The 57671-nt window shown below is 69.1% G+C and carries 45 protein-coding genes (2 of these 45 cut by a window edge); 35 read left to right on the top strand and 10 right to left on the bottom strand.

Features of this window, described 5'->3' with window-relative positions; genetic code table 11:
* The 7 genes in view from AMK58_RS23135 to fes are tightly spaced (at most 32 nt apart) and all read left to right on the top strand, a layout consistent with a single transcriptional unit that may run on beyond the window.
* Positions 1-755, top strand: partial view of an isochorismate synthase gene (locus AMK58_RS23135; RefSeq protein ID WP_051140657.1) — the 3' portion only. The gene continues 451 nt to the left of window position 1, outside the view; 755 of the gene's 1206 nt are visible here — the last part of the coding sequence; its start codon lies beyond the left edge, outside the window; it ends in the stop codon at positions 753-755.
* Positions 752-2389, top strand: coding sequence for a (2,3-dihydroxybenzoyl)adenylate synthase (locus AMK58_RS23130; RefSeq protein WP_059399507.1), 1638 nt, complete (start codon positions 752-754; stop codon positions 2387-2389). Before AMK58_RS23135 ends, AMK58_RS23130 begins: the two co-directional genes overlap by 4 nt.
* Complete coding sequence (locus tag AMK58_RS23125; protein WP_035679366.1) at positions 2386-3261, top strand: isochorismatase family protein; 876 nt, start codon at positions 2386-2388, stop codon at positions 3259-3261. The genes AMK58_RS23130 and AMK58_RS23125 overlap by 4 nt, the downstream gene beginning before the upstream one ends.
* On the top strand, positions 3258-4025 hold the full coding sequence (gene dhbA / locus AMK58_RS23120; RefSeq protein WP_035679368.1) for a 2,3-dihydro-2,3-dihydroxybenzoate dehydrogenase: 768 nt from the start codon (positions 3258-3260) through the stop codon (positions 4023-4025). The genes AMK58_RS23125 and dhbA overlap by 4 nt, the downstream gene beginning before the upstream one ends.
* Positions 4026-4050: 25 nt before the next feature.
* Positions 4051-4257: an MbtH family protein gene (locus AMK58_RS23115; RefSeq protein WP_035679370.1), complete on the top strand. Its 207-nt coding sequence runs from the start codon at positions 4051-4053 to the stop codon at positions 4255-4257.
* A 32-nt stretch (positions 4258-4289) separates the two neighbouring features.
* Entirely contained in the window at positions 4290-11483 is a 7194-nt protein-coding gene (locus AMK58_RS23110) for a non-ribosomal peptide synthetase (protein WP_059399506.1), read from the top strand.
* Positions 11484-11491: 8 nt separating this feature from the next.
* Positions 11492-13168 carry an enterochelin esterase gene (fes, locus tag AMK58_RS23105; protein WP_051140660.1) on the top strand — a complete coding sequence of 559 codons (1677 nt, stop codon included), beginning with the start codon at positions 11492-11494 and terminating at the stop codon, positions 13166-13168.
* Here fes and mmsB read toward each other — a convergent pair.
* Positions 13143-14033, bottom strand: a complete 891-nt coding sequence (gene mmsB, locus AMK58_RS23100) for a 3-hydroxyisobutyrate dehydrogenase (protein WP_035679372.1) — start codon at positions 14031-14033, stop codon at positions 13143-13145. The two genes, fes and mmsB, sit on opposite strands and share 26 nt — an antisense overlap.
* A gap of 44 nt (positions 14034-14077) precedes the next feature.
* Complete coding sequence (locus AMK58_RS23095; RefSeq protein WP_035679374.1) at positions 14078-15217, bottom strand: isobutyryl-CoA dehydrogenase; 1140 nt, start codon at positions 15215-15217, stop codon at positions 14078-14080.
* Positions 15218-15378: 161 nt separating this feature from the next.
* Here AMK58_RS23095 and AMK58_RS23090 point away from each other — a divergent pair, with 161 nt between their 5' ends.
* From AMK58_RS23090 to AMK58_RS23080, 3 genes are all read left to right on the top strand, one after another.
* Positions 15379-16074: a GntR family transcriptional regulator gene (locus AMK58_RS23090; protein WP_035679376.1), complete on the top strand. Its 696-nt coding sequence runs from the start codon at positions 15379-15381 to the stop codon at positions 16072-16074.
* Positions 16075-16165: 91 nt separating this feature from the next.
* Entirely contained in the window at positions 16166-17737 is a 1572-nt protein-coding gene (locus tag AMK58_RS23085) for a malonate--CoA ligase (protein ID WP_035679394.1), read from the top strand.
* A 124-nt stretch (positions 17738-17861) separates the two neighbouring features.
* Positions 17862-18428, top strand: a complete 567-nt coding sequence (locus AMK58_RS23080) for a TetR/AcrR family transcriptional regulator (protein ID WP_059399505.1) — start codon at positions 17862-17864, stop codon at positions 18426-18428.
* Positions 18429-18529: 101 nt separating this feature from the next.
* Here the strand turns inward: AMK58_RS23080 and AMK58_RS23075 are convergent, their stop codons facing one another.
* From AMK58_RS23075 to galE, 3 genes are read right to left on the bottom strand one after another with little or no spacing between them, the layout of a single operon-like run.
* On the bottom strand, positions 18530-19708 hold the full coding sequence (locus tag AMK58_RS23075; protein ID WP_035679379.1) for a DUF2336 domain-containing protein: 1179 nt from the start codon (positions 19706-19708) through the stop codon (positions 18530-18532).
* A gap of 50 nt (positions 19709-19758) precedes the next feature.
* Positions 19759-20295 (bottom strand): MarR family winged helix-turn-helix transcriptional regulator, encoded by a 537-nt coding sequence (locus AMK58_RS23070; protein WP_051140661.1) that lies wholly within the window; start codon positions 20293-20295, stop codon positions 19759-19761.
* A 14-nt stretch (positions 20296-20309) separates the two neighbouring features.
* Positions 20310-21329, bottom strand: a complete 1020-nt coding sequence (gene galE / locus AMK58_RS23065; RefSeq protein WP_035679381.1) for a UDP-glucose 4-epimerase GalE — start codon at positions 21327-21329, stop codon at positions 20310-20312.
* A gap of 501 nt (positions 21330-21830) precedes the next feature.
* On the opposite strand from galE, the gene AMK58_RS23060 reads away from it, so the two are divergent.
* From AMK58_RS23060 to AMK58_RS23000, 13 genes are all read left to right on the top strand, one after another.
* The gene (locus AMK58_RS23060) at positions 21831-23552 is read left to right on the top strand and encodes a type I secretion system permease/ATPase (RefSeq protein ID WP_035679382.1); all 1722 of its coding nucleotides are present in this window, start codon (positions 21831-21833) and stop codon (positions 23550-23552) included.
* Positions 23549-24922 carry an HlyD family type I secretion periplasmic adaptor subunit gene (locus AMK58_RS23055; RefSeq protein WP_035679384.1) on the top strand — a complete coding sequence of 458 codons (1374 nt, stop codon included), beginning with the start codon at positions 23549-23551 and terminating at the stop codon, positions 24920-24922. The genes AMK58_RS23060 and AMK58_RS23055 overlap by 4 nt, the downstream gene beginning before the upstream one ends.
* Positions 24923-24993: 71 nt before the next feature.
* The gene (locus AMK58_RS23050) at positions 24994-25209 is read left to right on the top strand and encodes a hypothetical protein (RefSeq protein ID WP_035679385.1); all 216 of its coding nucleotides are present in this window, start codon (positions 24994-24996) and stop codon (positions 25207-25209) included.
* A gap of 731 nt (positions 25210-25940) precedes the next feature.
* A complete protein-coding gene (locus AMK58_RS23045; protein ID WP_035679387.1) occupies positions 25941-26762 on the top strand; it encodes a calcium-binding protein in 822 nt (273 codons plus the stop codon).
* 74 nt (positions 26763-26836) lie between these two features.
* On the top strand, positions 26837-29188 hold the full coding sequence (locus tag AMK58_RS23040; protein ID WP_059399504.1) for a glycosyltransferase family 2 protein: 2352 nt from the start codon (positions 26837-26839) through the stop codon (positions 29186-29188).
* 4 nt (positions 29189-29192) lie between these two features.
* A complete protein-coding gene (locus AMK58_RS23035) occupies positions 29193-30020 on the top strand; it encodes a class I SAM-dependent methyltransferase (RefSeq protein WP_035679398.1) in 828 nt (275 codons plus the stop codon).
* Complete coding sequence (locus tag AMK58_RS23030) at positions 30017-31318, top strand: glycosyltransferase family 4 protein (RefSeq protein ID WP_035679400.1); 1302 nt, start codon at positions 30017-30019, stop codon at positions 31316-31318. Before AMK58_RS23035 ends, AMK58_RS23030 begins: the two co-directional genes overlap by 4 nt.
* A complete protein-coding gene (locus AMK58_RS23025) occupies positions 31315-33477 on the top strand; it encodes a hypothetical protein (protein WP_035679402.1) in 2163 nt (720 codons plus the stop codon). Before AMK58_RS23030 ends, AMK58_RS23025 begins: the two co-directional genes overlap by 4 nt.
* A 32-nt stretch (positions 33478-33509) precedes the next feature.
* The gene (locus AMK58_RS23020) at positions 33510-34823 is read left to right on the top strand and encodes a glycosyltransferase family 4 protein (RefSeq protein WP_035679404.1); all 1314 of its coding nucleotides are present in this window, start codon (positions 33510-33512) and stop codon (positions 34821-34823) included.
* A gap of 134 nt (positions 34824-34957) precedes the next feature.
* Positions 34958-36103, top strand: a complete 1146-nt coding sequence (locus tag AMK58_RS23015; RefSeq protein WP_051140662.1) for a hypothetical protein — start codon at positions 34958-34960, stop codon at positions 36101-36103.
* A gap of 63 nt (positions 36104-36166) precedes the next feature.
* Positions 36167-37354, top strand: a complete 1188-nt coding sequence (locus AMK58_RS23010) for a polysaccharide pyruvyl transferase family protein (RefSeq protein ID WP_035679406.1) — start codon at positions 36167-36169, stop codon at positions 37352-37354.
* 99 nt (positions 37355-37453) lie between these two features.
* Positions 37454-38224 (top strand): hypothetical protein, encoded by a 771-nt coding sequence (locus AMK58_RS23005; protein ID WP_059399503.1) that lies wholly within the window; start codon positions 37454-37456, stop codon positions 38222-38224.
* A gap of 220 nt (positions 38225-38444) precedes the next feature.
* Positions 38445-38825, top strand: a complete 381-nt coding sequence (locus AMK58_RS23000) for a hypothetical protein (RefSeq protein WP_236778344.1) — start codon at positions 38445-38447, stop codon at positions 38823-38825.
* Positions 38826-38999: 174 nt separating this feature from the next.
* On the opposite strand, the gene AMK58_RS22995 is transcribed toward AMK58_RS23000, so the two are convergent.
* Positions 39000-40709, bottom strand: a complete 1710-nt coding sequence (locus tag AMK58_RS22995; protein ID WP_079285663.1) for a right-handed parallel beta-helix repeat-containing protein — start codon at positions 40707-40709, stop codon at positions 39000-39002.
* Positions 40710-41211: 502 nt separating this feature from the next.
* Between AMK58_RS22995 and AMK58_RS22990 the strand changes: the two genes are divergently transcribed.
* From AMK58_RS22990 to AMK58_RS22975, 4 genes are all read left to right on the top strand, one after another.
* Entirely contained in the window at positions 41212-42285 is a 1074-nt protein-coding gene (locus AMK58_RS22990) for a Bug family tripartite tricarboxylate transporter substrate binding protein (RefSeq protein ID WP_079285664.1), read from the top strand.
* 83 nt (positions 42286-42368) lie between these two features.
* Entirely contained in the window at positions 42369-42875 is a 507-nt protein-coding gene (locus tag AMK58_RS22985; protein WP_035679473.1) for a tripartite tricarboxylate transporter TctB family protein, read from the top strand.
* Between the two features lie 167 nt (positions 42876-43042).
* Positions 43043-44590: a tripartite tricarboxylate transporter permease gene (locus tag AMK58_RS22980; protein ID WP_301340817.1), complete on the top strand. Its 1548-nt coding sequence runs from the start codon at positions 43043-43045 to the stop codon at positions 44588-44590.
* Positions 44591-44687: 97 nt separating this feature from the next.
* Complete coding sequence (locus AMK58_RS22975) at positions 44688-45392, top strand: TerC family protein (RefSeq protein WP_035679474.1); 705 nt, start codon at positions 44688-44690, stop codon at positions 45390-45392.
* A 7-nt stretch (positions 45393-45399) separates the two neighbouring features.
* Here AMK58_RS22975 and AMK58_RS22970 read toward each other — a convergent pair whose 3' ends face one another.
* Positions 45400-45588, bottom strand: coding sequence for a hypothetical protein (locus AMK58_RS22970; RefSeq protein WP_035679475.1), 189 nt, complete (start codon positions 45586-45588; stop codon positions 45400-45402).
* A 161-nt stretch (positions 45589-45749) separates the two neighbouring features.
* Between AMK58_RS22970 and AMK58_RS22965 the strand changes: the two genes are divergently transcribed.
* The gene (locus AMK58_RS22965; protein WP_035679477.1) at positions 45750-46436 is read left to right on the top strand and encodes a CBS domain-containing protein; all 687 of its coding nucleotides are present in this window, start codon (positions 45750-45752) and stop codon (positions 46434-46436) included.
* A 35-nt stretch (positions 46437-46471) separates the two neighbouring features.
* On the top strand, positions 46472-47230 hold the full coding sequence (locus AMK58_RS22960) for a GntR family transcriptional regulator (RefSeq protein ID WP_035679479.1): 759 nt from the start codon (positions 46472-46474) through the stop codon (positions 47228-47230).
* A gap of 139 nt (positions 47231-47369) precedes the next feature.
* Here AMK58_RS22960 and AMK58_RS22955 read toward each other — a convergent pair whose 3' ends face one another.
* The gene (locus AMK58_RS22955; protein WP_035679610.1) at positions 47370-48869 is read right to left on the bottom strand and encodes a CoA-acylating methylmalonate-semialdehyde dehydrogenase; all 1500 of its coding nucleotides are present in this window, start codon (positions 48867-48869) and stop codon (positions 47370-47372) included.
* Positions 48870-48883: 14 nt separating this feature from the next.
* On the bottom strand, positions 48884-50245 hold the full coding sequence (aptA, locus tag AMK58_RS22950; protein WP_051140672.1) for an omega-aminotransferase AptA: 1362 nt from the start codon (positions 50243-50245) through the stop codon (positions 48884-48886).
* 125 nt (positions 50246-50370) lie between these two features.
* On the opposite strand from aptA, the gene AMK58_RS22945 reads away from it, so the two are divergent.
* The 3 genes from AMK58_RS22945 to AMK58_RS22935 all read left to right on the top strand — a co-directional run bounded on the left by AMK58_RS22945 (position 50371) and on the right by AMK58_RS22935 (position 52624).
* Entirely contained in the window at positions 50371-51294 is a 924-nt protein-coding gene (locus tag AMK58_RS22945) for a LysR family transcriptional regulator (protein ID WP_035679481.1), read from the top strand.
* 104 nt (positions 51295-51398) lie between these two features.
* A complete protein-coding gene (locus tag AMK58_RS22940) occupies positions 51399-51959 on the top strand; it encodes a hypothetical protein (protein WP_035679482.1) in 561 nt (186 codons plus the stop codon).
* A 197-nt stretch (positions 51960-52156) separates the two neighbouring features.
* On the top strand, positions 52157-52624 hold the full coding sequence (locus AMK58_RS22935; RefSeq protein WP_051140673.1) for a DUF4112 domain-containing protein: 468 nt from the start codon (positions 52157-52159) through the stop codon (positions 52622-52624).
* Between the two features lie 24 nt (positions 52625-52648).
* On the opposite strand, the gene AMK58_RS22930 is transcribed toward AMK58_RS22935, so the two are convergent.
* Positions 52649-53374, bottom strand: coding sequence for a pyridoxamine 5'-phosphate oxidase family protein (locus AMK58_RS22930; protein ID WP_035679484.1), 726 nt, complete (start codon positions 53372-53374; stop codon positions 52649-52651).
* A 100-nt stretch (positions 53375-53474) separates the two neighbouring features.
* Between AMK58_RS22930 and pdxR the strand changes: the two genes are divergently transcribed.
* The 3 genes from pdxR to ngg all read left to right on the top strand — a co-directional run.
* Entirely contained in the window at positions 53475-54917 is a 1443-nt protein-coding gene (gene pdxR, locus AMK58_RS22925) for a MocR-like pyridoxine biosynthesis transcription factor PdxR (protein ID WP_059399501.1), read from the top strand.
* Between the two features lie 313 nt (positions 54918-55230).
* On the top strand, positions 55231-57006 hold the full coding sequence (locus AMK58_RS22920) for an N-acetylglutaminylglutamine amidotransferase (protein WP_035679488.1): 1776 nt from the start codon (positions 55231-55233) through the stop codon (positions 57004-57006).
* Between the two features lie 7 nt (positions 57007-57013).
* A protein-coding gene (gene ngg / locus AMK58_RS22915; RefSeq protein WP_035679489.1) for an N-acetylglutaminylglutamine synthetase crosses the window boundary here: on the top strand, positions 57014-57671 show its beginning. The gene runs 1124 nt beyond the window's last position; the window shows 658 of its 1782 coding nt (coding positions 1-658); its start codon is at positions 57014-57016; the stop codon falls past the right edge of the window.

Here is a 57671-nt window from a genome sequence, read left to right as displayed (position 1 = left end):
AAGCGCGCGAGGCCTTCGCGCCGGGCCGCCTGCTGCGCGCCCTGCTGCGGCAGAATCCCGGCGCCCACGTCTTCGCGGCCCCGGTCGCCTACGGCCAGACCCTGGTGGGGGCAAGCCCGGAACTGCTGATCCGCAAGACCGGGCGGACCGTGGTCAGCAATCCGCTGGCCGGGTCCGCCCCACGCAGCCCGTCCGCCGAGGTGGAGCGCCAGCGCACCGCCGCCCTGCTCGCCTCCACGAAGGACCGGACGGAGCACCGCTACGTCGTCGATGCCGTGTGCGCGGCGCTCGCCGGCCATTGCAGCCCGTTGTCCGTTCCGGACGCGCCCAGCGTGATCCGCACCCCGACCATGCTGCATCTGTCCACCGAACTGACTGGTGAGCTGGTCGATCCCACGGTGTCGTCGCTGCGGCTCGCCCACGCGCTGCACCCGACGCCGGCGATCTGCGGCACGCCGACCGGCCTCGCCCGCGACGCCATCGACCGGCTGGAGGGCTACGCCCGCAACTGGTACGGCGGCATGGTCGGCTGGATGGACAGCCGGGGCAACGGCGAATGGGCGCTGTCCATCCGCTGCGGGCTGGTCCAGGGCCGGCATCTGCGCCTCTACGCCGGGGCCGGCGTCGTCGCGGACTCCGACCCGGCGGCGGAGTGGGAGGAGACGGCGGCCAAGCTGACCACCATGCTGAACCTGTTTGGCGTCGCGTCCGCCCAGCCCTCCAACACCGACCTTCCGGTGGAGTTGGCGTCGTGACCATTCCCTTCACGCCCTGGCCCGCCGCGTTCGCGGAGCACTACCGCGCCAAGGGCTACTGGACCGGCGACCCGCTGACCGACGTGATCGACCGCCACCGGGGTGCTGCGGCGGAGGCCACCGCGATCCTCTGCGGGGAGCGCCGGTTCCGCTACGCCGACCTGCAGAGCCTGTCGCTCCGTCTGGCCGCCGCCTTCCGCGCCCGTGGCCTGCGGCCCGGCGACACGGCGTTGGTCCGGCTGCCCAACCGCGCGGAGTTCTACTTGGTTTTCTTCGCCCTGCTGCGCTGCGGGGTGGTGCCGGTCAACGCGCTGAACAGCCACGGCGTCTATGAGCTGACCGCCTACGCGCGCCAGATCGAGCCGGCGCTGGCCGTGCTGCCGGCGGCGGAGCCGTCCCTGGTCGCCCTGATGGCGCAGATGGTCGGGCCGGAACGGCTGCTCCTGCTCGGCGCGCCGTCCGACGACGGGATCGGCGGCTTCGCCTGGGCCGATGGCGATGCGCCGGCGGAGGACGCCGCCGGGCCGGACCCGTCCGCCGACTTGGCCGCCGACCCGTCCGGCGTGGCCTTCTTCCAACTGTCCGGTGGCAGCACCGGCACGCCGAAGCTGATCCCACGCACCCACGACGACTATCTCTACAGCGTCCGCCGCAGCGTCGATGTCTGCGGGCTGGACGGGTCCTGCCGCTTCCTCTGCGCCCTGCCGGCGCCGCACAACTTCACGCTCAGCTCGCCCGGCGCGCTCGGCGTGTTCCATGCCGGCGGCACGGTGGTGATGGCCGGCGACCCCAGCCCCGCCACCTGTTTCCCGCTGATCGCGCGCCACCGGGTCACCTGGGCGGCGCTGGTCCCGCCGATGCTGTCGGTCTGGCTGGAGGCCGCCGGCGGCGCCGAGGACCTGTGGAGCCTGGAGGTCGTCCAGGTGGGCGGCGCCAAGCTCAGCCCCGCCGTCGCCGAGCGGGTGCCGGAGCGGCTGGGCTGCCGTCTCCAGCAGGTCTTTGGGATGGCGGAAGGGCTGGTGAACTACACGCGGCTCGACGACGATGCCTGGACGGTGGTCAACACCCAGGGCCGCCCGATGAGTCCCGACGACGAGATCCGCATCCTCGACGCCGCGGGCCACCCGGTCCCACCCGGCGCGGTGGGGGAACTGTGGACCCGTGGCCCCTACACCTTCCGCGGCTATTACAAGGCCGACGCGCACAACGCCCGCGTCTTCGACGCCGAGGGATTCTATTGCAGCGGCGATCTGGTCAGCCTGGCGCCGGGCGGCAACCTCGTCGTCTGCGGGCGCAACAAGGACCAGATCAACCGCGGCGGCGAGAAGATCGACGCGCAGGAGGTCGAAGACCTGCTGGCCGCCCACCCCGCGGTGGGCCACGCCGCCGTCGTCGCCATGCCCGACGCGCTGATGGGCGAGCGGTCCTGCGCCTTCGTGATCGCCCCGCCCGGCACCAAGCCGTCGGAGCTGCGCCGCTTCCTGCGCGGCCACGGGCTGGCCGACTTCAAGCTGCCCGACCGCTTCGTCTTCGTCCCGGACCTGCCCAAGACCGCCGTCGGCAAGGTCGACAAGCAGACCCTGCGCGAGCGTGCGCGCCAAGACAACGCATCCATGGAAACGACCGCATCATGACCATCCGATCCATCGCCCCCTACGCCCTGCCCACCGCGGCGGACCTGCCGCAGGACAAGGTGTCCTGGAGCGTCGACCCCGCCCGCGCGGTCCTGCTGATCCACGACATGCAGGACTATTTCGTCGGCTTCTACGGCGCGGCGAACCCGGCCATCGTCGGGTGCATCGACCGGATCGTCCGGCTGAAGCGCCATCTGAAGGCGCTGGGCGCGCCGGTCGTCTACACGGCCCAGCCGCCGGTGCAGTCCGACGCCGACCGCGGCCTGCTGAACGACATGTGGGGGCCGGGTCTGACGGCCAAGCCGGATCTGGCGGGCATCGTCGCCCCGCTGGCCCCGGACGCCGACGACCGTGTGCTGACCAAATGGCGCTACAGCGCCTTCTTCCGCGCGCCACTGGCCGAGATGATGGCGGAGTCCGGGCGCGACCAGCTCCTGATCTGCGGGATCTACGCGCACATCGGCGTGATGCAGACGGCGCTGGACGCCTTCATGCGCGGCATCAAGCCCTTCCTGATCGCCGACGCCATCGCCGACTTCTCGCGCGAGGATCACATGATGGCGCTGCGCTACGTCGCCCGCAACGCCGGGCGGACCATCCATTCCGACAGCCTGCTGGCCGCTCCCGCGGCGGTGCTGAGCAAGGAAGGGCTGCGGCGCATCCTGCTGGCTTCGCTCGACGACGTGCCGGGCGACGACGACAACCTGATGGACTTCGGCCTCGACTCCATCGCGGTGATGCAGGTGGTGGACCGCTGGAAGGCCGCGGGGGTCGAGATCGGCTTCGCCGAGCTGGCCGCGCAGCCGAGCATCAACGGCTGGTGGGCGCTGATCGAACCCCGTCTGGCCGCGTCCGGGCGCGTGGCGGCATGACGGACGTCGCGGGCCGGACCGTCTGGGTGACCGGCGCCGGGCAAGGGATCGGGCGGGCCGTGGCCGACCTGTTCCACGCCCGCGGCGCCATCGTCGTCGCCTTCGACCGCCACTGGCATGACGGCGGCGAGGATAGCGGCGAGCGGCCCTACCGCGCCGTGCCGCTGGACATCGCCGACGCCGGCGCGGTCGCCGGAACCTGCGAAGCGCTGTTCGCCGAGGGCACGCGGATCGACGTCCTGGCCAACGTCGCCGGCATCCTGCGCATGGGGCCGGTGGAGGCGATGACCGACGCCGACTGGCACGACAGCTTCGCCGTCAACGTGGCCGGTCCCTTCCACATGATGCGGGCGGTGATCCCGGCCTTCAAAAACGGCGGGAAGGGCGGCGCCATCGTCAGCGTGTCGTCCAACGCCGCCCATGTGCCGCGGATCGGCATGGCCGCCTACGGCGCGTCGAAGGCGGCGTTGACCAGCCTGACCATGGCGGTGGGGCTGGAGCTGGCGCCCCACGGCGTGCGCTGCAACGTCGTTTCCCCCGGCTCCACCGACACGCCCATGCAGCGTGCGCTGTGGAGCGGGCCGGACGGTGCGGCGCAGACCATCCGGGGCAATCCCGGCCAGCACAAGCTCGGCATCCCGCTCGGCAAGCTCGCCACGCCGCGCGACGTGGCGGAGACGGTCGTCTTCCTCGCCTCCCCCGCCGCCGGCCACATCACGCTCGCCGACCTTCTGGTGGACGGCGGGGCGACGCTGGGGCGCTAGCCTCTTCATTCCAGGGACATCCCCGATGACCAACGACCAGTATGTGAACCCCTTCGACGACGAGCGCCACGACTTCCTGGCGTTGGCGAACGCTGCCGGCCAGTTCAGCCTGTGGCCGTGCTTCGCCGCGGTGCCGGAGGGCTGGACCGCCGTCTTCGGCCCCGCCGGGCGCGCCGCCTGCCTCGACCACATCGAGGCCGCCTGGACCGACCTCACCCCCGCCGCCGCCTGACGGCTTTTCAAAGCACTCACGAGGACAGGGCCATGCGCATCATCCCCCTCCTGGGCACGCAACTGGGCATCTGGCTGGCGGATCAGGTCGCGGCCCGGAAGAACGCCTATGTCATCGCCCACGCCGTCGAGCTGAACGGCGCCATCGACGCCGTGCGCCTGTCGCGGGCCATCCGCGACGGGCTGGCGGAGGCCGACACGGTGACCGCGCGCTTCGCCGAGCTGGACGGCCGCGTCGTCCAGATTCTGGGCGGCGGCAACGCGGCGGCGGAGCCGGAGCGCATCGATCTGACCAGCGTTCCCGACCCGGAAGAGGCGGCGCGCGCCGTCATGGCCGACGATCTGGCCGACGACCTGCCCGCCGACGGCGACCGTCCTCTGTGCCGCCAGATCCTGTTCGACGTCACCGGGGCGGATGGAGCGCCGCGGTGGATCTGGTACCAGCGCTACCATCACATCATGCTGGACGGCTACAGCTTCAACGCGCTGACCCGCCGCATCGCCGATCTCTACGGCGCGGCTGTCGAGGGGCGGACGCCGGCCCCCTGCCCCTTCGTCTCCGTCGCCGCGGTGGCGGAGGAGGAAGCGGCCTATCTCGAGTCCGACGCGCTGGTCCGCGACCGCGCCTACTGGAGCGGGCTGTGCCGGGACTTTCCAGCGCCGCTGACCCTCTCCGTCCAAGGCGCCAAGCCGACCGAGCAGCAGGCGACGTCGGAGGTGGTGGCCCACGCCGCCGCCCTGCCCGACCCGCTGGCCCGCGCGCTTGGCAAGCTGGCGGAGACTTGCGGCGTGTCGGTCGCCGATCTGGCGATGGCCGGCATCGCCGTCTATCTGCACCGGCTGTCCGGCGATCCCCGCCCGGTGGTGGGCGTGCCCTTCATGCGGCGCATGGGCTCCGCCGCCGTCCATGCCATGGCGCCGGTGGTCAACGTCCTGCCGGTGCGCATCGACCTGACCGGCGCCGGCACGCTGGCCGAGGCCGCCGGTCGGGTGCGGGCCGCGCTGCGGGAAGCGCGCCGGCATCAGCGCTATGACGCGGAGCGCATCCCCCGCGACCTGGGGCAGGTCGGGTCGGGCAAGGCGCTCTACGGCCCGGTGGTCAATTACCGCCTGTTCGATTACGACCTGGACTTCGCGGGCGTGGAGGCGGTCACCCACCATCTGGCGACCGGCCCGGTGGACGACTTCGAATTCGGCCTGATGACCCGCGGCGGCAGCATCGCGCTGGAGCTGCGCGCCGACCGCACCCGCTACGCAGTGGGCGAACTGGCCCGCCACGCCCGGCGCCTGATCCGGCTGCTCGACGCCGCTGTGACCGGCGCCCCGTTGGACGCCTTGCCGGTGATGGATGCGGAGGAGGAAACGGCCATCGCCGGCTGGTCCAGCGGCCCCGTCTTCGCCGCGCCGGAGCGCCCGGAGACCCTGGTGGAGGTTCTGGACCGCCAGTCCGCCGAGACCCCGGAGGCCACGGCGCTGGTGTTCGGCGACACCCGCATCCCCTTCGCGGAGCTGTCGGGCGCGGTGTCGCGGCTGGCGCGCCTGTTGATCGCTCGCGGCGTCGGCCCCGGCGACGTGGTGGCGGTGGCGGTTCCGCGCTCCGCCGACGCGGTGGTCGCCATGCTGGCCGTGCTGGCGAGCGGCGCCACCCACCTGCCGCTGGACCTCGACTACCCCACCGAGCGGCTGGCGATGATGTGCGAGGATGCCGGGCCGCGCTGCGCGCTGACCTGGGCCTCGGTGGCCGGGCGCTTACCCGCCGGACTGGAGGCGCTGTGCCTGGACGACGCCGACCTGCTGGCCGCCTGCGCCGCCCTGCCCGGCGGCCCCATCGCGGCGGCGGAGCGCAAGGCGCCCCTGCGACCCGGCCACGTCGCCACCATCATCTTCACTTCCGGCTCCACCGGGCGCCCGAAGGGGGTGATGAACACCCACGGCGCACTGCTGAACCTGCTGCTGTCCCACACGGCGACGGTCTATGGCCCGGCGCTGGAGGCCGTCCGGCGCCGCCATGGGTCGCGCGTCCTCAGGGCCGCGCACACCCATTCCTTCGCCTTCGATTCCTCCTGGCTGCAGATTTTCTGGATGCTGCTGGGGCAGGAGCTTCACGTCTTCGACGAGGAGATGCGGCGCGACGCCCACGCGCTGGTGCGGGAGGTGCGGAGCCGGCGCATCGACGCCATGGATCTGCCGCCGTCCTTCTGCGCGCAGATGCTGGCTTGCGGCCTGATGGAGCCGGGCCATCACCAGCCGACGCTGATCCTGATCGGCGGCGAGGCGGCCTCCCCCGCCCTGTGGGCGGAGCTGCGCGGCCATGCCGACCTGATGGCGGTGAATCTCTACGGGCCGACCGAGAACACGGTGGACACGCTGCGCGCGCCCGTCACGGCGGCCGAGCGCCCGGTGGTCGGGCGGCCGGTCGGCAATGTGCGGGTCCATGTGCTGGACACCCGGCTGCGCCCGGTGCCGGTGGGCGCCGTGGGTGAGCTGTACATCGGCGGCGCCGGTCTGGCGGCGGGCTATGTGGGCCGTCCGGGACTGACCGCCCAGCGCTTCGTCGCCGATCCGTTCGGATCGGGTGGGCGGCTCTACCGCACCGGCGATCTGGTGCGCTGGACCGCCGACGGGCAGATCGACTTCATCGGGCGCGCCGACCACCAGATCAAGGTCCGCGGCTACCGCATCGAAATCCCGGAGGTGGAGGCCGCTCTGCACCGCCTGCCCGGCGTGTCGGGCGCGCTGGTGGTGGCGGAGGCGGTGAACGCCAGCCATCGGCTGATCGCCTACTGCACCCTGGCCGAGGGGGCGGATCGGACGTCCCGCGACCTGCTGCATGGACTGCGCGAGCGGTTGCCCGACTACATGGTGCCCTCGGCGCTGGTGGTGCTGGACGCCTTCCCGCTGACCGTCAACGGCAAGGTGGACCGGGCGCGCCTGCCCGCCCCGGCGGCGGAGAGCGGCGGTGCTGCCCCCGCCACCCCGGCGGAGGCTCTGCTCTGCCGCGCCATGGCGACGGTTCTGCAGTTGCCGTCGGTGGGCGCGGATGCCGATTTCTTCGCGCTTGGCGGCGACAGCATCAGCGCCATCGCGCTGGGCAGCGCCCTGCGCGTCCACGGGTTCGAGCTGCGCCCCCGCGACGTCTTCGCCGGGCGCGACCCGCGGCGCATGGCGCTCGCCCTGAAGGCGCTGGTTGTGGAAAGCCGGACCGCCACAGCGCCGTCCGCCGTCGATCGGACGGCGCTGGAGGTCCGTCACGGCCCGGTCGCCGCGGCGGTGCCGCTGCTGCCTTTGCAGAAGGGCATGCTGTTCCAGAGCCAGCTCGGCGGAAAGGCCAGCGCCTACAACGCCTTCACCGCTCTCGACCTCGACGGGCCGCTGGACGCGGAGCGGTTAGGGCGGGCCTTCGACGCGGTGCTGCGCCGTCACCCGCAGCTTGCCGGGCTGTTCGACCATGACGCCCACGGCGAGCCGCTGCTGGTCATCCCCACCCTGCCGGACGGCAGCGCCGGGCTGTGGCCCTTCGAGCGGCACGACCTGTCGGGCATGACACCGGAGGCCCGCGCCGCGGAACTGGCCCGCATCGAGGCCACGGCGGCGGAGCGCGCCAACCCGACGGACCGTTTCCTGGGTCTTGTGAAGGCCATCCTCGTCCGCACCGCGCCCGACCGTCATCGGCTGCTGATCGCCGTGCATCATCTGGTGGTCGATGGCTGGTCCACGCCGCTGCTGCTGCGCGACCTGTTGACCGCCTATGGACAGGGTCCCGACGCGCTGACGCCCCTGGCCATCGGCTATCCGGCGGTGGTCCACGGCCTGCTGGCCCGCGACCGGGCCGCGAGCCGGGACGCCTGGGGCGCTGCGCTGGCCGGGGCCACCCCGACCGTCCTGTTCGACCCGGCCCGGTCCGGCGGCGACACGCCGATGGAGGAGTCGGAGCTGGCCCTGCCGGCGGAGCTGACCGACGCCCTGCTCTACCGGCTGCGGGCGGAGGGGCTGACGCTGAACGCGCTGATGCAGGCGGTGTGGGCGCTTGTGCTGAGCAATCTGGCGGGGTGCGACGACGTGCTGTTCGGCACGCCGGTCTCCGGGCGCTCCGCCGCCGTTCCTGGCCTGGAGAAGCAAGTCGGCCTGTTCCTGAACACCTTGCCGGTGCGGGTGGCGCTGGACCCGGCGCGACCGCTGTGGCCGCAGCTTCCCGCCATTCAGGAACGCCACATCGCGCTGATGGAGCACGACGGCTTGGGCCTGTCGGAGCTTCAGGCGACGGCGGGCGGCGCCGCGCTGTTCGACACCCTGCTGGTCGTGGAGAATTACCCGGACAGCGGATACGAGGCCCTCGACCTCGGCGGCGTCCGCGTTTCCGGCGTCCACAACCGCGGCTACAGCCACTACCCGCTGGCCCTTCTGGTCCTGCCGGGTCGGGAACTGACCCTGCTGGTGGAGAACCGCGGCGCGGTCCCCGACGCGGCGGCGCTGGCGGAGCGGGTCCGCGGCCTGCTGACCACGCTGATCCGCCATCCCGGGACGCCCGTGGCCGCCCTGCCGACCCTGACGGAGGGGGAGCGGCGGCACCTTGCTGCGGTGAACGCCACCGCGCGGGCGGTGCCCCGGACCACGCTGCGCGACCTCCTCGTCGCGCAGGCGGCGCGCACGCCGGACGCCGTTGCGCTGGAGGATGAGCGGGAGAGCCTGACCTTCCGCGCGGTGCGGCGGCGGGTGACCGCTCTGGCCGGGCAACTGCGCACCCTGGGGGTGCGTCCTGGCGATGTGGTGGCGGTGGGCGTGCCGCGCTCCGCGTCCCTCAGCCTGTCGATCCTGGCGGTCATCGAGGCGGGAGCGGCCTATCTGCCGCTCGACCTCGGCTACCCGGCGGAGCGGCTGGCCTTCATGTTGTCCGACGCCCGCCCGCGGGTGCTGATGACCGATGCGGCCTCGCGCCCGCTGTTCGGCGACGCGGTGCCGGTGCTGTTCGTCGATGAGGACGGCGGGGCGGTGGCCCGCGTGGTGGATGAATCGCCTGTCCTTGCGGACGAGCTGACGCCGGAGCACCCGGCCTACATCATCTACACCAGCGGCACCACCGGACGGCCCAAGGGCGTGGCGGTGTCGCACGGCGCCATCGTCAACCGCATCCTATGGATGCAGAGCGAGTATCCCCTGGGGCCGGACGACGCGATCCTGCAAAAGACGCCCTGTGGCTTCGACGTGTCGGTGTGGGAGTTCTTCTGGTCCTTCCTGGTCGGGGCCCGGCTGGTCATGGCGCCGCCCGAGGCCCACCGCGACCCGGCGGCCCTGGTCTGGCTGATCGAGGATCACCGCATCACCACGATCCATTTCGTGCCGTCGATGCTGGCCCTGTTCACCGCCAGCGTGATCGAAAGCCACGGTCCCGACGCCCCCATGTGCACCAGCCTGACCCGCGTCTTCTGCAGCGGCGAGGCGCTGGGGCGGAGCCTGTCGCGCGCCTTCGCCGACCGCTTCGGCGCGGAGCTGCACAACCTCTACGGCCCGACCGAGGCGGCGGTGGACGTCACCTGTTGCCCGGCGTCAGGCGCCTGGATCGAGGGGGACGGCGGGGTTCCCATCGGCAAGCCGGTGTGGAACACGCAGCTCCGCATCCTCGACCACGCCCTGCGACCGGTGCCGCCGGGCGCGGTGGGGGAGCTGCATCTATGCGGCGACCAGCTCGCCATCGGCTATCTCGGGCGGCCCGGCCTGACCGCGTCGCGCTTCGTCGCCGATCCCTTCGATCCGGGTCGGCGCATGTACCGCACGGGCGACCTCGCCCGCTGGCTGCCGGACGGCTCGGTCGAATATCTGGGCCGCACCGACCATCAGGTGAAGATCCGCGGCCAGCGCATCGAGCTGGGCGAGATCGAAAGCGCGCTGGCCGCCCTGCCCGGCGTGGCCCAGGCGGTGGTGTCCGCCGTGGCGCTGGGCGACGGCGGGTCCGAGCCGGGCATGGACCGGCGCCAGCTCGTCGCCCATCTCGTCCCGGCGGCGGGGCAAACGGTGGACGAGGCCGCCATCCGCGCCGCCCTGCGGGACACACTGCCGCCGCACATGCTGCCCGCCGCCTATGTGACGCTGGCCGCCCTGCCCCTGTCGCCGAACGGCAAGCTGGACCGCAAGGCCCTGCCCCTCCCCGCGGCGGGCACCCAGGCGACCTTGTCGGGCCGTCCACCGGCGCCGGGGCTGGAAAGCCGTCTGGCGGTCCTCTTCGCCGAACTGCTGGAGTTGGAGCGGGTCGGCGCGGACGACGATTTCTTCGCCATCGGCGGCCATTCGCTGCTGGCGATGCGGCTGGCGGCGCGCATCCGCCGCGACCTGGGCCAGCCGGTGGCGGTCAGCCAGATCATGGTCGCCCCCACCGTCGCCCGGCTGGCCGCCCTGCTGGCCAAAACCCAACTGACGGAAGCGGGCGGGCGGGACGAACCGGCGAATCTCGGTTTCGCGCCGGTGATCCGCTTGCGCGACGGGTCGGGGCCGCCGCTGATCTGCCTCTATCCGGGCTCGGGCCTGTCCTGGCAGTACAGCGTGCTGTCGCGTTACCTGAGCGGCGACCGGCCCATCGTCGGCCTGCAATCGCCGCGCCCCAACGGCCCGCTGGCGCTCAGCGCCGACCTTGACGCGCTGTGCGACCGCCAGCTCGCCATCCTGCGCGAGGTGCAGCCGCATGGACCGTACCATCTGCTGGGCTATTCGCTGGGCGGAACGGTGGCCTACGGCCTGGCGGTGCGGCTGCGACGGATGGGCGAGCGGGTGGACTTCCTCGGCCTGCTCGACACCTACCCGGCGGAGGCCCACGACTGGAGCGGGCTGGGCCGCACCGACGCCGACCGGGCGGCCGAGCGCGAGCAGGAACAGTTCCTGGGCGACGCCCTGGCCGACGTGATGGACGAGGATCTGCGGCGGGAGAAGGTGGAGATGTTCGGCCACATCTTCGGCAACTACAAGGACGCCGTCCGGGTTCTCTCGAAGGCCCGCACCCCCGCTTACGACGGCGAACTGACGCTGTTCGTGGCCGAGAAGTCGATCCCGCCGGAAATCGACCCCGAGGGAAGCTGGACAGGCCGCGTCGGACACCTGTCCGTCCACCGCCTGCCCCATTGCTCGCATGAGGACATCATCGCGCCGGCCTCGCTTCGGATCGTCGGGCCCTTGCTCGACCGGGTGATCGCGACGACGGCCACTGACGCGGAACCGGCCCGTGCTGCGGTAGGCGGATGACGCGCCGGATGCTCATGGAACGCGTGAAACGCCTGATGGTCCTGGGAGTCGTGATGATGGTTCCGAACGGTTGCGCGGTGATGCCGGACCGCTCCCCGCTTGTCCTTGACGTTCCTGTCTCCGGGACGGAGCGCGATGCCGTCCATTCCCTGGAGCTCGATGATGGCGACTATGTGGAAGGCGTTCTCGATTCAGGAGCGGACGTTGCGGATCTGCGGCTGATCGACCAGGACGGACGCCCCATCCGTCTGCTGCTGAACGGCACGGCGGGGCGGGAGGTCTTCCGTTTCGTCACCAAGCCCGGCATGGCGGCGCTGCGCGTCACGCTGCCCGCGTCCGGCGGCTATCGGCTGACGCTGACCCGCCGCATCGCCGTGGCGGACCAGCATCCCGTCCGTCAGGGGCACCTGAGCCCGACCATCGCCGCTCTGGCGGAAACGGTGAAGCGCGGCGGCAGCACCGATGCCTTCTGGCAGGACGTGGCCCGGCGCGGCACGCCCTTGGTGGAACCATTGAAGGACGCGCCCGGATCGGGCCAGGTCGCAATGACCTTCCTGGCGCGGGGCGCCCGCCGCAACGTGCGCCTGCTCGGGGGGCCGACATCCAACCATGAAAATCTCGAACGGCTGGGCCAGAGCGACGTTTGGTTCAAGAGCTTCATCGTCCCCGTCTCCACCCGCCTGTCCTACCAGATCGCGCCCGACGTGCCGGACTTTCCCGGCACCTGCCGCGAATGCCGGATGGCGATCCTGGCGCAGCTTCAGGCCGATCCGTTGAATCACCGTCCCTGGCCGTCCGACGCCCCCGATCGCTACAATCAGGTTTCCCTGGTGGAGCTGCCCGACGCCCCGCTCCAGCCCGGACTGGAAAGCGTTTGGGCCGAACCGGCAGGACGGCTCATCGCGGAACGCTTCACCAGCCGCATTCTGGGCAACACGCGCAACGTTACGGTCTACGCACCGCCCGGTGTCGATCCGGCGGGCAAGGACACCATTCTGCTGCTGCTGTTCGACGGGCCGGACTATCTCGACCGGCGCGCGCCGGTTCCAACCATGCTCGACCGGCTGACCGGCGGTGGCCGTCTGCCGCCGACCGTCGCCGTTTTCATCGCCAACCCAACCGCCGAAGCGCGGGAACGCGAATTGCCAGCCAATCCCGCTTTCGCCACGATGCTCGCCGACGAGCTTCTTCCCTGGTTGAGGGAGCGGGCGAGCATCCGGTCCCGGCCCGACCGGACGGTTCTGGCCGGGTCCAGCTATGGCGGTCTGGCGGCGGTGTCCGCGGCGCTGGCCCGTCCGGACCGGTTTGGAAACGCGCTTTCCATGTCCGGCTCCTTCTGGTGGCATCCGGCCGATGCGCCGCCGGACCGTCCGGAGCATATGGCCGGTCTGGTGGCGTCGCGCGATCGCCGCCCGGTGCGTTTTTTCCTCAGCGCCGGCTTGTTCGAAGCCGGAGGCGACGGCGAGATCGGCATCCTTGAAACCTCCCGCCACCTGCGGGATGTGCTGGAGGCCAAAGGCTACGAGGTCGCCTACCGCGACTATGCCGCCGGGCACGACCTGTTCGCTTGGCGCGGTGCGCTGGGCGACGGTTTGCTGGCGCTGTTCGGGGACGGTTCGGGCGCTGTCCTCTACGGACACAGCGCCCAAGCGCCCGGCCTCAAGACTTCCCGCGCAGCAGATTGACGATGCCGGAGAAATCCTTGCCCCCGAAGCCGGCGTTGCAGAACAGCGCATACATCTGCGCAGCCTCGCCGCCGAGCGGCAGCGGGCTGCCGGTGCTCTGCCCGGCCTCTACCGCCAGCTTCAGGTCCTTCAGCATCAGCGCCGCGGCGAAGCCCGGCTGGTAGTCGCGGTTGGCCGGGGAGGTCGGGACCGGACCCGGCACCGGGCAATAGCTGGTCAGCGACCAGCACTGGCCCGACGACTTCGAGGCCACGTCGAAGAGCTTCTGCGAGTCCAGCCCCAGCTTCTCGGCAAGCGCGAAGGCTTCCGACACGCCGAGCATCGAGATGCCGAGGATCATGTTGTTGCAGATCTTCGCCGCTTGGCCGTTGCCCGGCCCGCCGGTGTGCACGATGGCCTTGCCCATCGCCGACAGGATCGGCTCGGCGCGGCGGAAGGCGGTGTCGCTGCCGCCGACCATGAAGGTCAGCGTCGCCGCCTCGGCCCCGCCGACGCCGCCCGACACCGGCGCGTCGACCATGGCGTGACCCGCCGCTTCCGCCGCCGCAGCGACGGCGCGGGCGCTGTCGACGTCCACGGTGGAGCTGTCGATGAACAGGCTGCCCGGCTTGGCCTTGGCGATGATGCCGTCCGGCGCCGTGTAGACCTCGCGCACATGCTTGCCGGCGGGCAGCATGGTCACGACCACTTCGGCCTCCCCCGCCGCGGCGCCGGGGCCGGTGGCGATGGTTGCGCCGGCGTCGCGCGCGGCGGTGCAGGCGGCCTCCGACAGGTCGAAGGCCAGGACGGTGTGGCCGGCCTTCAGCAGGTTGCGCATCATCGGCGCACCCATGTTGCCCAGCCCGATAAAGGCGATCGTCGCCATTGCGTTTCCCCTCGTCTTTTTGATGCCGTCTTATTGCGCTGCCGTCAGCCGCCGGTCAGATGGCGGGCGATGATGACGCGCATGATTTCGTTGGTGCCTTCGAGAATCTGGTGAACCCGCAGGTCGCGGAAAATCCGCTCGATCGGGTACTCCTTGATGTAGCCGTAGCCGCCGTGAAGCTGCAGCGCCTCGTTCACCACCTGGAACCCCGCGTCGGTGGCGAAGCGCTTGGCCATGGCGCAATGGGCGGTGGCCTCCGGCGATCCGGCGTCGAGGCTGGCGGCGGCGCGGTGCAGCATCAGCCGGGCGGCGTCCAGCTCCGTCGCCATGTCGGCCAGCTTGAACTGAAGCGCCTGGAAGGCGTTCAGCGGCTTGCCGAACTGCTTGCGCTCCGTGGTGTAGGCGATGGCTTGCTCCAGGCAGAAGCGCGCTCCGCCGACCGAGCAGGCGGCGATGTTCAGGCGGCCGCCGTCCAGCCCCTTCATGGCGATGCGGAAGCCCTCCCCCTCCTCGCCGATGCGGTTGGCGACAGGGACGCGGCAGTTCTCGAAGATGACCGCCGAGGTCGGCTGGCTCTTCCAGCCGAGCTTGTGCTCCTGCTTTCCGAAGGACAGGCCGGGCGTGCCTTTTTCCACGACGATGCAGGAGATGCCCTTGGGGCCGGGCTCGCCGGTGCGGACCATGCAGACATAGACGTCCGACGTGCCGCCGCCGGAGATGAAGGCCTTCGAGCCGTTCAGCACGTAATGGTCGCCGTCCCGCTCCGCCCGCGTGCGCAGCGAGGCCGCGTCGGACCCCGCCCCCGGCTCGGTCAGGCAATAGCTGGCGAAACGCTCCATGCTGGTCAGCCCCGGCAGGAAGCGCTCACGCTGCTCCGCGTTGCCGAAGCGGTCGATCATCCAGGAGGCCATGTTGTGGATGGAGATGTAGGCCGCCGTGGACGGGCAGGCCGCCGACAACTCCTCGAAGATCAGCGCCGCGTCCAGCCGCCCGAGTCCGGAGCCGCCGAACTCCTCCCCCACATAGATCCCGGCGAAGCCGAGTGCGGCGGCCTGCCGCAGGGTGTCGACGGGAAAGACGCTGTTTTCATCCCAGTGCGCGGCGTTCGGCGCCATTTCCTGCTGCGCGAAGTCGCGCGCCGTGTCGCGGAACGCCTGCTGCTCCTCTGAAAGCGCAAAATCCATGCGCATCCTCCCCAGAACCGCAGTGGCCCGGAGTCCAAGGCGGATCTCCGGTTCTCATTGTTGGGTGGAAGGACTATCATGCTGGATACCCGCTGTCCATCTCTTGTATACAGAGACAGGGGCGGCGGAAGGCCGCGGACGAGGAAGGGGACACGCTCGGGATGAGCGACCGGATTGCCGCCGGCAAGACCGCCGACAAAAGCGCCACCCGCGCCGACGAGGTGCGGCTCGCCATCGAAGAGGACATCTTCCTGGGCCGGCTGCGCCCCGGAACCCGGCTGGACGAGGAAAGCCTCGCCCAGCGCTTCAACATCTCCCGCACCCCGATCCGCGAGGCGATCCTCCAGCTCGTCCACGCCGGGCTGGTGGAGAAGCAGCCGCGCCAGGGGGCGGTGGTGGCGCCGCTGAAGCTGCACCGCATGGTCCAGATGTTCGAGGTGATGTCGGAAATCGAGGGACTCTGCGCCCGCTTCGCCGCCCGCCGCATGTCGGAGGAGGAAAAGGAGGCCCTGAAGCGCCTGCACGACACCTCGAAGGCGCATATGGAGGCGCGGGAGCTGGACGCCTACTACGCGGTCAACCGCTCCTTCCACGAGGCGGTGCAGGCCGGCAGCCACAACGAGCCGCTGCAGGAGATCGCGCGGGGGCTGTTCGCCCGGCTGGCCCCCTACCGCCGCTACCAGCTCAACCACCCCAACCGCGTCAAGGACAGCTTCACGGAGCATGATGACGTGGTGGAGGCGATCCTGGCCGGCGAGCCGGAGGCCGCCTACGCCGCCATGCGGCGGCATGTGACCATCCAGATCGACATCTTCACCGAATTCGTGTCCATCATGGGCGGAAACGAAATACAATAGCCCGTCCTTACGTATACAAAGCTGTGGCCGGCGGCATGCGCCTGTGCTAAAGCCTGGACACCGGATCACCGGGTGCATGGAGGGAAAAACGATGTCCGAAGCGGGTGGCAATCTGGTGGGTGGCAATCTGTTCGAGCTGTTCCGCTCCCGTTTTCCGGCGGACCGCAGCCGCCCCTTCGCCGAGACCGAGCCCGGCACCGACAAGGCGCGCACCGTCACCTACGGCGACCTTGAAGCCCTGACCGGCCGCTACGCCAACCTGCTCGCTGACCTCGGCCTGAAGAAGGGCGATCGGGTCGCCGTGCAGGTGGAGAAGTCGGTCGAGAACATCATCCTCTACCTCGCCACCGTGCGGGCGGGCGGCGTCTTCCTGCCGCTGAACCCGGCCTACACGAAGGCGGAGGTCGAGTATTTCCTGACCGACGCGGAGCCGCACGTCTTCGTCGCCCGACCCGAATCCGCCGACGCGCTGCGCGAGGTCGCCGACAAGGCCAAGGTCGCCCATCTGCTGACGCTCGGCACCCACGGCGAGGGCACGCTGCCGGAGCAGGCCGCCGGCAAGGGCGCGGACTTCGCGACCGTCCCGGCCGAGGCCGACGATCTCGCCGCGATCCTCTACACCTCCGGCACCACCGGGCGGTCGAAGGGCGCGATGATGAGCCACCGCAACCTCGGCTCCAACGCGCTGACGCTGCACAAATACTGGGGTTTCCAGCCGGACGACGTGCTGCTGCACGCCCTGCCGATCTTCCACACGCACGGCCTGTTCGTGGCGACCAACTGCGTGCTGCTGAACGGCTCCTCCATGCTGTTCCTGCCGAAATTCGACGCCGAGCAAGTGATGGGGCTGCTGCCGCGCGCCACGGTGATGATGGGCGTGCCGACCTTCTACACCCGCCTGCTCGCCCATCCCGGCCTGACGCGCGAGGCCACGGCGCACATGCGACTGTTCGTCTCCGGCTCGGCGCCGCTGCTGGCCGACACGCACAAGGAGTTCTCCGCCCGCACCGGCCACGCCATCCTGGAGCGCTACGGCATGACGGAGACCGGCATGCTGACCTCCAACCCGCTGGACGGCGACCGCATCCCCGGCACGGTCGGCTTCCCGCTGCCCGAGGTCTCGGTGCGCGTCGTCAACCCGGAGACCGGTGCCAGCCTCGGCACCGACGACATCGGCATCATCGAGGTGGCTGGGCCGAACGTCTTCTCCGGCTATTGGCGGATGCCCGAAAAGACGAAGCAGGAGATCAAGCCGGACGGCTTCTTCATCACCGGCGACGTCGGCAAGGTGGACGGGCGCGGCTATGTGCACATCGTCGGGCGGGCCAAGGACCTCATCATCTCCGGCGGCTTCAACGTCTACCCGAAGGAGGTCGAGACGGTGATCGACGGCATCGACGGCGTGGTCGAATCGGCGGTGGTCGGCCTACCTCACCCCGACTTCGGCGAGGCGGTGACCGCCGTCGTCCTGCGCAAGCCCGGCAGCGCCACCCCGGACGAGGCGGCGGTGATCGCCGTCTGCAAGGAGCAGCTCGCCAACTTCAAGGTGCCCAAGCGCGTCTTCTTCATGGACGAGCTGCCGCGCAACGCCATGGGCAAGGTGCAGAAGAACCTGTTGCGCGACGCCCACAAGGAGCTGTTTATCGCGGCAAAGGCGCGCTGAGGCGCGCCTGGCTTTCCTTCTCCGGCCACATCCGGATAAGGTCCGGCACTGTTTCCACCCGGCGGATTCTGGACAGGCCAACGGCGAATCGATACGCTGCCGTATGGTCTCCGGAGTGTTGCCGATGGAAGCGAAGACGCTGAACCGTGAATCCTGGCTGTCCGCCGCCTTTTCCGCCCTGGCGGAGGGCGGCGTCGAGCAGGTGCGGGTCGAGCTTCTGGCCAAGCGGCTGAAGGTGACCAAGGGCAGCTTCTACTGGCACTTCCGCGACCGGATGGAGCTGGTGGAGGCGATGCTGGAAGGCTGGAAGACCGGCCGCATCGAGGCGATCAAGGCGCAGACCCGGCTGGACGGCCGCACGCCCGCCGAGGGCTTGCGCTACGTGCTGTCGCTGTACGGCGGCAGCAACAACCCGCGCGGCATCGCCATAGAGTTGGCGATGCGCGACTGGGCGCGCCGCGACCCCCGCGCGTCCGAGATCGTGGCGGAGGTCGACCGCGAACGCCTGCGCTGCGTGTCGGAGCTGTTCGCTGGCATGGGGTTGGATTCCGACGACGCCTTCGCGCGGGCGTATCTCTTCTACTCGTTCATCTTTGGAGAGGGACTGCTGGCACGCTCCGCCGCGCCGGACCGCTTCGAGAAGGCGCGGGACATTTGCGGGAAGGTGCTGGTGCCGGAGGGGGTTATCTAGCGAGGCCCCCACCCTTCCCACGGCTTCGCCGCGGGCCCCTTCCCTCCCCCGCCCAGCGGAGGAGGGTCAGGGTGGGGGCAAGCGTCGCCCCATCCGCACCCTCACGTCCCCGTCCCGCGCACCGGCGCGAAGGGCAAGCCCGCCTGATCCAGCGCGCGGTCGATCACCTCGTCCGACGCGCCGTCGAAGAGCTGCAACAGCAACTCGTCCACCGCCCACTCGTTGGTCGGGGTCAGGGCGGCGAACAGGTCGGCCATGACCTCCGCCTGGAAATCGTCGCGGCGGTTGTCGCTGCCCTCGTAGCCCATGCGTTTGGCCGTGGCGATCGCCACCTGGAAAGGCGGCACCAGGACCGGCGCGACCGACGCCTTCTTCAGCACCGCCCGCAGCCCCAGCGCCCCGTCGTCCCAGGCCAGCTTGCGGGCGTTCTCCGCCGGGATGCCGGCCTTCGCTCCCAGCCCCGCCGCGAACAGCGCCACGTCGCCCGCGCACAGCACGCGGAACAGCAGCGCCGCGGTGAAGCGTCCGTTGGCGTGCAGCCAGCGGGCCACCGCCTCCACATCCTCCGAGCCGCGGAGCGCCGGGCGCAGCAGCCGCAGCGTCGCCGACTCGCGCCCGCGGTTGGCCAGCCGGTCCACCAGATCCTTGGACAGGCCATGGCTGTGGGCCAGCGTGGCGCGCACCGCGTCGGAGACGAAGGCGACCAGCCGCTCCACCACGGCCAGCGGCAGGCCGGGACGGGTCGCCGCCGCCTCGCTGACCATGCGCACGCGGCCGAAGCGGTCCAAGGCCCGGTGCAGCGCCGGTTCCGCCAGCTCCGCGCCGGGGTTGCGCAGCAGCGCGGTCACCACCGCGACGTTGCCGGTCTCGACGACCGCCCCAGCCACCCGCGCCGACACGGTGTGGCGGTTGGCGACGGCCATGTGCTTGCCGGCGTCGGGGTCGGCCAACACGTCGAGCAGCAGCTCGTCGCTGAGGCTCCCGGCGTCGCGCAGGATCGGAAAGGCCACGCGGGCCACGTCCTTCACCAGCCGCTCGGCCAGTTCCGCGGTCAGCATGGCGTTGTTGCGGATCTGCCAGGCCACGGCCTCGCGCACCGCCACCTGGGCGTCAGCGGCGAAGCAGTGCATGACCTCCAGCGCCAGCGACCGTTCGGCGTCGGTCAGCCCGCCTTTCTCCAGATCGCCGGCCAGCTTCTGCATCGTGTCGATGCGGGCCTCCGCCGACGAGGATTCGAGCAGGCGCTCGACGTCGCGGATGGACAGGGATGAGTCGGTCATGTGCGGATGCCTGCGGATGAAAGATGCATAGGACGGTTCAATCGAGCCACTCAATCGAGGCCCTGGCCGGCGTAGCGGACCATGTCGCCCCAGATGCGGTCGAGCCGGCGCAGCGTGCGGTAGGCGGCCTTCAGATCGGCCGCCTCCGCCTCGTTGCGGACCAGGGCGGTGGCCTGCACCTGCTCCAGATTGAACAGCTCGTCGCGCAGCGTGCGACCCTTGTCGGTCAGGCGCAGACGGGCCGTGCGGCGGTCGCGCTGGCTGGCGCCGCGGTCGATGTAGCCAGCCTCGACCAGGATCTTCAGGCTGTAGGAGGCGTTGGACCCCAGGTAATAGCCGCGCTCCATCAGGTCGCGGACCGACGGCTCGTCGTCGCCGATCAGCATCACCATCAGCGCCTGGACCGGCCCGATGTCGTCGATACCCTGCCGCAGCAGGCCGGCCCGCACGACGTCGAGGAAGCGGCGGTGCATCCGCTCGATCAGCCGGGCGAGCCCGTGATACTCGGCCAGTTCCGCCGCGTCGATGGCATCCGATTTGGCTTCGGCCGGCTTGGCTTCGCCGCCCGCCCGGCGCTGCGTGCTCATCCCTCGTTTCTCCGTCACTCGGCGGCCTGCGCCACGGCCGGGCCGCGGTAGCCGCCCGGATGGCGGCGGCGCCATTCCCACGCGCTGCCGATGATGCTGTCCAGATCGGGGAAGCGCGGGGACCAGCCCAGCTCGCCCCGGATGCGCTCCGACGAGGCGATCAGCACCGCCGGATCGCCGGCGCGGCGCGGCCCGACCCTGACCGGGACCGTCAAGCCGGTGACCCGCTCCGTCGCCGCGATCACCTCGCGGACGCTGTAGCCCGTGCCGTTGCCCAGGTTGAAGCGGACGCTGCGCGTCTCCAGCGCCGGCAGCACCCGCAGATGCGCGTCGGCGAGGTCGCAGACATGGATGTAGTCGCGCACGCAGGTGCCGTCCGCCGTCGGGTAGTCGTCGCCGAAGATCTCGATGTGCGAGCGCCGGCCGCTGGCCGCGTCGAGCACCAGCGGGATCAGGTGGGTTTCCGGGGCGTGGTCCTCGCCCAGCGTGCCGTTCGGGTGCGCGCCGGCGGCGTTGAAGTAGCGCAGGCAGGCGGAACGCAGGCCGTGGCAGCGGTCCGCCCAATGCAGCGCGCGCTCGATGAAGAATTTGGATTCGCCGTAGGGGCTGCCCGGATCGATGGTGGTCTCCTCGTCGATCGGCAGACGCTCCGGCGTGCCGAACAGGTTGGCGGTCGAGGAGAAGACCATCTTGCGCACGCCCGCCGTGGTCGCCGCACGGATCAGGTTCAGCGAGTTGACGGTGTTGCCGTGCAGATAGAGATGCGGGTCGCGCATCGATTCACCGACCAGCGAGAGGGCGGCGAAATGGAACACCGCGTCGAATCGCCATTCGGCAAAGACGCGGGTCAGCGCGTCCATGTCGGCAAGGTCGGCTTCAACGAAGGCGGCGTCGGACGGCACGGCGGCGCGGTGGCCCTGGCGCAGGTTGTCGAGCACGACGACCCGGAAGCCGCGGTCGAGCAGTTCGGCCACGCAATGACTGCCAACATAGCCGGCACCGCCGGTTACGAGTACGGTGTGGGGCGTGTTCATCGTAAATATTCCTTGGATTTTAGAAATATTCGTCAGTCCAGACACCCGCCGGCATCAAAGGATCGTACATCCCCCGGTGGCAAGTGCAAGAGTTCCGCGATGCACCATGCCGTCAATTCAGACGGAAGACCAGTTGACGAAAAAGAGACACGGGCGCCTTGAAATGCTTGGCGCATGATCGGAAAAATGTTTTAAAACAATATTTTACAGCGCTGCAAATACCTCTTTCGATCAATGTCGGACGGGGTAAGGGCTCAAAGTTGTCACACGCCGCAGCGCAGCGTCGGACGTAAGCGGAAATGGAGCGGGACCAGTCTTCCCGCTATGGGCGGCCTTTGTCCGGACTTCGTCTCAAAAGGAGTTCATGCGACGCGGCCGCATCTCAACATTTCGTTAACCATGAAACCCTTTGCATGGCCGGCTTCATGGCCCGCCCCCAAACCTGAGAACGCAGGACTCCGGAACGCGGCCGGAACGCGGGACGCAAGAAAAGGAACTGGCATGAGCGGTACGGATCGGACCCTGCTGACCCAAGCCTACCGAAAGATCGGACGCGGCCTGCTGCTGGCCGGCACCCTCACCTTCTTCGTCAACATCCTGATGCTGGTGGTGCCGCTCTACACGATGCAGGTCTACGATCGCGTGATGAGCAGCCGCAGCCTGGAGACGCTGACGATGCTCGCGGTGATCTCCGTGGGCGGGCTGGTGCTGTACGGCGTGCTGGATTTCATCCGGGCTCGCGCCTTCCTGGTCTGCGGGGCGGTGATCGCGCACCGCTTCAATGTGCCGGCGCTGCAGGCGGCGATCGTGGACGCTCTGGGCGGCGGGACGCGCAACGCCGGCCAGACGATGCGCGACCTGAACGACCTGCGGAACTTCATGACCAGCAACGCCGTGGTGGTGCCGCTGGACCTGCTGTGGACGCCGATCTTCCTGGTCATCCTGTTCATCCTGCACCCGATCTACGGCTGGATCGCGGTGGGGTCGGCGCTGCTGCTGCTGACCATGAACGCGCTGACCGACGCGCTGACCCGCCGCCCCATCGCCGACGCGAACGAGGCGTCGGCCAAGGTCTTCGCCGACGTCGCCAGCACCGTCCGTCACGCCGAGGCCATCGAGGCCATGGGCATGCTGCCGCCGCTGGCCCGGCGCTGGCAGATGGCGCAGATCGGCTCGGCCTCGCTGATCGACCGGGGCGTGGTGCTGTCGCGCGGCATGGCCTCGGCTTCCCGCTCGCTGCGCCTGATCCTGCAGATCGCCACCATCTCCGCAGGCGCGGCGCTGGTCATCCGGAACGAGGCGTCGCCGGGCAGCATGATCGCCACCGGCATCATCATGGCCCGCCTGCTCCAGCCCTTCGAGCATCTGGTGGAGAACTGGCGGCAGTGGATCGTCGCCCAGACGGCCCACAAGCGCATCCGCGAGCTTCTGAACGGCGAGGGCGCGCGGCGCAGCACCATGCCGTTGCCCCGCCCCGACGGGCGCCTGACCGTCGACCGCGTCAGCCATGTGCCGAAGGGCCTGCAGCGCCCGGTGCTGCGCGGCGTCTCCTTCGCGCTGGAGCCGGGGGAGGTGCTGGGGATCATCGGCCCGTCGGGGGCCGGCAAGTCGACCCTCGCCCGCCTGCTCGTCGGCATCTGGGAACCCACCGCCGGGGGCATCTACCTCGACGGCACCAGCACCTTCCTGTGGGAGCGCGAGAGCTTCGGCCAGTATGTCGGCTACGTCCCGCAATCGGTGGCGCTGCTCGACGGCACCATCGGCGAGAACATCGCCCGCATGGCCCAGGCCGACCCGGCGGAGATCGTGCGCGCCGCCCGGCTGGCCGGAGTCCACGACATGATCGGGCGCCTGCCCTTCGGCTACGACACGCCGGTCGGCGAGAATGCCTTCGCCCTGTCCGGCGGGCAGCGGCAGCGCATCGCGCTGGCCCGCGCGCTGTTCGGCAAGCCCCGCCTGATCGTGCTGGACGAGCCCAACTCCAACCTCGACCATGAGGGCGAGCAGGCGCTGCTGACCGCGATCAACCACGCGCGGCGCGACGGCGCCACCATCGTGATGGTCGCGCACCGCCCCTCCATCGTGTCGGTCGCCGACAAGCTGCTCGTCCTCAAGGACGGCATGGTCGAGCATTTCGGCGAACGCACCGACGTGCTGAAGATGGTCCAGCCCGGCGGCGCCGTGAAGGTGGCCCGGCTGGTCCGGACGGGAGAATCCGCATGACCGACACGACGCTTTCCCAGCCCGCGAACGCGCCTTCCCCCCTCACCGCCGCCTGGGCGCCGGTCATCGACGTGACGCCGCACGAACCGACGCTGCGCGGCACCGCGCTGGCGGGTGCGCTGGCCGTCGCCATCGGCTTCGGCGGCTTCTTCGGCTGGGCCTTCACCGCCAGCCTGGACAGCGCGGCCATCGCGCCCGGCACCATCATGGTGGAAAGCCACCGCAAGACCGTCTCCCACCTGGAGGGCGGCATCCTCAGCGAACTGCTGGTCAAGGACGGCGACATGGTCACGGCCGGGCAGGTCCTGCTGCGGCTCGACACCACGCAGAGCGGCGCCGTGGTCGCCCAGCTTCACGGGCAGTACTGGACCTCGCTGGCCCGGCTTGCCCGGCTGCGCGCCGAGCAGACCGACGCCAAGACCCCGGTCTACGCCGACGAGCTGGTGGCCGCCGCCAAGACCAGCTCCGTCGCCGCCGAGGCGCTGGCCGCCGAACAGCGCCTGTTCGAATCGCGGCGCGACGCCTATCAGGGGCAGATCTCCATCCAGCGCAAGCGCATCGGCCAACTCCGCGACGAGTTGGTGGCGCTCGAGTCGCAGCGCGTGGCCGCCAACGACCGGCTGCGCTACACCCAGGACGAGCTGCGGATCGTCGAGACGCTGCTCGCCAAGGGCTACGAGCGCAAGCCGCGCATGCTGGAGCTTCAGCGCAACGTCGCCGACACCAGGGGCCGGCTGGGCGAGATCCAGGCCGACAAGTCGAAGGCCGAGCAGGGAATCGCCGCGGCGGAGCTGGAGATCATCAACCTCGGCAACACCCGCCGGTCGGAGGTCGGGAATGAGCTTCAGACCATCCAAGCCACCGTCTCCGACTTGTCGGAGCGGCTGCGCAGCGCCGGCGACGTGCTGAAGCGCCAGGAACTCGTCGCCCCCCAAGCGGGCCGGGTCACCAACTTGCGCTTCTACACGCCGGGCGGCGTCATACCGACGGGCCAGGGCATCCTCGACATCGTCCCGCAGGACGATGGGTTGATCGTCGAGGCCCGCGTCGCCCCTGCCGACGTGCAGAACATCGACGTGGGCGGCAGCGCCATGGTGCGGCTGGTCGGCTACCGTCAGCGGCTGGTCCCGCCAGTCCAGGGCAAGGTGCTCACCCTATCCGCCGACCAGCTTGAGGACGAGCGGACCGGGCAGGCCTATTTCCTCGCGCGGATCAGTCTCGACGCCGCGGCGCTGAAGGCGCTGCCAAACGTGGACCTGCATCCCGGCATGCCGACCGAGGTGATGATCCATGGGCACACCCGCAAGGCCATCGAGTATTTCCTGACGCCGTTGACCGACGGCATGAACCGCGCCTTCCGCGAGAACTGACCGCGCCGCCGCGCTGGATCATTTCGCACGCTCCCCCGTTGCCCAGCAGGCAAGAAAAGGAGCGTGCGAGCATGACCACACAGTGGGACCGGAACACCCTGAAGCGCGTCGCCGACGCCATCGGCGACGTCCATCTCTACGACAAGCACCACACCGGCGAGTTCATCGCCATGCGTCTGCGCGATTCGCTGGCCGACAACCCCGGCTATGATCAGGCGGCGGTCGACGACAAGCTGATGCAGTTGGCGCGGGTCGCGTTGGATGCCGCCGAGGCCGGAAAAGTCTGATCCGGCCCGCATGCCGAACAGACGCAAGTAAAAAAATTTTGCCCTTTCGGGGGCGTTGCCACAGCCATCCGGCGGCGTTCCGCTCGACATCGGCGGGCTGCCGGAGTGGCTTGGACATCGGGCAGCGCCTGTTCGGGTGGCCTGACGGAGCGCGTTTCGCACACCGCGCACCCCCAAGCGGCCCGCACCGCTCAGCCACCGCTTTCAAATTCCGACTTTCAAAACCGCCTGCTTTCTTCGATGGATTTTTAAAAGCCAGTGTTTTGAATGCCCCGCAGCATCGTCGGATACCCCCGAAGAGCAATGATCAACGGCGTAATCCTAAGCCAAACGCATAGGACTTGCGGGTCATTTCAAGGCATTTCGTCAAATTTCGACAAAACCGTCTTCCGGGCTTCTTTAAAAGTATTTCGAGCAAACAATTCCGCCACTTCCGCTGATCATGAGTCTTTATCTTGGGTGGAGACCGTAAAGCCACTGATACGCCACGACGTCCAAAATTAGATGTTTAGATTTTCGAAGGGCTTTGAAGACAAGGTGACAGGAATGACGTAATGAACGTTGATGATTATTGTGTTTTGACTCTATGAACTCAACATTTGCCTGGGTTTGACCTTAGTTTTGTCACAGCCCCGCCGAACGGTATTTGGGTAAAGGCTTAGGGGTACCTCGCCATTTCGGGGTAGGAAATCCCCCACCCCACCGAATCCCATCGTTAAGGAGTATCATTCATGGCCACCCTTCCTGGCGGCAACTATGACGACGTCATCACCGGCACCAACGGCAACGACTTCATCGACGGCGGTAAGGGCGATGACATCCTGATGGGTGGCAACGGCCACGACACCATCCTGGGCGGCGACGGCCGTGACGCCCTGTTCGGCGGGAACGGCAACGACCTGCTGAGCGGCGGCAGCGGGGCCGACGTCCTCGACGGCGGCAACGGCAACGACACGCTGGATGGCGGGGACGGCGACGATTACCTGTCCGGCGGCAACGGCGACGATGTGCTGATCGGCGGCCGCGGCAACGACATCCTCGACGGCGGCAACGGCGACGACGTCCTGAACGGCGGCGACGGCGCCGACATTCTGAAGGGCGGCAACGGTGACGACGTCCTGATGGGCGGCGGCCACAACGATTACCTGGACGGTGGCGCCGGCAACGACATCCTGATGGGCGGCACCGGTGACGACATCCTGAAGGGTGGCGAGGGCGACGATTACCTGGATGGCGGTGCGGGCAACGACATCCTGGAAGGCGGTGCGGGCAACGACATCCTCGTCGGCGGCGCCGGCAACGACATCTTCGTCTTCTCCGGCGGCGGCGGCCAGGACGTCGTTCTCGACTTCCGCGCCGGCGAGGACGTCCTCCAGATCGAGCGCAACATCAACGGCCTGGAGATCAACGACGCCTCCGATCTGGCGGCCCGCGTCACCGACATGGGCGGCAACGCCGTCATCGATCTCGGCAACGGCGACAGCATCATGCTGAAGGGCGTTTCGGCCGACGAAGTTCACAACAACCCGAACGACTTCTTCGTCATTCACTAAAGCCGTAACCCCCCCAGGGACCGGACCGGCGGCGTGCTGAAGCCACGCCGCCGATGGGTCCGGCTAAGGAACGCATGACCGTGCTCGCCGTCCTGCCGGCCTCCGCCTCCATCGCGTCCGCCCAGCTCCATGCGCTCGGCGACGACTTCGTGCTCGCTTCGTGGGAGAGCGACGGACCGGAGCCCTCCGGCCGCGTCGTTCCCACCCTCGACGGCGAGGAGGTCCGGCCCCCCTACACCACCTTGTCCGTCCGGACGAGCTGGGGTGGGCAGCGGGTGCTGTCGATCCTGCGGGCGCCCCGGACCTCCGGTGCGCCCGTCCGTTTCGTGGCCCAGGGCCGCGTCGTCGCGGAGGCCCTGGCCGAACCGCAGGTTCCCGATCCCGACCCCGCCTTCCTGCTCGGCAGCCTCGACGCGCCGTCGCGGCTGCGCGTGGTCCGTTTCCTCTTCGATTTCGCGCGCTCCACCCCGGCGCTGCGCAGCGACGCCGGCTTCGCCGCGGTGTGCCGCCGCATGGTGCTGGAGCTGTCGCCCACCCCCTCCCCGCTGGTCGCCCGCGCCCTGGCCACCGACGAGCTTCTGCTCTGCGGCGGGTCGCTGTCGTCGGGCTTCGGCGAGGTGACGGGGGCGGTCATCATCACTTCGGGCGCCGTCGGCCCCTCTCCCTTTGACGTCTGCGTCGGCTCCGCCCTGGACCGGCGCGGGCGCGCCGCCATGTCGCTGCTGGTCGACAAGGCGCTGTGCGCGCCGGGCAACCTGCTGGTGGTTCTCGGCCGCAATGGGCTGGCCTGCCGCGCCTTCTCGGCCGTGGCGCCCAACCTGCCGAGCCTGACCGAGCGGCTGTCCACCCGCCGCGACACGCCGCTGGAGCTGCGCCAGTACATCCTGAACGCGCTCGCCCAGCGCGGGCGGTCGGACGCCACGGCCGCGGCGGCGGTGCGCGAGCTCCAGGTGCTCGCCCCGCTGCCCAAGCGGCAGGTCGCCGACGCCAAGCGCTCCATCGGCGCCGCCCTCGACCTCGCCGTTCCGACCGGCGACGGCGGGCTGTTCCTGGCCGGCTGGGTGCACGATCCGCACGGCCTGTCCGGCGGCCTCACCGTGCACACGCCCTTCGGCGGCGAGCGCCGGCTGGAGGTTCTGGAGCACCGCTTCCCGCGCGAGGACGTGGCGAAGCTGTTCGGCACCGCCCCCTCCACCGACCGCAGCGGCTTCGTCGCCTATCTGCCCGGCGCGCCGGAGCCCGCCGCGGCGCTTCAGGTCCATGCGGAGCTTCGCCTCGGCTCCGGCGGGTCGATCCGGCTGGTGCCGCCGCTGCGCCCGCTGTCGCCGGCCGACGCCCGCGCCGCGGTGCTCGGCAGCCTGCCGCCGCAGCACGCGACCCCGCTGGTTCTGGAAACGGTGATCGCCCCGGCCGTGGCACCGCTCCACGCCGCCCACATGGCCAGCCGCAGCGAGCCGGAAACCGTCAGCTTCGGGCGCATCCCGGAGACGCCGGCCGTCTCGGTCATCATCCCGCTCTACAAGGCGCTGGAGTTCCTGCGCTTCCAGCTCTCCAGCTTCGCCACCGATCCCGGCATGGCCGGGGCGGAGCTGATCTTCGTGCTCGACAGCCCGGAGCAGCGCGACGAGCTGGTGCACATGCTGCACGGCTTCCACGCGCTCTACGACCTGCCGATGCGGGTGCTGGTGCAGCCGGCCAACTACGGCTACTCGGCGGCCAACAACGCCGGCGTCGCGGCCTCCAGCGGGCGGACGCTGCTGTTCCTGAATTCCGATGTGATCCCCGACCAGCCCGGCTGGCTGCCCGTCCTGCTCGCCGCGCTGGAGCGCGCGCCGGGGGCCGGGGCGGTCGGGCCGAAGCTGCTGTTCGACGACGACAGCCTGCAGCACGCCGGCCTCTACTTCGACCGCGACGTCCGTGGGCGCTGGTACAACCATCACTTCTTCAAGGGCTTGCCGCGCGACTTCCTTCCCGCCCGGCGCGAGCGCAGCGTGCCCGGCGTGACCGGCGCCTGCCTGATGATGACCCGCGAGACCTTCGACGCCGTGGGCGGCTTCTGCGAGGACTACGTCATCGGCGACTACGAGGACTCCGACCTCTGCCTGCGCGTCCGCAAGGCCGGGCTGGACATCCGCTACGTCCCCTCGGTCGAGCTGTACCATCTGGAGCGCCGCTCGATCAGCCGGCACCAGGGTTACACCCGCGGCGTCGCCTCCGAATACAACGGCTGGCTCCACGCCCGCCGCTGGGCCGCGATGATGGAGGAGCTGACCGCCCGCGACTGGAGCGCGTTGCCGCCGCCGCCCGCGCTGGAGGACAGCCTGATGCGCCCCCTGTCGGCGGCCCCCCCCACGGACACCGCCCTTCCCGTTGCCGTTCCGGGCAAATCCCGCCTGTTCGGGCGCGCGAACCGGAACCGGAGCTGACCTGATGAACGAGATCCTCACCGGGCGCCGCCTCGCCGTCCTGCGCCGCAACACCGACCCGCGGCTGGAGTGGCTGTGCGCGCAGATCGCCCGCAACCGCTTCCTGCCCGTGCCGCCGCCGGACCGCGTGTTCATCGGCGACGGCGATTTCCGGGCCATCGGGGCGGAGTTCCTGCGCCATTTCGTGCGCGTCGGCGGGCTGAAGCCGAAGCACCGCGTGCTGGAGATCGGCTGCGGCATCGGGCGCATGGCCGTGCCGCTGACCCAGTACCTCGATTCCAGCTACGACGGCGTGGACATCGTCGAGGACGGCATCCGCTGGTGCGCGGAGACGATCACCCCGGCCTATCCGGAGTTCCGCTTCCGGACGCTCGACGTGGCGAACGCGCTCTACAACCCCGGCGGGGCGGAGGACGCGGCGCAGACCCGCCTGCCCTTCCCCGACGGCGGGCACGACTTCGTGATCCTGACCTCGGTCATCACCCATCTGCGGACGGCGGAGACGGTGCGCTACGCGGCGGAGATCGCCCGCGTGCTGAAGCCGGGCGGGCGCTGCTTCCTCAGCCTGTTCCTGGTGGACGCCCGCGCGCGGGACGGCATCGCGAAGAAGACCGCCCGCCCGGCCTTCCTCGACGCCGCCGGGCCGGAGTTCATCGCCGACGAGGCCAACCCCAACGCCGCCGTCGCCTACAGCGAATCCTTCCTGCTCGGCACCTTCGCGGAACAGGGGCTGCGCCCGGCGCGCCCGGTTCTGCGCGGCCATTGGAGCGGGCAGCGCAACGCCGAGAACTTCCAGGATCTCCTGGTTCTGGAAAAGGAGGCCGCGCGATGAGCCTGCCCCGTGTCCTGGTCGTCGCCCACAACCACCCGAGCCTGCACCCCGGCGGCACGGAGATCTTCGCGCACGAGCTGTTCGGCAGCCTGAAGGCCAAGGGGGCGGAGGCCCTGTTCCTCGCCTGCACCAACGGCGTCCACCGCGACCGCAAGCCCGGCACCAACCTCCAGACGCTCGGCCGCAGCGCCGACGAGGTGGTGCTGTGGGCCGGGCATTTCGATCACTTCTTCCAGAGCCAGATCGACCTGCACGGCATCGTGCCCGACCTGTCGAACCTGCTGCGCGCCTTCCAGCCGGACATCGTCCACATCCACCACACGCTGCTGCTGGGCGTGGAGATGCTATTCCTGATCCGCCGCGTCTGCCCGCGGGCGCGGATCGTCTACACGCTGCACGACTACTACCCGATCTGCGCCAACGACGGGCAGATGGTGACGACGGGAAGTCACGCGCTGTGCCGCATGGCTTCGCCCGACGCCTGCCACCGCTGCTTCCCCGACCGGCCGGCCGACCAGTTCGTGCTGCGCGAGAAGCACATCAAGGCGATGTTCGGGCTGGTCGACCATTTCCTGGCGCCCAGCGCCTTCCTGCGCGACCGTTACATCGCCTGGGGCATCGACCCCGACAGCATCTCCGTCATGGAGAACGGGCGACCGGCGGTCCGTCCGGCGCCGCACCGGCCGCTGTCTTCGGGCGCCCCGCGCAACGCCTTCGCCTATTTCGGCAACCTGAATCCCTTCAAGGGAATCACCGTCGCGCTGGACGCCGCCGCCCGGCTGGAGAAGCAGGGGCAGGACCTGACACTGGCGGTCCATGGCGGCGCGCCGTTCCAGACCGACGCCTTCAAGGACAAGGTCGAGCAGGGCTTCAAGAACGCCCGCGGCACAGCCGTCCGCCACGGTCCCTACCGGCGCGAGGAGATGCCCGAGCTGATGGCCGCCGCCGACTGGGTGGTGATGCCGTCGATCTGGTGGGAGAACGCGCCCCTGGTCATCCGTGAAGCCTTCCAGCACCGCCGCCCGGTCATCTGCAGCGGCATCGGCGGCATGGCGGAATCGGTGACCGACGGGGTGGACGGGCTGCATTTCCGGGCGGGGGACGCCGCGGATCTGGCGCGCGTGATGACGCGCGCGATGACCGAGCCGGGGCTTTGGGACCGGCTCGTCTCCAACATGCCGGCGGTCCCGACGACCGAAGAGTCCGCCGAAAAACACGTCATTCTCTATGACGACATAATGAATGGTCCGGGGGGATCGCATGGGCAGGGTTCGATTGCGGGGAGCATCGCGGGATGAGGGAACCGATCACCAAGGCCGACATCACGGCGGCCATTCTTCTTGACGACGACACGCTCGTCCTGTTCGGCGCCATCGACCGGGCGCTGCCCGCCCAGGGCGCCGTTCATCTCGACGGGTCGGTGGAGGGCCGCTACGCCGGACGCTCCTGGGCCGACGCGGAGGGCGAGCGCTGGTTCCTCGGCGGCATCCGCGTGCCGGGGCTGGCCCAGATGCGCCCGTCGCGCGTCGAGCTGGCGGACGAGAAGGGGGAACGCCTCGTCCTGCCGCGGCTGTCCAACGTCCGCACCAACCCGTCGCACCTCGTCTCGGCGCTGAAGGGCTTCCAGCCCGGCGCGCTGGCCGTGGCGCTGGATTTCACGATCCAGCTCGCCGCGTCTTCGGACGGCGAATCCGACCGCATTGGGCGCCTGCTCTCGGGCCTCGCCCAGGAGGTGTCGCAGCCGGACGGCTTCGCCGAGGTGTTCGGGCGCTTCCGCGACGGCAGCCTGATGCTCCAGGGCTGGGCGCGCAGCTTCCGCAACGGCGCCCAGAAGATCCTGATCGAGGCGGAGGAAACCGCCGCTTACCGCGCCACCGCCGGGTCCTTCGCCCGTCCCGACCTGCCGCCGGAGGCGTCGGGCGTGATGGCGGTGCTGACCGACCAGACCCCGCTTCCCACCGCCATCCGCCGCATCCACTACCGCGCCGCCGAGGGCTGGCGCCATCTGGAGATCTTCGAGCACCGCACCATCCTGCCCGATGGCGTGGCCTCCGCCCATGTGCGCGACATGCTGGGCAACATCCAGGACGCCGAGACACGCCAGAAGATGTCCCGCATCGCCGCGTCGCGCTACGACGGTGCGGAAACGGTGTCGCGGCTCGACATCCCGGTGCGGACCGGGCTGGACATGGCGCTGCGCGTGCCGGGGGCCGGGCTGTTCGTCGCCGGCTGGCTGCTCGACCCGACGCGGCAGGTCCGCGCCGTCACGCTGAAGGGGCCCGGCGTCGCCGTCCGGCTCGACGAGGGCTGGTCGCGGCTGGCCCGCCGCGACGTGACGGAAGCCTTCCAGCATGACGGTCTGTTCGCCGGGCGCATGATCCCCGGCCAGGACCAGCACGGCTTCACCGCCTTCGCCGCCGAGCCGTCGGGCCTGCCCCTGGGCGCCGAATTCCATCTGGAGCTGGAACTGGCCGACGACCGCTTCGCCTTCCTGCCGCTGAGCTGCCTGCCGCCGGCTCCGGAAGCGCTGCGCCGGATGCTGTCGCTGGTCAATCTGGACAGCCCGTCCATCGACACGCTGATCGCGCGTCATGTCGGCCCGATGCTGCGCACCGCCCGCGCCCGCTCCGGCGCGCTGCCGTCGACCGGCGTGCACCCGATGGGCCGTCCGGTGAAGGCGCCGCGCGTCTCGGTGATCCTGCCGGTGACCGACGCGCGGGAGGATGTGGACCTCAACATCGCCCGCCTTGCCATCGACCCGGACTTCGCCGAGACCGAGCTGCTGGTGGTCGCCGCCGCCGGCACGCACGAGCGGCTGGGCGGTGCCGTCCGTCAGGCCGCCGCCTTCTACCGCATGGCCGTCACCTTCGTCGCCGCACCCGACGCCACCGACGCCTTCGAGGCGATGGCCGCCGCCCTGCCCCATGCCCGCGGCGACCGGGTGCTGACGCTTTCCCCCTCCGTCCTGCCGACAGAGAAGGGCTGGCTGGCGGCGCTGGAGCGGGTGTCGCGCAAGTCCGGCGGGCCGGTGATGGTCAGCCCGACGCTGCTCTACGAGGACCATTCGATCCGCTTCGCCGGCATCATGGCGGTGGAGGATTCGGACGGGGCCAAGACCTTCGAGCGCCGCTTCGCCGGCTACCCGCGCGACTGGCTGAAGGAGCAGGACGCGGCGACGGTGGACGCCGCCGCCCCGGAATGCGCGTTGCTGCCCAAGGACGCGCTGGTCCGGGCGCTGGCGACGATGGGCTCCTACATGGGGGCCGACCACAAGGGGCTGGATCTCTGCCTGCGCCTGCGCGCGTTGGGCGGGGCCTGCGTCTGGCTGCCCCGCGTCACCCTGGTGGCGCTGGACGAGCAGCCGCGCGACGCGCACGCCGACCGCTGGCGCCGTGCCGGCGCCATGGTGGACCGCTGGAGCTTCGAGGACATCTGGTCCGCCCGCGCCGCCGCCTGACCCCAGCAGCCCCAATTGAGATCGGCCCGACCATGAGCAACAAGCGCGTCCTGATCATCAGCCACGGCCATCCCGCCTTCTCGCTGGGCGGCGCGGAGGTGGCCTCCTACAACCTGCACCAGGGGCTGCACGACCTGCCCGGCTGGGAAAGCCATTACCTGGCCCGCACCTCCCCGCCGGTCACGCCGCACGGCAGCTCCGCCCTGATGGCGCTGCGCCAGAAGGAGCGGGAGGTCCTCTACCACGCCAACGACTACGACCATTTCCGGCTGTCGAACCGCAACCTGCCGGGGCTGGAGAAGGACTTCGTCCGCTACGTCCGCGACCTCCAACCGGACGTGGTGAACTTCCATCATTTCCTGGGTCTGGGCATCGAGACGATCCAGGCGATCCGGCAGGCGCTGCCCCGCGTGCCCATCGTGGTGACCTTCCACGAGTATCTGTCCATCTGCCACCACCACGGCCAGATGGTGAAGACCAGCCGCAACGCGCTGTGCTACCGCGCCAGCCCGGCGGACTGCGCCGGCTGCTTCCCGCACATCGGCGAGGCGCAGTTCTTCAAGCGCGAGCTGTTCCTGAAGACCTTCCTGGAGCAGGCGGACTTCTACGTCAGCCCGTCGAACTTCCTGATCGACCGCTACGTCGACTGGGGCCTGCCGCGCGAGAAGTTCCGCATGATCGAGAACGGCCTGACGGTCGAGGGCATCGCCCCGCCCCGCCCGCTGGCCCGCGGCGGCAAGCGCAACCGCTTCGCCTTCTTCGGCCAGCTGACCGAGTTCAAGGGCGCCCATGTGCTGGTCGAGGCGATCGGCCGCGTCTCCGAGAAGGCGTGGGGCGAGGACGGCGCGCTGATGATCTTCGGCGGCAACCTGGAGCGCCAGCCCGAGGCCTACCAGAAGAAATTCAACGAGGCGGTGGAGCGCGCCGGCGACCGCGTGCGCTTCTACGGCAGCTACCGCTCCGCCGAACTCCCCGGCCTGATGAAGGACGTGGACTGGGTGGTGATGCCGTCCATCTGGTGGGAGAACTCGCCGGTGGTGATCCAGGAGGCCTTCCTGCACGGCCGCCCGATCATCTCCAGCAACATCGGCGGCATGGGCGAGAAGGTCACCCACGGCGTGGATGGCCTGCATTTCCGCAACGCCAGCGTCGAGGATCTGGTGGACCGCCTGACCGAGGCGCTGACCACGCCGGACCTGTGGGACCGTCTGCGCATGCGCATCCGCCGGCCCATCGACCGCGCGGAATGCGCCCGCCGCCACGCCGACGTGTTCGACGCGCTGATCGCGAACGCGGGCGGTGGTGCCGTGTCAATGCCCGAGCGGGCGGTGGCGCAGAAGCCGTGATGGGAATGTTCGGGAGACGGGCCCCCACCCTAACCCTCCCCCGCTCCGCAGGGGAGGGGATTAAAGGCCCTCCCCTGCGGAGCGGGGGAGGGAGGGGACCCACGAAGTGGGGAGGGTGGGGGCAATACGCCCTCATGGCCTGTACGCTCCTCGCCACCCCGGCCCACGCCGCCGACCTCCGCGTCAGCGTCCCGGCTGGCGCGGCGCTGGAGACCGTCTACGACCACCGCACCCAGGCCTGCGAAGACTGGGACGTGCCGGACGCCCCGGCGCGCGCCTGGAAGGCGGCGGACGGCAGCGTCCGGCTGCTCGCCGCGCACACCCGCGCCCGCATCCTCAGCGGCCCGTCGCTGAACGAGCTGCACCACGCCTGCCGCATCGTCTTCCAGTCGGCCAAGCGCGACGACCCCGCGCGCTTCGACGACATGGGCTGGTTGACCTCGCCCTACACGTTGGATGGGACGACCGTCTACGGGCTGATCCACAACGAATACCACGGCCACAAGCGCCGCGACCTCTGCCCCACCGGCGACTACATGGCCTGCTGGTGGAACGCGCTGACCCTCACCGTCTCGCATGACGGCGGGCAGAGTTTCGGGCCGGCGCGCTACGTCGCCGGGGTGCCCTACCGCTTCCGCGGCGATCTGGGGAAGCGGGCCGGGCTGTTCGCGCCGAGCAACATCGTCGAGCGCGACGGCTGGTATTACGCCATGGCCTTCGCCGAGGGCATCGGCGCACAGAAGCGCGGCGTCTGCCTGATGCGCACCCGCGACCTCGCCGATCCGGCCTCCTGGCGGGCCTGGGACGGGCGGGACTTCACCGTCCGCTTCCGCGACCCCTACACCGAGGGTGAGGCCGATCCCGGGGCGTCGGTCTGCGCGCCGCTGCCGCCCGACCGCCTGCCCTTCACCGTCACCAGCCTCGTCCGCCACGCGCCGAGCGGCCTCTACGTCGCGGTGATGGCCGGGCGGCGGGCGGAACGCAAAGGCGCGGAGCCGGTGTCCGGCGTGTGGGTGTCGACCTCCGCCGACCTGATCGGCTGGTCAGCCCCCCGCCTCGCCTGGGCGGCACCGCTGCTCACCGACAAGAATTGCGCCGTGGACGAGACCTTCTACTACCCGGCCATTCTCGATCCGGACGCCAGAAGCCGGAATTTCGAGGACACGGATGGAAACGCCTGGCTCTACCTGACCCGGCTTGCCCAGAAAAACTGCAAGCCGACCAGGGATCGCGATCTGGTCCGAATAATGATCCGGGTTGAGCCGTCCCAAAGCGGCTAGAATTCATCAAGACAAAGCCCGAACCTTGCAACCCTCCACCACCCCGACCCCAGGAGAATTAAATTGGCTAACATCCTAGTCATGATTCCCTCCGGCGAAGTCTATGACCATGACTGCGTGCGGTGGTACAGCTACCAGAACATTCAGCGTAGCATCAATCATTACCACAACATCGGCGACGCCTTCGTCTACGATTCCTCGCTGAAGCTGCTGACCTTCGACCGTCTCGACGTGGTGGAGATCCGCGAGTTCAAGCAGGAGGTGGTGGACCGGGCCAACGCCGAATACGATTACGTCTTCCTGCGCGGGTCGAACTACATCCACGACCACATGACCTGGCCGGAGGGCACCGAGCAGGTGCTGTCCAAGCTGCGCATCCCGGTCATCGCCTTCGGCGTCGGCGCCCAGGCCCCGGCCACCGGCAAGCTGACCCTGTCGGACGAGAGCAAGCGCATCTGGCAGATGTTCGCCGACAAGTCCACGACGCTGGGCGTGCGCGGCACCTACACCGCCGAAGTGCTGTGGGACCTCGGCATCAAGAACGTGCGCATCGTCGGCTGCCCGACCGCCTTCCGCAACCGCGATCCGGAGCTGCGCATTGACCTGCCCTCCCTGGACAGCGTGCGCAACGTCGGCATCACCATGCGCCGCGAGGTGTCCAGCCACTATTCGCCGGACGTGAAGACCTACCTCACCCGCCACCGCGACTTCGTCAAGGACATGAGCCGCCGCTTCGACACGGTCCTGATGATGCAGGGCGAGGTCGAGGAGAAGAAGCTGCTCTGGGGCACCGACGAGCAGAAGGCCGAGGCCTGGGACGAGCTGCACAACAACAACTGGCTGAAGAGCTGGTATTTCGACGAGGAACTGGACGAGCTGTACCGCTCGCGCCTGTGGTACTCGGACGTCGTCGCCGACTATGAGAACATCGTACGCTCGAAGGACCTTGTGCTGGGCTACCGCCTGCACGGCAACCTGATGGCGCTGTCGAACGGCACGCCGTCGGTCTATTTCAGCTACGACAGCCGCACGGCGGAATTCGCGGAGACCTTCGCGATCCCCTGCTATGACGTCTATTCCGACAAGCCCTTCGTCCTGGAGGAATACTGGGACCAGAGCCTGTTCGAGAAGTTCAACCGCACTTTCTACCAGCGCTACCGCGACATGCGGGAGTTCCTGGACGAGAACTACATCCCGCACCGCATGCCCAGCCCGACCGCGCGCAAGACCCCGCAGCGCAAGGCGGCCTGACGGCGGCTGCCGCAATGAGGGGCGCCGGTCACGGGGAGTATTCTCCGGGACCGGCGCCCCGTTCCCGTTCCTTCCTCCGCTTACTCGCGAGTGCCCGCCATGCCCGACGTCGCCACGCCCGACACCCTGTCCTCCACCCCCGTCGCGGCGGAGCCTGCGGCGTCCGTCATCGAAGGTCGGGTGGACGCTGTCCAGGCCGGACGGATCTACGGCTGGGCCTGGGACCGCTCCTACCCCACCGACCGCCTGACGGTGGAGTTCCGCGCCGAGATGCCGGACGGCCGCAGCGTGGTCCTGGGGCGTGCGCTGGCCGATCGCCCGCGCGAGGATCTCGTGGGCGGCAACTTCGGCGACGGGCACCACGCCTTCGAGGCTGACCTTGAAATTCCGGCTGGGCTCGACCCCACGCGCGTCGTCGCCGTGGCCGCCGCCCCGAGCACCGGCACCATCGCCACCTTCGCCCAGCCGAGCGCCGAGGAGAAGCTGCTGGAGCGCACCCTCGCCCCGCATCTGGTGCGCATCGGCGCCGGGCTGGACGCCGCCCGCCGCGACCACCAGCAGATCGCCGCCGGCCAGCAGGGCATCGCCCGGCTGCTGCGCGAGACGCAGGAGCGCATCGCCGCCGGCCAGGCCGGAGCCGGCGCCGCCGCGGCGCAGCAGGCCGCCCTGTCGGACGCGCTCCACGGCCTTCAGGAACGGGTGGCCGGGCTGGAGGTCTTCCTTGTCCGCATGGACACGACGCTGCGCGGCTTCGACGATGCGCTGAAGGTGAAGTCGGCCAAGTCGCACGCCCCCACCATCATCGCCGCCCTGGCCTCGGCCGTGGGCGCCTTCGCCGCGACGGTGATCGGGCTGGCGATCTTCGGATAACGGCCGCCCTCCCGGCTCCCGCTCCAAGACTCCGTTTCATCATCCCCAGGCGCTTCAGCCGCCGCCGACCCCGGCGGCGGCTTTGCCGTGCGCCGGTGGTGGACGCGCCGCCGCTCCGCGTGCCACCCTGCGCGACGCGATGCGGCGTTCAGGACGTCCCTGAAACGAACCGCATTCCGAACCGACAAGGCCAGCGGCCTTCTACCGGGAGGCATGCGACATGCCCGCAGATGGTCCTGTCACCCCTCCGACCTCCCCGCTTGGTGGCGACCTCATCACGCACAGGGATCTCCACGCGATCACCGAAGTGCAGGAGAAGGCGCGCCTGAAAGAGGCGCAGGATCTCGCGAAGAAGAAGCAGGAAGAGCAGACCGCGATCCACGAAGCCTTCATGCACCAGCACATCCGCCCCGACGCCAAGGAGCGCTTCACCCGCGCCGTGCGCACGGCGGCGGAACGCGGGGAGACCGAAATCGAGATCGTGCGTTTTCCCAGCAGCTACTGCAGCGATGGCGGCCGGGCGATCAACAATTTCGAGCCCGATTGGCCGGACAGCCTCACCGGCTTCGCGCGGGAGGTCTACGACAATTACGACCGGTAACTGCGCCCGACCGACTACAAGCTGCGCGCCCAGATTCTGAGCTATCCCGGCGGCATGCCGGGCGATGTCGGCGTCTTCCTGCATTGGTGATCGCCGGCATCCGAACGCACCGACGCCCGGCCAAGGAATGGCCGGGCGCGGTCGTCGCCGAAAGGTTGGAGAGGGAACCCGCCCTTACGCGGTCGGGCTGGCCTTGGAGACCGAGGAGATGGTGTTGTTGACGACGTTCTGGCTGATGTTGTCGGCGATGGACACCGCGGAACGGCCGTTGTTGTTGTTGAAGATGTTGTCCTGCACGTCGAGCGTGATCGACCCGGCGCCCTTCAGGTGCTCCATGATGCCGCCGTTGTTGTTGAAGATCTCGTTGCCGTGGATCTTGTAGGTAACGCTGGTGCCCTGGTTCTGGCCGACCGAGATGCCGACGTTGGCGTTGCCGTAGATCGTGTTGTCGTAGATCTCGGTGCTCGACTTGGCGAGGATGCCGGCGCCGCGCGGGTTGTCGTAGATCGTGTTGCCGTGGATCTTCAGCGTGCTGTTGGCCTGGCTGTGGTCGTGGTACAGCCCGTGCGACCGGCCGTCGCCACCGCCGGCGCCGTTGTTGAAGATCGTGTTGTCGGCGATCTCGCCGCTCAGGATGCGGCCGTTCCAGCCCGAATACACGCCGTCGGTCCGCCAGCCGTTGTCGCTGATGGTGTTGTTGGTGAAATACTGGTCGGCGTTGTCGGCGGAGTAATGCACGATGCCGTAGGCGCCGTTGCCGTCGATGGTGGAATGGTCGATCCGCAGCCCGTGCGAGGTGCCGCTGATGACGACGCCCGAGCCGTGGTTGTCGATGATCTGCGAGTTGGTGACCTTCACGTTGTCGGCGCCGCCGTTGAGCAGCAGGCCGGCGTCGCCCGAACCCTTCATGGTCAGGCTGTCGAAGGTGATGTTGTCCTTGTTGTTCAGGCTGACGGCGTAGCTGGAGCCGCTGGCCGCCTCGATCACCGGGTTGGCGCCGGTGCCGTAGGCGCCGTAGACGATCGGCTTGTCGGAGGTGCCGGAAGTGGAGGCCAGCAGGCTGTCGTGCCAGGTCTCGCCACGCTCGAACAGGACCAGCGAGCCGGCGGCGAAGTTGGTCGAGTTCACCTTGTCCAGCGACTTCCAGGCCTGGTTCGCGTCATGGCCGGAGTTGCTGTCGCTGCCGTTGGTCGCATCGACGTAGTAGATCTGCGAGGCCGGGGTGGACGGGTAGTCCGACGTGCCGGAGGTCGGCGCCGTGGGGGCGGCCGGGGCCGCCGCGGCGGTCGTCGCGAAGAACTCCTTCGGCGCGGCGACGGCCAGCGTGCCGTTCCACCACATGTTGGCCTGACCCGGCACGACGTCCTGGCCGTCCAGCGCGCCCTTGTCATAGGTGACGGACGGATCGGTCGGGGCGACCTTGTGGCCGTTGATGGAGATGGCGTTGACCGTCAGGTTGCGGTCCTGCCCATCGACGGCGCCGTCGTTGTCGTACTGGATCTGAACCTTGTGCGCCTGATCGGCGGCCACGTTGGCGTCGAAGGAGAAATCCTTGGCGTCGCTGCCCGCGGTGCCTTCGCCGACCACGGCGCCGTCCACCAGCAGTTTGAAATGGGGCGAGACGCCGCCCGCGGCCGTGCCGGCGGCGTTCACGACGATCTTGGCGGTGGCGGCCAGCGCCGTGGCGTCGGCCAGCGCCAGAGGCTGCGCGGTGGTCTGGAGTGCCTGGAGATGGAGAATTGAGTCCGGCGTCGCGGCGCTGTCGGCGGTCACCGGGGTGATGCTGTCGACAACAGCCTGAAACGGATCGGCACCAGAATCGCTGACAAAACCGGTCGTGTCGGCGTGGTTCTGATGATCAAGCTCAATGGCCATATGTTCCATGGTCTTTCACTCTTTCCTTTTTTACAGCGCCACGTTTGTGGCGGTGGGCGGGAATGTGCGCGGATCGCGCCGTCCCGCTTGCTGTGTGCTCAATCGTTTTCGACAGGACCGGAGCCTAGCCAGCTCGGTGTGGCCTTAAATGGTTCGATTTTAGGATAATTAGTTTTTGAAATGCGCCAAATCCGTCACAGGAATTCCCCTAACGAAAGGGGTAGTTCCCCGAATTTAAGCGCTAGCACGAAAGGGCTAACTCTTTTGGAAGTTTCTTGAATTTGCTGTGAAGTACAAGAATTTAGCCGCCGATTACCGATGGATTCTTGCGCCGCACCCAATGATTGGGGCCGGCCGTCTTGTGACATTCCTGTTGAAGAAAGCTGGGATGCCACATACCATACGCCACACGGATAGTTTACTGAACAAACAATCCGTCTCGCCAGAAAATCCAAAAATGATGAGCCGTGCCGACGGAAGCCCGGCCACCCATAAAGGGAAGGAATGAGGCATGAAGGACGTACAGCGCCCGCGCTGCGCGCGGAAGACCCCTTTTGACTCCTTCGCTTTTAAAAACACGCCAAGAAGAACGCTCGCCGGCGGAACGGCCCTGGCCGGCGCGCTCGGCCTTCTGCTGATCCCAAACGCCGCCCAGGCCGCCTGGGAGCCGACCAAATCGGTCGAATTCGTCGTCCCGGCGGGAACCGGCGGCGGCGCCGACCAGATGGCGCGGATGATCCAGGGCATCATTCAGAAGAACAACCTGATGGGCCAGCCCATCGTCGTCATCAACAAGTCGGGCGGCGCCGGTGCGGAAGGCTTCCTCGACGTCAAATCGTCGAACCGCAACCCGCACAAGATCATCATCACCCTGTCCAACCTGTTCACCACGCCCCTGGCGACCGGCGTTCCCTTCTCCTGGAAGGACATGACCCCGGTGGCGATGCTGGCGCTGGACAACTTCGTCCTGTGGGTGAACAGCGAGGCCGCGCAGAAATCGCCCAAGGAGTTCGTCGAGGCCGCCAAGGAGGGCGGCGCCAACCGCTTCAAGATGGGCGGCACCGGCTCCAAGCAGGAGGACCAGATCATCACCGCCGCCATCGAGCAGTCGGCGGGGGTCACCTTCACCTATGTCCCCTACAAGGGCGGCGGCGACGTGGCGGCGCAGCTCGTCGGCAACCACATCAACGCCAGCGTCAACAACCCGATCGAGGCGGTGTCGCAATGGCGGGCCGGCGCGCTGCGGCCCTTGTGCGTCTTCGACAAGGAGCGCATCCCGCTGAAGGAACCGGTGGCCGACGGCAAGTCGTGGAACACCATCCCGACCTGCAAGGAATCCGGGCTGGACGTGGAATACACTATGCTGCGCGGCATCTTCATGGGGCCGGGCGTCACGCCGGAGCAGATCGCCTACTACGTGGACCTCTTCAAGAAGGTCCGCGAGACGGAGGAGTGGAAGGACTTCATGGCGAAGGGGGCCTTCAACGTCAGCTTCAAGACCGGTGACGAGTTCAAGACCTGGCTGACCGCGGCGGAAACCCAGCACAAGACCCTGATGGACAAGGCGGGCTTCACCAAGCAATAGCCCCTTTCGTCCCAAGCGCGGCCCCCGGGGCATCGCGCCCCGGGCGCCCTCCCCCACCTTTCGGGTTTTCGTGGGAGTGAGCCATGGAGCATGGAACGCAGAACAGTGATCCGGTCGTCTCGAACCGGACCATGGAGATCGTCGTCGCCGGGCTGTTCGCCCTGGTCGCCATCGTGGTGATGGCCGACAGCGTCCGCGTCGGCAACGGCTGGGGGTCCGACGGGCCGAAGGCCGGCTACTTCCCCTTCTATGTCGGCCTGATCATGCTGGTCAGCAGTCTGGCCACGCTGGCCGTCAACATCTGGCGCCACAGCGGCGAACGCACCGCCTTCGTCGAGAAGCACCAGCTCGCCCTGGTTCTCCAGGTGCTGGTCCCCAGCGCCGTCTTCGTGGCCTTGACCGCCTTCCTGGGCATCTATCTGTCGGCGGTGCTGTTCATCGCCTTCTTCATGCATTGGGTCGGCAAATATCCGCTCAAGACGATCCTGCCCGTCGCCATCCTCGTGCCCGCGGGCCTCTTCGTGATGTTCGAGATCTGGTTCCTGGTTCCGCTTCCCAAGGGGCCGGTGGAGACGATGTTCGGGTTCTGACGAAGCCAGTTCTTACCAGTCCAGTTTTTTAAAAGCCGGGGCGGCCGCGGGAACGGCCGCGCACACCGAAGCAGCGGCAGGCATCCGCGACGAACCAGCCCATGCGGCGGGGACGAACCCCGCCCTGCGCGCTCAAGACGCGACGCTTCCAGACGGAACGGGCGCGGATGCCGGAAAGGGAGGGAAACTTGGAAGCGCTCGGGTCACTCATACACGGGTTCGGCGTGCTCGCCGATCCCATGAACATCGCCTACATGTTCATCGGCATCACGCTGGGCGTCCTGATCGGCGTGCTGCCGGGGCTGGGCGGAGCGAACGGGGTGGCGATCCTGCTGCCCCTGACCTTCAGCATGTCGCCGACCTCCGCCATCATCATGCTCTCCTGCATCTATTGGGGGGCGTTGTTCGGCGGGGCCATCACCTCGGTCCTGTTCAACATACCGGGCGAACCCTGGTCGGTGGCGACCACCTTCGACGGCCACCCCATGGCGCAGAAGGGCCACGCGGGCGAGGCGCTGACGGCGGCCTTCACCTCGTCCTTCTTCGGGGCGTTCGTGGCGGTCCTGCTCATCACCTTCCTGGCCCCGGTGATCGCCGGCTTCGCCCTGCGCTTCGGCCCGGCGGAGTTCTTCGCGGTCCAGCTTCTGACATTTTGCAGTTTCGTCGGCATGGGCAGCGAATCCCCCTTCAAGGTGCTGTGCGCCATGATGCTGGGCTTCGCGCTGGCCGCGGTCGGGCTGGACAGCGTGACCGGCGAGCTGCGCATGACCTTCGGGTCTGTGGAGCTGCTGCGCGGCTTCGACTTCCTGATCGCGGTCATCGGCCTGTTCGGCATCGGCGAAATCCTCCTGACCATGGAGGAGGGGCTGGCCTTCAAGGGCAAGAGCGCGAAGATCAACGCCAAGGTCGTCTGGGAGACCTGGAAGAGCCTGCCCCGCTATTGGGTGACCGCCATCCGCGGCTCCATCGTCGGCTGCTGGATGGGCATCACGCCCGGCGGCGCCACCCCCGCCTCCTTCATGAGCTACGGCCTCGCCAAGCGCTTCTCGAAGAACCGCCAGAATTTCGGCAACGGCGAGGTGGAGGGCGTGGTCGCTCCGGAGACCGCGGCCCATGCCGCCGGCACCAGCGCGCTGCTGCCCATGCTGACGCTGGGCATCCCCGGCTCGCCCACCGCGGCGGTGCTGCTGGGCGGCCTGCTGATCTGGGGGCTCCAGCCCGGCCCGCTGCTGTTCGTCGAGCAGAAGGAGTTCGTCTGGGGCCTGATCGCCAGCATGTATCTGGGCAACATCGCCGGCCTGATCGTCGTGCTGACCACGGTGCCGGTCTTCGCCTCGATCCTGCGCATCCCCTTCAGCATCATCGCGCCGGTCATCGTGGTGATCTGCGCGGTCGGCGCCTACACCGTGCACAACGCCTTCCTCGACATCGTCATGATGCTGGTGTTCGGCGTCGTCGGCTACGTCTTCAAGAAGCTGTCCTACCCGCTGGCTCCGCTGGTTCTGGCGCTGGTGCTGGGCGACATGGCGGAAAGCTCCTTCCGGCAGGCCATGCTGGTGTCGCAGGGCGATCTGGCGATCTTCTGGTCCAACCCGCTGGTCGGCAGCATCGTCACCCTGGCGCTGGTCATGCTGTTCTGGCCGGTGATCTCCGCCCTGCTGCGCAAGCGCCAGTCCCGGCAGGACGGCGGGACCGAGGTCATCCCCGTGAAGTAGGGCACCCCCGCAAACCAGCTCCACCCACTCCCCCGCCGGCCTCCGGGACGGGACGACCGGCGGGGGGATTTCTTCTCACATCGGGGGGTTCGGGACGATGGACACGTCCGATTTCATGATCGCTCTGCTCCAGATCATCTGGATCGACATCCTGCTGAGCGGCGACAACGCGCTCGTCATTGCGCTGGCCTGCCGCTCGCTGCCGCCGAAGCAACAGAAGATCGGCGTCTTCCTGGGCACCGGGGCGGCCATCGTGCTGCGCGTGCTGTTCGCCGTCATCATCGCCTATCTGCTGGCCATCCCGTACCTGAAGATCATCGGCGGGGTGCTGCTGTTCTGGATCGCCATCAAGCTGATGCTGCCCACCGAGGAGGAGGAGCAGGCGGAGCATGCCGGCACCTCCGCCGGGCTGTGGGGGGTGGTCCGCACCATCGTGATCGCCGACGCGGTGATGAGCCTGGACAACGTCATCGCCATCGCCGCCGCCTCGCACGGCAACACGGTCCTGCTGATCCTCGGGCTGGCCATCAGCATTCCGCTGATCGTCTTCGGCAGCACGCTGATCCTGAAGGCCATCGAACGGCTGCCGGCCCTGGTCTATGCGGGCGCCGGGCTGCTCGGCTACATCGCGGCGGAGGTCATCCTCACCGACCCGAGCATCCATTCCCATGTGACGGAAAGCCTGCCGGTGCTGACCGGGACGGCGCCCTTCGTCGCGGCGCTGGGGGTGATGACGGCCGGCTTCCTGATGGCCCGCAGCATCAACCGCCGCCGCGCCGTGGTGGAGACCGATCCGGCCTGAGAAGCCGTCAGATGGAGGACGGGCGACGGGGCTCGCGGCAGCGGTCGCCCCGGACCGCCCGGAGCCGGCCCGGCAGGGCCATGGCGCGCACGTCGCTGGTGATCTCGGAGATGAGGCCCGGATCGTTCCGCAAAATCTCGGTCACCACGGCGGCTAACCCGGCCAGGGCGAACACGATAGCAAGACTCTCCAACATCGGGAACTCCGGACTCTGACCACACTCATGCTGCGTTGCAGCAGAGATGCCGCAAAGTCCGTTGGGGAGCAAGGGACAAGAAACACAGCACTTCGTATACCAGACACGCAGCAGGAGCCGGACACAGGCTCCGCACCGCCAGTTCAGGGAGGAACGTCGAGATGCAAGCGAAGGATGTCATGACATCGCCGGTCATCACGGTGGCGCTGGACACCCCCGTACCGGACATCGCGGAATTGCTTTTGACCCATCGGATCAGCGGTTTGCCGGTGGTGGACCAGGACGGCCGCGCGGTCGGCATCATCAGCGAGGGGGACCTGCTGCGCCGGGTGGAGACGGGGACCGACCGCCCGCGCGCCCGCTGGCTGGAGATGCTGGTGGGCCGCAACGTGCAGGCCGCCGACTTCCTGAAGACCCATGGGCGCTGCGCGCGCGACGTCATGTCGCGCCCGGTCCACGGCGTCGCGCCCGACGCGGAAATCGCCGAGATCGCCGACCTGATGGAGGACAAGCGGATCAAGCGCGCCCCCGTCCTGGTCGACGGCCGCCCGGTCGGAATCATCAGCCGGGCCAACCTGCTGCACGGACTGCTCCGCAACCGGCGCGGTGCCGCCGGTTTCGGCGTGTCCGGCGACGAGGCGATCCGCGCCGCCCTGCTGGAGGCGTTGGACGGACAGTCCTGGGTGGACCTCGATCGGATCAACATCGTCGTCAACGACGGGGTCGTGCAGCTTTGGGGCATGGTCGACAGCGAGGAGCAGCGCCGCGCCCTGCACACCGCGGCGAGCGGCGTGAGCGGCGTGAAGCGCATCGAGGAGCATTTGAACCGGAACCGCTTCGTCGGGTGATTTCCGCCCATCCGCCCCATCGAAGGAGCAGCCCGATGCCGCCACCCGAACTGTCCGTCCAGCCCCTGGATTCCGGCGCCACCTTCCGCAACCAGGTTTATCGACGATTGAAGCAGGCCATCATCCAGATGGACATCTACGACCACCCCGGCGACGTCCGGCTGGACGAACGCCAGCTCAGCGGCCTGCTGGGCGTCAGCCGGACCCCGATCCGCGAGGCCCTGACCCTGCTGGAGCAGGAGGGGCTGGTGCGGCTGGAGCCGCGGCGGGGGATCTACATCGTCCGCAAGACCAAGACAGAGATCATCGAGATGATCATCGCCTGGGCGGCGCTGGAGAGCATGGCGACCCGCCTCGCCGCCGAGCGCGCCACCGCGGAGGACATCGGCACGCTGTGGGATATCTTCCGCAGCTTCGAGGAGCAGGCCCCCTCCGACAACATCCAGGAATATTCCGACGCCAACATCGAGTTCCACAAGGCGATCATCCGCCTCAGCCGGGCGCGCATCCTGGAAACGCTGACCGACAACCTGTTCATCCACATGCGGGCCATCCGCAAGCTGTCGATCCGGCAGGACAACCGGGCCGAACAGTCGATGCACGAGCACCGCGACATCATCCGGGCGCTGGAGCGGCGCGACGGCGAACTGGCCGAGCGTCTGGCACGCGAACACACGCTGGGTCTGGCCGCCCATGTCGAGCGGCACGGCGATTTCCTTGACTGGCTGCGTCTGGCCGAGGTGCGGGGCGCCGACGTGAAGGCCGCGTTCAAGGACGGTCTGCCGCTGATGTAGCCGCTTAGCCCTCTCCCCTCCGGGGAGAGGGTGGCCCGGAGGGCCGGTGAGGGGGTTGCGCTTGTGCCGGACGCGCCGCCATGCGCAACCCCCTCACCCTAACCCTCTCCCCGAAGGGGAGAGGGGATTTACCTGTCCCTCACTTCATCGACGGGAAGGAGAACTGCGCGCCTTCGCGCACCCCACCCGTCGGCCAGCGCTGGGTGATCGTCTTGCGTCGGGTGTAAAAGCGCACGCCGTCTGGCCCGTAGGCCGCCAGATCGCCGAATAGCGACCGCTTCCAGCCGCCGAAGCTGTGGTAGGACACCGGCACCGGCAGCGGCACGTTCACGCCGACCATGCCCACCTTGATCGCGTCGGTGAAGTAGCGCGCGGCCTCGCCGTCGCGGGTGAACAGGCAGGTGCCGTTGCCGTATTCGTGGGCGTCGATCAGGTCCATGCCCTCCTGCATCGTCTGCACGCGCACGACGCAGAGGACCGGGCCGAAAATCTCCTCCCGGTAGACGCTCATGTCCGGCGTCACCCGGTCGAACAGGCAGCCGCCGAGGAAGAAGCCGCCCTCGTGCCCCGGCACCACCAGCCCGCGGCCGTCGACCACCAGTTCCGCCCCTTCGGCGACGCCCTGGTCGACCAAGCCCTTCACCTTCTCGAAATGGGCGCGGGTGACCAGCGGACCCATGTCGCAGCCGGTGCCGGTCCCCGCCCCGACCTTGAGGGCGCGCACCTGCTCCGCCAGCATCGCCACCACGCGGTCGGCGGTCGCGTCGCCCACCGCGACGACCACGGAGATCGCCATGCAGCGCTCCCCGCAGGAGCCATAGGCCGCCCCCATGATTGCGCTGACCGCGTTGTCGAGGTCGGCGTCGGGCATGACGATGGCGTGATTCTTGGCCCCGCCCAGCGCCTGCACCCGTTTCCCATGGGCGGTGCCGGTGGCGTAGACGTATTCGGCGACCGGCGTGGACCCGACAAAGCTGACCGCCTGGACGCGCCGGTCGGTCAGCAGCGTGTCCACCGCCTCCTTGTCGCCGTGGACAACGTTCAGCACCCCCGGCGGCAGCCCTGCCTCCTGGGCCAGTTGTGCGACGAGCAGAGAGGCGCTGGGGTCGCGCTCCGACGGCTTCAGGATGAAGCTGTTGCCGCAGGCCACGGCGACCGGAAACATCCACAGCGGGACCATGGCCGGAAAATTGAAGGGCGTGATGCCCGCCACGACGCCCAGCGGCTGGAATTCCGACCAGCTGTCGATGCCCGGCCCGACATTCTTGGAATGCTCGCCCTTCAGCAGGTCGGCGATGCCGCAGGCGTATTCGACGTTCTCGATGCCGCGGGTCAACTCGCCGCGGGCGTCTTCCAGCGTCTTGCCGTGCTCCCGCGTGATCGCTTCGCAGATGCGGTCGGCGTTGTCCTCCAGCAGTTGCCGGAAGCGGAACATCACCCGCGCCCGCTTGGCCGGCGGCGTCGCCCGCCACGCCGGGGAGGCGGCCTCAGCCGCGGCGATGGCCGATTCCACGGTGGCGCGGCTGGCGAGCGGGACGCGGCCGACGGTTTCGCCCGTCGCCGGATTCATGATGTTGGCGCTGCGGCTGTCGGCGGGGGCGTCGGCCACGCCACCGATGAGGTGCGGAACGAGGGTCATGGCGTTCTCCATCCTCAAGCGGTTGCCTGGATGGCATCGGAAACAGCGTTCATCAGCCGGTCGAGGTCGTTGCGCTCGCTGATGAAATGCGGGCCGAACTGCAGCGTGTCGCCGCCGAAGCGGACGTAGAAGCCCGCCTTCCAGCACTGCATGGCGATCTCGTAGGGCCGGCGGGCTGGCTCGCCCGGCAGGGCCGCGATCTGCACCGCGCCGCACAGCCCGTAGTTGCGGATGTCGGTGACGTGCTTCAGCCCCTTCAGTCCGTGCAGCACCGTCTCGAAATGCGGGGCGAGCGCCGCCGCCTTTTCGGCCAGCTTGTCCCGCTCGAACAGCTCCAGCGCGGCGAGGCCGGCGGCGCAGGCGACGGGGTGGGCGGAGTAAGTGTAGCCGTGCGGGAACTCGACCATGTAGTCGGCGCCGCCGTTGTCCATGAAGGTCTGGTAGATCTCATGGCTGGCGACGACGGCGCCCATCGGCACCGCGCCGTTGGTCAGGCCCTTGGCGACGTTCATGATGTCGGGGACCACGCCGAAGGCGTCGGCGCCGAAGGCGGCGCCCATGCGGCCGAAGCCGGTGATGACCTCGTCGAAGATCAGCAGGATGTTGTGTTTGTCGCACAGCTCCCGCAGCCGCTTCAGATAGCCCTTGGGCGGCGGCAGCACGCCCGCCGATCCAGCCAGCGGCTCCACGATCACCGCGGCGATGTTGGAGGCGTCGTGCAGGGCGACCAGTTCCTCCAGCGCGTCGGCCAGTTCGGCGCCCTGCTCCGGCAGGCCCTTGGTGAAGGCGTTCTGCGGCAGCAGCGTGTGCGGCAGATGGTCGGCCTCGACGCCGGAGCCGAACAGCTTGCGGTTGCCGCCGATGCCGCCCAGGCTGATGCCGCCGAAATTGACGCCGTGATAGCCCTTGGACCGGCCGATCAGCTTGGTCTTGGTCGGCTGGCCCTTCAGCCGCCAATAGGCCCGCGCCATCTTCAGCGACGTGTCGGTCGCCTCCGACCCGGAGTTGACGAAGAACACATGGTCCAGCCCGGCCGGCGTCATCGAGGCCAGCTTGTGCGCCAGCTTGAAGGCGGCGGGGTGGCCGAACTGGAAGGCCGGGCTGTAGTCCAGCTCCCCGATCTGGCGGGCCACCGCCTCGCTGATCTCGCGGCGGCTGTGGCCGGCGCCGCAGCACCACAGGCCGGACAGGCTGTCGTAGATCTTCCGCCCCTCGGCGTCCCAGTACCAAGCGCCCTCGGCGCGGGCGATCAGGCGCGGGTTCGCCTTGAACTCGCGGTTCGCCGTGAAGGGCATCCAGTGGGCGTCCAGCTCCGCGCGCGTCAGCCCGGCGGACGGGGCGGTTCCGGCTTTCTGGCTCTCGTCCAACGGCGGCATCGGGCTGCACTCCTGCTGGCTGGGGTGGGCGTCGGGGATCGTCTCGGAAAACAGTGTGCGCGGAGGCTTGGTTGCGGTTAAATCCAAACCATTCAAACCTTACGCAAGCATCCGCTTACCTATCCATGACCAAGCCCGCCCGCCCCCTGAGCGGCCTCAACGACGCCGACCTGCGGCTACTGCGCGTCTTCACGACGGTGGTGGAGTGCGGCGGCTTTTCCGCGGCGGAGGTGGAGTTGAACATCAGCCGCGCCGCCATCAGCCTGCACATGGCCGATCTGGAACGGCGGCTGGGGCTGCGGCTGTGCCGGCGCGGGCGGGCGGGCTTCCTGCTCACTGATGAGGGGCGCATGGCCTACGAGGCGGCGCTGCGCCTGTTCGCCGGCCTGGAGAGCTTCCGTAGCGAGATCAACGCCGCGCATGGGCGCCTGCGCGGCGAATTGAACATCGGCATCACCGACAACCTCGTCACCATGCCGAAGATGCGCGTGACCAACGCCCTGCGCGGACTGAAGCAGCAGGGGCCGGAGGTGCGGGTGAATATCCGCATGATCCCGCCCAACGAGATCGAGCGCGGCGTGCTGGACGGGCGGCTGCAGGTCGGCGTGGTGCCGGCGCGGCGCGCCCTGCCCGGCCTGGACCGCTACCCCCTGTACCAGGAGGAATCGCGTCTCTATTGCGGGCGCGGCCACCCGCTGTTCGATGCGGAGACGGTGTCGGACGCGGCGGTGGAGGCAGCCGACGCCGTCGCCCCGACCGAGGCGCAGCAGGTGCCGGAGGCGGCAGGGGTGCAGCGGGCGCTGACCGCCACCGCCACGGCGACCGACCGCGAGGGCGTGGCCTTCCTCATCCTGACCGGCTGCTACGTGGGCTTCCTGCCCACCCATTACGCGCGGCAATGGGTCGAACGCGGGGCGATGCGCGCCCTGCTGCCGGTGCGCTTCCACTACACCCAGGAGTTCCAGGCGGTCACCAAGAAGGGGGCACGGCCCAACCTCGTATTGGAGCGGTTTCTCGACCTGCTGCAGCGGACAGGGTTGGAGGGGTGAGGGAGGCCGCCGAAAACAGGGGTATTTTCCATTGACGCCGGCCCCTGCACGCCCCACCGTAATTGAGGGGAACACGAACAAAAAACCGGTGGGGGAGCGCAGCCATGGTGATGCTGACCGAACAGTTCGTCATCGACTATCTGCTGTTCGCCGCCGTCCTGCTCACCGTCACCTGTTCCCTGCTCGGCAGTTTCTTTCTTAGCGCGCTCAGCCGCCAGACGGGGGCCCTGTCCCGCCTGCTGCTGTGGGGCGTTCCGGCGACCCTGCTGAGCACCGCCCTGTGGTCCCTCGCCATGCCCGCGAACCAGGCGCTGGTCGTCGGCGTGGCCACCGCCGGGGCGACGCTCATCGGTCAGCATCTCCTGCCCTTCGGCCCGGTCGGCCAAGCCGGATCCTGGTCATGGGAGGCGTTGCTGTTCCGCGGCCTGTCCTGGACCGGGCGCACCGCCCTGATGCTCGCCCCCGCCGTGTGGCTCGGCGGCATGCCGTCCTGGATCCTGTGGTTCGCCCTGGCCGGTCCCATGAACGCGGCCATCTTCGCCCTGTGCCAGTTGCGCGGCACCAACCCGGCGCTGCGCCGGTCGGTGGAACAGGGCGACGTCCTGTGGGGCGGGGCCCAGGGGGCGGTTCTGGGCGGCCTGCCGGCCTTCCTGATGCTTTTGTGACCGGTCTGCAAAAACCGGGGATGAATCCACCGTACTCATACGAAAATACAACGGGTGGGTCTTGCGCGGGTGGGACGACCGGGCCATCTGTGCGGGACTGGCTCCGGGCCCCTCTGGCGGTCCACTTGGTACGGACCGCGATGTCGGAGCCCTTCACTTGAGCGGACGGTGCAGCCGTCCCCTTCTGGAGGGTCCGTATGACCACTACCTCTTTTTCTTCTTTCCGTTACGGTTCCGCCTACGGCGAGACCGCGCATTTCGCGGCGCGCCAGCGGCTGGAATGGCTGGCGCGGATGATGGACAGCGCCATCCGCGTGCCGGGCACCAAAATCACCTTCGGCGCCGACGCGGTGCTGGGTCTCGTGCCCGGCTTCGGCAACCTCGCCACCACGGCGGTGTCCGGCTATCTCATCCGCGAGGCCTGGAGGCTTGGCGTGCCGCGCGGCAAGCTGCTGCGCATGGTCGGCAACGTGGCGATGGACAGCCTGATCAGCGCCGTCCCGGTCGCCGGCAACATCGCCGATGTGTTCTGGAAGGCCAACCGCAAGAACATGGCGATCCTGGCCGAGCATCTGGACGGCCCTCCCCCGCAAGGCGGCCGGACGCACCGTCGTCGCCGCTCGGCGCCCTACACCATCGACGGCGAGTGGCGCCGGACGCGGTGACCCCGGACGCGGAGGAGGGGCGCGTTACTCCCCACCGAACCTGATGCGGTGGTTTTCCACCATCAGCTCGTCCAGCCGGCGGCCGGCGGTGAAGCCCGCCAGCCCCGGCGGGACGGGTGTGCCGGCGGGCAACCGCGGGCAAGGCTCAGCGGCGCCGATCACCTGAACCACCGGGTAGCGGGCGGTGTAGATGGGCAGGTCCATGTCCTCCCCCTCGTCGGACAGGCCCTTGCCCCGGACCTTGGCGCTCGCCTCCTCGATCTCCATGCCGACCACCATGGTCGCCTTGATCTCCTGCGCCGTGCTGGTCCGCAGCTCGGCGCTGCGCCCCGGATAGAAGCGGTCGACCATGGCGTCGAGCGCGCGGGCCTTGGCCTGCGGCTCCTCGACGATGCGCGCGGTGCCGAAGCACATGGCGGACCGGTAATCCGCCGAATGGTTGAACCCGCTGCGGGCGAGCACGAGGCTGTCGAGATGCGTGACGGTCAGGCAGACCGGCAGGCCGTCGCGCTGCGCCCGCAGCATCCGGCTGGCCGCGGAGCCATGCCAATAGAGATGCTCGCCCTCCCGCCAGAAGGCCGTGGGGGTGCAGTAGGGCTGCCCGTCGATCACGTAGGCGATGTGCGCGATCATCGCGCCGTCGAGAATGGCGTGGACCGATTCCCAGTCGTAACGCCCCCGCTCGTGCAGGCGCTTGACCCGGTTGCGGTCGGTGACGGGATAGTGGTCGGACGGAACGGCCTCGGACATCGCGGAACTCTCTTCGCGGCGGTGGACAACGGCGCCATTAGAGCTTAGCCATTGGTCCGGCGTGAGAGCCAATTACGATCTTATCGACTGGACCAATCCGATGCCCGCCGATCTGTCCGACCTGATGCTCCTCCCCATCGACCGGACGGGCGGGGAGCCGCTGCTGCGGCAGGTCTATCGGGAACTGCGTCGGGCCATCCTGTCCGGCGCCCTGCCGCCCGGCGCGAAGCTGCCGCCGACTCGCGCGCTCGCCGAACGGCTCGGCGTCGCCCGCAACACGGTGGTCGCCGCCTATGAGCAGCTTCTGGCCGAAGGCTTCATCGAGGGGCGCGTCGGGGCGGGCAGCTTCGTATCCCGCGACCTGCCGGACGGGCTGGAGAGTCCGCCGCCGGAGCCGCCCCGCCGCGTCCCATCCCCGTCGCCATCGGCCACCCCCTTCGGCACCCTCCCGTTCAGCACAGGACGTTGCGCGCTGGACGAGCGCAGCTTGCGGATCTGGCGCAGCCTGACCCTGCGGCATCTGCAACGGCCCGACCCGGAGATGCTCGGCTATGGCGAGCCCGGCGGGCCGGCGGCGCTGCGGGAGGCCATCGCCCGTTATCTCCAGAGCGCGCGGGCGGTGCGCTGCGCGCCCGAGCAGGTGGTAATCACCGCCGGCGCCCAGCAGGCCATCGACCTTGTGCTGCGGGTGCTGCTGCGGCCGGGTGATCCGGTGTGGCTCGAAGACCCCTGCTACCCCGCGGTGCGCGCCGCGCTGGAGGCGGCACGGGCGCGCGTCGTGCCGGTGCCCGTCGATGGGCAGGGCATGGCGGTGGCGGCGGGCGTCGCCGCGGCGCCGGACGCCCGGCTGGCCTACGTCACCCCGTCCTCCCATTACCCGCTGGGAGTCGTGCTGTCGATGGCGCGGCGGATGGAGCTTCTGGCCTGGGCGCGCACGGCGGGCGCCTGGGTGCTGGAGGACGATTACGACAGCGAGTTCCGCTACGCCGGCCGTCCGCTCGCCTCGCTCCAGGGGATCGACGGCGCCGGGCGGGTCATCTATGTCGGCACCTTTAGCAAGGTCCTGTTTCCCGGCCTGCGGCTCGGCTACGCCGTCCTGCCGCCCGAACTTCTGGACCCGGTGCTCGCCATGCGCCGCCTGACCGACTGGCACCCGGCGACGCTCTACACGGGCGTGGTGACGGATTTCCTGAGCGACGGTCATTTCGGCCCGCACCTGCGCCGCATGCGCCGCCGCTACACGGCCGCGCGGGACGCTCTGGCCGACGCCATCGGCGCCCATCTCTCCCCCTGGATGGAGGCGGAAGTGCCGGAGCAGGGCATGAAGCTGATCGCCCGGCTGCGCCCCGGCCTGTCGGACCGCGCCGTGGAGGCGGTGGCTGCCCGGCGCGGTATCGCCGTCCGCCCGGTCAGCCCGATGCACATCGCCGCTCCGCCGTTGCAGGCGCTGATGCTGGGCTTCACCGGCCACGAGCCGGGCGCCCTGCGCCATGCCGCCCGCGAACTCGGCGCCGCGTTGGCGGCTGCCCGATTAGACGTCTAATCCTCATTTTTTAGCGCAAACGAGTTAATCCAGAAAAGTCCATTTCCACCAATGCGCTTTGGTGCGCCGCACCCCCTGGCTTTCTCCGGCCGCGCGGCGATCCCGGCCCTATGGGGTAACCCTGATACCCCGTTTTCGCCCCGCTCCCCTCCGGTCGTTCGGCGCGCCCTACCCCCGATACCCTGTGCAAGGCAGGGCCCAACCTTGCGACGATCAAGCTGCACGCCTGTTGAGGGGTGGCGCCGGTCCTTCGCCGTTTCCTGGCGTTTTTTGCCGGCGTCCAGTCCATTCGAATACGGAGATATTTCTTACAATGTGCGGCATCAGCGGGGAAATCCGCTTCGATTCTCGCCCGGCCTCCGCGTCCGCGGTCGGCTCGATGACCAAAGCCCTGGCGTTGCGCGGCCCCGACGGGCAAGGCGTCTTCGCCCATGGCCGGATGGCCTTCGGCCACCGGCGGCTGAGCATCATCGACCTGTCCGAAGCGGCGCAGCAGCCGATGACCGATCCGGAACTTGGCCTCGGCATCGTCTTCAACGGCTGCATCTACAATTACCCGGAACTGCGGGCGGAGCTGGAGGCCAAGGGCTACCGCTTCTTCTCGCACGGCGACACCGAAGTCCTGCTGAAAGCCTATCACGCCTGGGGCCGCCGCTTCGTCGAGCGGCTCTACGGCATGTTCGCCTTCGCCATCTGGGAGCGCGACAGCGGGCGCGTCACGCTGGGCCGCGACCGGCTGGGCATCAAGCCGCTCTACCTGTCCGAGACGGCGGGGCGGCTGCGCTTCGCCTCGACCCTGCCCGCCCTGCTGGCCGGCGGCGACGTCGACACCGCCATCGACCCGGTCGGGCTCTACCAGTATATGAGCTTCCACGCCGTCGTGCCGGCGCCGGGGACCATCCTGAAGGGCGTGCGCAAGCTGCCGCCGGCCACCCTGCTGACGCTGGAGCCGGACGGGCGCCGCATCGAGGAAACCTATTGGGAGCCGGTCTTCGGCCCGCAGCCCGGTGACGAGCGGATGTCGGAAGGCGACTGGCAGGACGCCGTGCTGTCCACGCTGCGCAAGGCGGTGGAGCGGCGACTGGTCGCCGACGTGCCGGTCGGCGTGCTGCTGTCGGGCGGGCTGGACAGCTCCGTCATCGTCGCCCTGTTGGCGGAGGCCGGGCAGACTGGCCTGCAGACCTTCTCCATCGGCTTCGAGACCGTGGGACAGGAGAAGGGCGACGAGTTCCAGTACTCCGACCTGATCGCCCAGCGCTTCCAGACCGACCACCACAAGCTGTTCATCGACAGCAGCCGCGCCCTGCCCGCCCTTCAGGACTGCGTGCGGGCGATGTCGGAGCCGATGGTCAGCCACGACGCCATCGGCTTCTTCCTGCTGTCGCAGGAGGTTGCCAAGCATGTGAAGGTGGTGCAGAGCGGCCAGGGCGCCGACGAGATCTTCGCGGGCTACCACTGGTACCCGCCGATGATGGACGCGGCCGACCCGCTGTCCACCTACGCCAAGGTCTTCTTCGACCGCAACCGCGCGGAGATGGCCGAGGCATTGAACCCGCAATACCTCGCCGACGAGGACGCCGCGAGCGCCTTCGTCGCCGCCCATTTCGCCCGGCCCGGCGCCGACCGCCCGGTGGACAAGGCGCTGCGCCTCGACACCACGGTCATGCTGGTCGACGACCCAGTCAAGCGGGTCGACAACATGACCATGGCCTGGGGGCTGGAGGGACGCGTGCCCTTCCTCGACCACGATCTGGTCGAGCTGGCCGCCCGCGTCCCCCCGGAGCTGAAGGTGCGCGACGGCGGCAAATACGTGCTGAAGGAGGCGGCGCGCAAGGTCGTCCCCTCCGAGGTCATCGACCGGCCCAAAGGCTATTTCCCCGTTCCGGCGCTGAAGTACCTGCGCGGTCCCTATCTGGAGCTGGTGCGCGACGTGCTGAACCAGCCCGCCGCGCGGGAGCGTGCTTTGTTCCAGCCGGCCTATCTCGACCGGCTGTTCAGCGATCCGGAAACCCACATCACACCGCTTCGCGGTTCGAAGCTCTGGCAGGCTGCCCTGCTGGAGTTCTGGCTGCAAACCCACGGGATCTGAACACCGCATGATGACGATGCAGAATCGCACCCAGACGCCTTTCCGGATCGAACGCGCCCTGGTCTCCGCCCTGATGGACGAGGACTCGCCGCGTCCGAACCGCCGGACGGGGGCCGGGCATCCCGGAGCGGAAAAGGGGCCGACGCCGCGCGCGGTGGTGAATTGCGGCTGGGGCCGCCTGCTCTTCGCCAACACCTTTCCCGACGTCGGCGAACTGATCGAGGCGATGCGCCAGGAGGGGCCGGGGCGGCGCGACATCGCGCTGTATCTGGAGGACCCGCATGTGGCGCTGTCCCAGGCGCCGACCGAGCTGTTCCTCGACCCCTCCCACACCTACCGCCTGCGGCTGGCCGGCTTCCGGCCGGGCGGCGAGACGCGCGGCTTCGCCATCGAGAAGCTGCGCGGCCGCCAGGACGTCGATGCCGTGAACCGCATCTACGGCGCCCGCGGCATGGTCACCATGGACCCGGAATTCTGCTGGTCGGAGCGCGACAGCCGCGTGTTGACCCATCTGATCGCGACCGATCCGGTCAGCGGGGCGGTCATCGGCTCGGTCACCGGGGTGGACCATGCCCGCGCCTTCAAGGACCCGCAGAACGGCTCCTCCCTGTGGTGTCTGGCGGTCGATCCGCAGGCGGCCTATCCCGGCATCGGCGAGGCGCTGG

Origin of the sequence: Azospirillum brasilense (genome assembly GCF_001315015.1) — a bacterium.
In the GTDB taxonomy this organism is placed as follows: domain Bacteria; phylum Pseudomonadota; class Alphaproteobacteria; order Azospirillales; family Azospirillaceae; genus Azospirillum; species Azospirillum brasilense.
Note: the sequence above shows the minus strand (reverse complement) of the source record. Positions and strands in the feature narration are given on the sequence as shown.

Bases quoted from the DNA above. Each gene is read 5' to 3' on its own strand.
- AMK58_RS23125 (WP_035679366.1), top strand. From the start codon at position 2,386: ATGACCATCCGATCCATCGCCCCCTACGCCCTGCCCACCGCGGCGGAC.
- dhbA (WP_035679368.1), top strand. From the start codon at position 3,258: ATGACGGACGTCGCGGGCCGGACCGTCTGGGTGACCGGCGCCGGGCAA.
- AMK58_RS23115 (WP_035679370.1), top strand. From the start codon at position 4,051: ATGACCAACGACCAGTATGTGAACCCCTTCGACGACGAGCGCCACGAC.
- AMK58_RS23110 (WP_059399506.1), top strand. From the start codon at position 4,290: ATGCGCATCATCCCCCTCCTGGGCACGCAACTGGGCATCTGGCTGGCG.
- fes (WP_051140660.1), top strand. From the start codon at position 11,492: ATGCTCATGGAACGCGTGAAACGCCTGATGGTCCTGGGAGTCGTGATG.
- mmsB (WP_035679372.1), bottom strand. From the start codon at position 14,033: ATGGCGACGATCGCCTTTATCGGGCTGGGCAACATGGGTGCGCCGATG.
- AMK58_RS23095 (WP_035679374.1), bottom strand. From the start codon at position 15,217: ATGGATTTTGCGCTTTCAGAGGAGCAGCAGGCGTTCCGCGACACGGCG.
- AMK58_RS23090 (WP_035679376.1), top strand. From the start codon at position 15,379: ATGAGCGACCGGATTGCCGCCGGCAAGACCGCCGACAAAAGCGCCACC.
- AMK58_RS23085 (WP_035679394.1), top strand. From the start codon at position 16,166: ATGTCCGAAGCGGGTGGCAATCTGGTGGGTGGCAATCTGTTCGAGCTG.
- AMK58_RS23080 (WP_059399505.1), top strand. From the start codon at position 17,862: ATGGAAGCGAAGACGCTGAACCGTGAATCCTGGCTGTCCGCCGCCTTT.
- AMK58_RS23075 (WP_035679379.1), bottom strand. From the start codon at position 19,708: ATGACCGACTCATCCCTGTCCATCCGCGACGTCGAGCGCCTGCTCGAA.
- AMK58_RS23070 (WP_051140661.1), bottom strand. From the start codon at position 20,295: ATGAGCACGCAGCGCCGGGCGGGCGGCGAAGCCAAGCCGGCCGAAGCC.
- galE (WP_035679381.1), bottom strand. From the start codon at position 21,329: ATGAACACGCCCCACACCGTACTCGTAACCGGCGGTGCCGGCTATGTT.
- AMK58_RS23060 (WP_035679382.1), top strand. From the start codon at position 21,831: ATGAGCGGTACGGATCGGACCCTGCTGACCCAAGCCTACCGAAAGATC.
- AMK58_RS23055 (WP_035679384.1), top strand. From the start codon at position 23,549: ATGACCGACACGACGCTTTCCCAGCCCGCGAACGCGCCTTCCCCCCTC.
- AMK58_RS23050 (WP_035679385.1), top strand. From the start codon at position 24,994: ATGACCACACAGTGGGACCGGAACACCCTGAAGCGCGTCGCCGACGCC.
- AMK58_RS23045 (WP_035679387.1), top strand. From the start codon at position 25,941: ATGGCCACCCTTCCTGGCGGCAACTATGACGACGTCATCACCGGCACC.
- AMK58_RS23040 (WP_059399504.1), top strand. From the start codon at position 26,837: ATGACCGTGCTCGCCGTCCTGCCGGCCTCCGCCTCCATCGCGTCCGCC.
- AMK58_RS23035 (WP_035679398.1), top strand. From the start codon at position 29,193: ATGAACGAGATCCTCACCGGGCGCCGCCTCGCCGTCCTGCGCCGCAAC.
- AMK58_RS23030 (WP_035679400.1), top strand. From the start codon at position 30,017: ATGAGCCTGCCCCGTGTCCTGGTCGTCGCCCACAACCACCCGAGCCTG.
- AMK58_RS23025 (WP_035679402.1), top strand. From the start codon at position 31,315: ATGAGGGAACCGATCACCAAGGCCGACATCACGGCGGCCATTCTTCTT.
- AMK58_RS23020 (WP_035679404.1), top strand. From the start codon at position 33,510: ATGAGCAACAAGCGCGTCCTGATCATCAGCCACGGCCATCCCGCCTTC.
- AMK58_RS23015 (WP_051140662.1), top strand. From the start codon at position 34,958: ATGGCCTGTACGCTCCTCGCCACCCCGGCCCACGCCGCCGACCTCCGC.
- AMK58_RS23005 (WP_059399503.1), top strand. From the start codon at position 37,454: ATGCCCGACGTCGCCACGCCCGACACCCTGTCCTCCACCCCCGTCGCG.
- AMK58_RS23000 (WP_236778344.1), top strand. From the start codon at position 38,445: ATGCCCGCAGATGGTCCTGTCACCCCTCCGACCTCCCCGCTTGGTGGC.
- AMK58_RS22995 (WP_079285663.1), bottom strand. From the start codon at position 40,709: ATGGAACATATGGCCATTGAGCTTGATCATCAGAACCACGCCGACACG.
- AMK58_RS22990 (WP_079285664.1), top strand. From the start codon at position 41,212: ATGAAGGACGTACAGCGCCCGCGCTGCGCGCGGAAGACCCCTTTTGAC.
- AMK58_RS22985 (WP_035679473.1), top strand. From the start codon at position 42,369: ATGGAGCATGGAACGCAGAACAGTGATCCGGTCGTCTCGAACCGGACC.
- AMK58_RS22980 (WP_301340817.1), top strand. From the start codon at position 43,043: ATGCCGGAAAGGGAGGGAAACTTGGAAGCGCTCGGGTCACTCATACAC.
- AMK58_RS22975 (WP_035679474.1), top strand. From the start codon at position 44,688: ATGGACACGTCCGATTTCATGATCGCTCTGCTCCAGATCATCTGGATC.
- AMK58_RS22970 (WP_035679475.1), bottom strand. From the start codon at position 45,588: ATGTTGGAGAGTCTTGCTATCGTGTTCGCCCTGGCCGGGTTAGCCGCC.
- AMK58_RS22965 (WP_035679477.1), top strand. From the start codon at position 45,750: ATGCAAGCGAAGGATGTCATGACATCGCCGGTCATCACGGTGGCGCTG.
- AMK58_RS22960 (WP_035679479.1), top strand. From the start codon at position 46,472: ATGCCGCCACCCGAACTGTCCGTCCAGCCCCTGGATTCCGGCGCCACC.
- AMK58_RS22955 (WP_035679610.1), bottom strand. From the start codon at position 48,869: ATGACCCTCGTTCCGCACCTCATCGGTGGCGTGGCCGACGCCCCCGCC.
- aptA (WP_051140672.1), bottom strand. From the start codon at position 50,245: ATGCCGCCGTTGGACGAGAGCCAGAAAGCCGGAACCGCCCCGTCCGCC.
- AMK58_RS22945 (WP_035679481.1), top strand. From the start codon at position 50,371: ATGACCAAGCCCGCCCGCCCCCTGAGCGGCCTCAACGACGCCGACCTG.
- AMK58_RS22940 (WP_035679482.1), top strand. From the start codon at position 51,399: ATGGTGATGCTGACCGAACAGTTCGTCATCGACTATCTGCTGTTCGCC.
- AMK58_RS22935 (WP_051140673.1), top strand. From the start codon at position 52,157: ATGACCACTACCTCTTTTTCTTCTTTCCGTTACGGTTCCGCCTACGGC.
- AMK58_RS22930 (WP_035679484.1), bottom strand. From the start codon at position 53,374: ATGTCCGAGGCCGTTCCGTCCGACCACTATCCCGTCACCGACCGCAAC.
- pdxR (WP_059399501.1), top strand. From the start codon at position 53,475: ATGCCCGCCGATCTGTCCGACCTGATGCTCCTCCCCATCGACCGGACG.
- AMK58_RS22920 (WP_035679488.1), top strand. From the start codon at position 55,231: ATGTGCGGCATCAGCGGGGAAATCCGCTTCGATTCTCGCCCGGCCTCC.